Source organism: Streptomyces sp. NPDC051976, from assembly GCF_040680795.1.
GTDB lineage: Bacteria > Actinomycetota > Actinomycetes > Streptomycetales > Streptomycetaceae > Actinacidiphila.
The window spans coordinates 1-57054 of sequence record NZ_JBFAXL010000052.1 but is presented as its reverse complement, the minus strand read 5'-3'; the positions used below and the strand labels follow the sequence as shown (position 1 = coordinate 57054).

Here is a 57054-nt window from a genome sequence, read left to right as displayed (position 1 = left end):
GGAAGCCGTGCTGTCCCGCCCGGCGGATGCCGAGTGCCCTGACCTGCGGGTCTGGCCGACTGCCGATGTGTTGGCGATCTTCCGTTTCGATGCCGACGATGAAGTCGACTTCGACGTCGACCTGCGGGAGTTGCAGGGCCAGGATCGACTTGATGTGTTCTGCGGCTTCCTTCGGGCGATCGGGCAGCGGCTGGGCAAGCCGGTGCTGATGGACCCGGAAGGCGACTATGGCCATCCGGTGCTCGGCTTCGACGTCGAGGCTGATCGAGTCGTTCTCCTCGCAGACCCGCAGGTCAGGTGACCGCGGCCGACGGCTGCGGTTCGTAGAAGGTTCCGTCGCGGAGCATCGCGAACAAGACGTCGGCCCGGCGCCTGGCGAGGCAGAGCAAGGCCTGGGTGTGGTGTTTGCCCTGGGCGATCTTCTTGTCGTAGTAGGCCCTTGATTCCGGGTCGCCCAGGGCGGCGAACGCGGAGAGGAAGAAGGCCCGTTTGAGCTGCTTGTTTCCTCTGCGGGAGGGTTGTTCGCCGCGGATCGATGAGCCTGAGTTCCGGGTGGCGGGGGCGAGTCCTGCGTAGGCGGCGAGGTGACCGGCGGTCGGGAAGGCGCTGCCGTCACCGACCTCGATCAGGATCCGGGCTCCGGTCCTGACGCCGACTCCCGGCATCGAGGTCAGTACCTTCGAAAGAGGGTGGGCCTCCAGCAGTTCCTCGATCCGCCCGGCCAGCAGTCTGCGCTGGTCGAGCACGGCCGTCAGTGAAGCGGCCAGGCTCGGGACGAGCAGCGCGGCCGCCTCGGTCCCTGGAACCGTCACGGTCTGCTCGTCCAGCGCGTCGAAGATCTCCTCGACCAGCCGCTCGGCCATCCTCGGTGCCTTCGGCCGCAGCAGCGTGACCAGCCGACGCCGGCCCGCTTTGCGGATCTGGGCCGGGGACCCGAACCGTTCCAGCAGCGTGAGGACGGCCGGGTGCTGCAACCGGGGCCCCAGGACCCGTTCCAGCGATGGGTGGATCTGGGTCAGCAGGCCGTGCAGCCGGTTTGCGACCCTGGTCGCCTCGCCGGCCAGGTCGTCGTCGAACCCCACGATCATCTCCAGCTCGGCGATCGTCTCCTCCTCGCCGTTGATCGCACGCAGCGTGTGCGGCATCGCGCGGGACGCGTCGGCGATGATGAACGCGTCCTTCGCGTCCGTCTTGGCCTCACCGGGGTAGAGGTCGGCGATCCGCCGCATCGTCAGCCCCGGCAGATAGGCGACCGGGCAGCCCATGTTCCTCGCGACCGCCAGCGGCAGGGCCCCGATCGAGGCCGGATGATCGACCACGACCAGCACCGTCCCGCGCTTGGCCTGGAGCTTGGCGAACAGCTCGCGGAGCTTGGGCTCGGTGTTGGGCAGCCGTTTGTCGAACGCCTTCTTCCCGGCCGGGGTGACGGCGGTGGCGTGGTGTTCGCCCTTGCCGACGTCCAGGCCGAGGAAGACGTCGATGTCGCCGGTGTCGATCACGTGCAGGCCCCTCCATCACGCTTTCGTCCGGCCTTGCCTGGGCACCGAGCTGCCACATCCACGTTACGGAGAGCTCTTCCGGCTTTGGGCGAAGCCGGTGCTCAAGCCCCTCATCAGCGGTCCGTCGATGCCTCCGGGCCCGGTGACACCACCCCCCGGATCATCAACAACAAGGGGGGAAGTCATGCCGGACCCGAAGGCCGGTAGCCCCATTGCGGAGCCACGAAGACGGTAACGGGGGGGAGCCAGAGTGCTGGGAGGGCGGTGCACACCGCCCCGGTCGAAGCCGTCGGGGTTCTCCGCGCGGTGGATGTACGCCTCGTGCCGCAGGAAGCGTTCCATGTGGCCGAAGGTGTTCTGGTTCGCCACGAGGGTGATACCGGGGGCGGCGCACCGGACGTCGAGCCACCGCAGGTCGTCGGCGGTCAGCGGGGAGGCGTCCTGCCATACCTGTTGATGGTCGCGGAAGGCGAAGGTGTGTTCGCAGTACAGCTCCAGTTGGTTGAAGCGGGCCAGGGCGACGATGCTGAGCCATCGTTCCAGGGTGCGGCGGGTCGGGACCCGGTCGCGGCTGATGTCGAGGAGGAAGCCTAGGACGGCGAAGTCGGGGTGGTCGGCGATGTCGTAGCCCACGGCGGGGAAGTCGGAAGCGGCGCGCAGCTGGTCCAGGCTCTGCTGGGCGTAGCGCAGGCCGGCGGTGTCGCGGTGGCGGATGGTGATGCCACCGGGCTCGGTCCGCAGTCGGTAGCCCTGGGCAGGAAGGATGTCGTCGGCGGTCGCGTTCACGGGCGCGTCGAACGCGGCGCCACCCGTGGTGGTGGTCATCGAGCGAGGCTTGGGGAAGGGCCCCACGGGCACGGGTGGCTCCGGAGTATGGGGGTGGGGGAGACGTGGTGGTTTCCCGGGAGGGTCCGTCAGCCTTGTGCCGCCTTCGCCACCTTCTCCAGAAAGAGCACCGGGCGCAGCAGATCTTCTTATTAGACCGTTCGGCCCTGTTCCGTGGGATCTGTGCGGTGATCGGGCGTGCGGTCGACTGGGCTGGCGTCGGCGGGCTGCAGTTGACCGGGGAGGGCGGTGGCATCAGCAGCTGACAAGCAGGTGCCGGTGTCGGCTCATGAAGGGTGAGACCACCGGACAGTCCGACCACGAGAAGCGTGATCCGGCGGGCGCCGCCAGCAGCAACAGCCGCAACGGGGTCCGCTCGGGAAGGGAGCTGACCGACTTCGGGCCGGTCGTCGAGTAACCGTTCCGCGAGACCGTGACCCCCAGAAGTGGGACGATCCCGCAGATGTCCGGGCAGGGAACGGATGGTGGGCAACGGCCTGGGCCATCGCTTCGGTCCTCATCACCCATCGCTTGGGCGGTACCCAATGCGGTTCTTGACACGTCACAGCGGAGATGCAACATTGGATGCGGATGTTGCACCCGGGTCGAGCTATAGGACGAGTGGTACGGCGTCCGGGAATACCGATGTCTGCCAGGAGGCCGACTCATCAGCCCTTGCCGCTTGCAATGCGGTCCAAAGCGAGGTCCATGCGGTGATCACCGGCAAGAGACTGTGCGCTGCCGGGCCAGTGAATTACCGAGATTCTTCGCGTGACGTCGCAGGTCTCAACTGCCGGAACAGCAACAGTGCTCGATCCACGAACGACTCCAACCAGAGATCATCAGTAGTGATTCAGGGCCAGCGCCCCCGCGGAGACATCGAAGCGCGCATCCGGTACAGGAGAACGACATCCCCGGAGCCAAGAACCCACCGCGGCTGACTGAGCCCCTGTGGCTGCACAGGTCAGCGGTGCCGCTGGGCAGGCCCTCGACCTAGTGCGCGCGGGGAGACGGCGTGCATTGCGGGCGGTGCAGCACCCGAGCTCTCTCATGGCGTACGCAAGTCAACGCCCTCCAGTAAGACTTCTGTATGAAGGTCGGGCCGCTCACCCATTTCTGTGCCCCACAGAGAAGATTGCTATGCCTCGCCGATCTATCCGTGATGGACCTGATCAATGTCGGCCATGCCGGGGGCCGTCCGGACCGACTGCTGGCAAGGCAGTGACGAAGGGAAGATGAGATGGCACATCGCGGCCTGTCCGGGAAGGTCGTCCTCCTCACCGGGACGGGTGCCCTGGTCGAAGAGGTCACCCAGAGCCTGCTGGCGGGAGGCGCTCAAGTGGCACTCGCGGGCACTCTCGCCCGCGGCGGGCGTACGGTGCTGCCGGATCCGGCGTCGCCCGCCCTTCCCTGCCGCCCCGGCGATCCGGTCGTACTCGGCCAGGCCGTCGATGCGGTGATCGACCGCTTCGGCCGCCTGGACCACGTGGTGAACCTGATCGCCGCCGGCCCACAGCCGGCCCCGCTGATGGAACTGGACCCACTGGCCCTGCGCGACATCCTGCTGAGAAATCTGGTGATGCCACTGGCCTTGGTTCAGCGCGCGTACTGGCGCTGGATGGGCACACGCGGCGGATCAGTCATCAACGTGGTCACCGACGTCATACGGGACGCTCCGCAGGACACGGCCCTGGCCGGCCTGACGGCGATCACCGAGTGGCTCTCGGCCGAACTGGCCCCCGACGTCCGCGTGCACACCCTCATGCCCGGTCCGTCTCTCGGCCCCGACGCCTACCAGGCGGCCATCGCGGGCGTGCTGTACGACCTGCTGCCCCGCTCCACGAACGGTTTGCATGAACCCGTCCTCGTACTCACCGAACCACGCGTCTCCTCGCTACAGGCCGTCTGGCCGAACAGGGCCATGGCACGCCAGGCTCCTCCAGCGGCACAGGTCACTTGGCGCCAAGTGCTCGCCGGGGTCCTCGCCGTTCCCGAAGTGCCTCAGCGTACGAACACCTGACGACGGACAAGATCATTCCCGGCATCGATAGATACGGTTGCGCTCGGTGTAGCCATGGACAGCACGTTTTTCTGCTTACCGATGCCCAGAAGGCGCACGAACAAGCTGCCCTCGTCGGTGGGGAGGTAGGTGATGTCGCCGACCAGCTTCTCACCCGGTGTGCTCGCGGTGAAGTCACGTGACCCAGTTCCGCAGCCCCTCAACGCGAGCCCGATCTCCCGGGCCCCTCGGTGACGGTCCCCCCAGACGAGCGGACCAGCGCGACCGCGTCCCGCCTGAACTCCGCCGAGTACCGCCTGCTGCGGTTGCTCTTACTTCTCACCTGGCATTACTTCCTCTGGAACCTCACGTCCCAGTCCAGGTGTCCAACATCAAGCGGAAGCTTCAGCCATGGGGTGCCCCTTCGCGACACCGTACGAGTTCCGGCCCCGCCTGGTACACAGGGCCGGAACGGTATCTCACCCGAGCCGGTCGTACATGCCTTCAAGGTCGATTTCGCCGTCGCGGGTCTGCAGCCCGGCCGCGATCGCTTGGTGCATGAGGTCGACGACGGACTGCGGAGCCGGGTAGACCCTTGCGTGCGACTGAGCCTCCTCGGCCAGGTTCGGCACCGGCCCGCTGGCCTCGGCGGCGTCGATGGCCTGCGTAGCCGCTTCGGCGACGCCGGGAGGAAGTGCGGCGATACGGCTGGCGAGCCGCTCCACGAAGGCGTCGAGCTCCTCGGGTTCGATGGCGCGGTTGATCCAGCCGTACCGCTCGGCCAGCTCGCTGTCGTACAGCTCGGCGCCGAGGACAATCTCCAGAGCCCGGGCGCGGCCGAGAAGGCGCGTGAGGTACTGCGTACCGCCGCCGCCCGGAAAGATGCCCATACGCGTCTCCGGCTGCGCCAACCAGGTCTGGCCGCGGGCGGCGAAGCGCATGTCGGCGGCCATTGCGAGCTCGGAACCGCCACCGCGCAGGCGTCCGCGCAGCTTTGCGATGGTGACCTGCGGCAGCGTGCGGAACCGCTCGTGCAACTGCTGCAGCGGATTGAGGGCCGGATCCCCCTCGCCATCGGCCAGTGCCATCAGTTCCGACGGATCGAACATCCAGTTGGCGTCTGCGTGGGCCGAGAAGAACTCCGGATTGGCCGACTCCACAATGATCACCCGCAGGCTCTTGTCGGCCTTGGCTTCACGAACCACCCGAATCAGATCGGCGGCCATAGCCGTGTTGAGGATGTTGACCGGCGGGTTGTCCAAGGTCACGGTGGCGACGGCGCCATTGCGACGGACATGCAGCGCGGTGTAGCCGGTTTCAGGCAGAGGCATGACGTTCCTTCATTCGCTTGTTTCAAGGGGCGCGGGTCTCGCCCTCCCAAAACAACCGTATGGACGTCGCAACGGATGCTTCAATGACAGAAATGCTTACTTCTTTGTCCGTCTGTGTCATGAGCGCGGTCTCTACGCGCGAGATCGTCGTAGAATCCTTGCCGTGGATGTGTTGGTTGACGCGCTCGCGTTGGCGGGAGTCAGTGGGACTGCCGCGGTCCGTATCGAAGCCGGTCGCGGCTGGGGAGCGTCCTGGGCGCAGAACGCCGACGCTGTGTTGTATGCCGTCGCCACCGGTAATGTCTGGGTGATCCCGGCAGCCGCGGACGGCGAGCTGCGGCCGGTCGAGTTGGGGCCTGGGGACGTGGTCCTGCTGCCCACGGGCATCGCTCACAGCATCACCGATGACCCTCGCCGCACACCGGTGCCGTGCGACACCAAGGCCACTGACGAACTGCGACACCAGGGGGCACCGCTGCTCCTGGGCGCCGGCTCCCCCCGCGCCAGACTCCTGGGCGCGTCCTATCGGCACGACCAGGTCGTCTCCCTACATGTACTCAACTTGCTCCCCCAGATCGTCCACATCCAGGCCAACGGGGCGGCCACCGCGCTCGACGACGTAGTGCGCCTACTCATCCGGGAGATCGCGAACCCGCGGCCCGGGGCCCAGGTCGTCCTGGATCGCCTTGTCGACATCGTGCTCGTCCAGATCCTGCGCAGCTGGCTGGACACCGCGCCCGGCCTCGCTCGCGGTTCCTGGCTCGGCGCCCTCACCGATCCGCTGGTCAGCGACGCTATGGCTCGCATCCACGCCCAGCCTGCCCACCCCTGGACCACCGAACGCCTCGCCCAGCTCCTGGCGGTCTCCCGTTCCACCTTGAATCGGCGCTTCCACGAGGCCACCGGACGGAACCCGGCGGAATACCTCGTCCAGTGGCGGATGGACATCGCCGCCCGGCGGCTGCGCGATTCCGACGCCGGCATCGAGGTCATCGCGCGATCCGTCGGTTACACCTCTGTCTACGCGTTCAACCGGGCGTTCCACCGAACCAGGGGACTGCCACCGGCGCGCTTCCGCCACGCTTCGCGCCAGGAGTCCGTCGCTGCAGATGTCTGAGCGCAGTCGCAATCCCGCCCGCGATGGGCGCCCGGTGGGCCTCGTGGCCGAGCGACGGGCTGGGAGCTGGGCCTCGACTCACTGATGGCCGTCAGGCTTCGGAACCGGCTACTGTCGACCTTCGCCACCGACATGCCGCCACGCTTCCTCTTCGCCGGCAACACGGTCAGGCACGTGGTCAACTGATCTGCCGCCAGCTCACCCTCAAGAGCTCTATCGCGACGGACGACAGTACAGAGGACGCTGTCAACTTTGATAGAGCGTCAGACAAAGAAGATGCTCGACCAGGGCCCGCACATGACGCGCCGAGCGGGTTCTCCGCCAGTGGATTCATAGGCGCAGGACACGGACCTATCTGACGCTCTGTCAAAGTTGACAACACCGATGAGCGTTCGCCCAGGGAGCGCCTCCTGCGGAGGAGCCTGTAAGTCAACGTGCTCACCAACCTCCCGGCCGACTATGCGGAGGAAACCATGAGCCATTGGTTGCGGGCTGGGCGCCGCGTCTCCGTCGGCGTGGACAGGCATGCGATGAGGAGGCTGCCGCGGCCGTGCTCATCCGGCGCGCAGCTATGGGTCCAGGGTCCAGGTTCATCGGCGGGTCCTCCGTCTGTGACCCTGATGCCCAGGTCGGGCTCGTCGGAGTCGGGTCCGATCGGACGGAGTTGCAGGGATAGTGGTGGGCGAGCGTGTTCGACGCCGTTGGTGACGAGTTCGGAGACGACCAGAACGGCGCGGTCGATACCGTCGGGGCTCCAGCCCCACGCGGTCAGGAGCGCGCGGGTGAGCCGGCGGGCCGCCGCGGGAGCGGTGGCGTTGTGCGGCAAGTAGCGGTGTGCTTCGGGGTGGGGTACAGCGTGCGGCGTGTGATCCATGTCGGGGTCCAGGTAGTGCGGTCCTGTGGTAGCGGGCGACGGCGCCTCGGCGGGTGCACAGACGGCGCGGAGATCCATTTCTTTGGTGCCGATGAGTTGGGTCATGCTGTCGGTCAGGTGGGGGTTTCGGCGGTGGCGGTCAGGACCGCGCGGCCGAGGATGTGGCCAGCCATGGTGAAGCCCAGGACGGCCGGGGTGGCGTCGGGCGGGACGCCGATGGAGGGGACGCGCAGCCCGTTTCATCGGCGCCGCCCCGTCGGCCGGGCACGGCCCTCACCGCTACCCAGTGCCGGGGTCGAAGCTGGGGGCGGGGCGGACGCGGGTGCCGGATCGGCAGGCGTTGTGCGGGATCCTGTTCGTGCTGCATACCGGCAGCATACGCAGTTATCTGGTCATATGACCAGTGTTTCCGGTCGACTGACCATAAATTTTGGGTTCTGTGCCAAACTGGTGCGTATGACCACCGAGTCCGGCGACCTGCCAGCCGCGATCAAGCGCCGAAACCGTCCCCAGCGCGCCACCAGCGATGAGCTGGTCCAAGCCGCGCTGCGGGTGATCGCGCGCGAAGGGGTGGCTGCCACGACCACCAGGAAGATCGCAGATGAGGCCGGTGTGCCGCTCGGCACGGTTCACTATTGGTTCGCCGATAAGAATGACCTGCTCGAACAGGTCGTCCGCGAAGTCGTACGACGTCTCGAGGCGGCGGTCACGGCCAGTGGAATGCCACGCGGCGGTACGGTCGACGACATCCGCGACGGCCTGCACGCGGCGTGGGCGGAGATCGCGGGCGACGATCCCGGAGCACAACTCGGACTCTACGAACTCACCGCCCTCGCACTGCGCACCCCGGCGATGCGTCAACTGGCCCGGCTGCAGTACGCCAGCTATCGCGAACTGGCCGGCCGCGCGCTCGACCTCGCGCCCGCAGGCCTCGACGCACAGCGCGCCACCGCGGTCACGGAATTGATCGCTGCCGCCTTCGACGGCCTCTGCCTGGCCTGGCTCGCCGACCCCGAGGGCTGCCACCCCGCTGCCGTGCTCGACCTGCTCGCGGAACTTCTCGGCCACGTATTGACCGGAGACCCACCGCACGGTACCGACACGCCGCTGGGCCGGCCGAACCACTGATTCTCCCCGACCGCCGCGGCCTGCATGGGGCATCCCTGACACTCGGCGTCAGTTCGGCGAGCTCTGTCGAGTCCAAGGCGTCAGGGAGTGTTGTGGCGATGCCCTGGCGACGAGCAGATGTTAGAGGTCTGTTCAGCAGGCGGGCCGAGGCGACTGCCCCGATTCCTAATGGAGATGCCAAGCGGCCGTTGTGACGGAGGGTATGGAGTCGTAGCACCGTCCGTCACGCAAGAGGGCCCACAGGACGTTGACGCGGCGGCGGGCGAGGGCCATGACGGCCTGGCTGTGTCGTTTGCCTTCGGCGCGTTTGCGGTCGTAGAAGCGGCGGGACTCGTCGCAGTAGCGGATGCTGATCAACGCGGAGGTGTAGAAGACGCGTTGGAGGCGTCGGCTGTAGCGGGTGGGGCGGTGCAGGTTGCCGCTCACCTTCCCCGAGTCGCGAGGTACTGGGGAGACGCCGGCGAAGGCGGCCAGCCGGTCCGGACTGGTGAAGGCACTCATGTCTCCGCCCGTGGCGGCGAGGAACTCGGCGCCCAGCAGGGTGCCGATGCCGGGCATGCTGGCGATCACTTCCGCGTCGCGGTGGCGGCGAAACCGGCCCTCGATGAGCTTGTCGGTTTCCGCGATCTTCTCGTTGAGGGCCATCACCTCCCTGGTCAGGGAGTGCACGACATGGGCGGCCATGTCCTGTCCGGGAACAGTGGTGTGCTGGGCTTCGGCGGCCTGGACGGCCCTGGCGGCGAGTTCGTCGGCGCTGCGGACCTTGCGGTTGCGCAACCAGGTGGCCAGGCGTCGCTGGCCGGTGCGTCGGATGGCGGCCGGGGTCTGGTAGCCGGTCAGCAGTACCAGGGGGCCGACGTTGCCCAGGTCGAGTTCGCGTTCCAGGGCGGGGAAGATTTCGGTGAGGTGGCCGCGGAGCCGGTTGATGGTCCGGGTGCGGTCGTCGCTGAGATCGCGGCGGTGGCGGGTGAGGACCTTCAGCTCGGACACCAGCTCGTCGCCGGGCCGCAGGGGCGTGAGGTCGCGTCGGATGCGCGCCTGGTCGGCGATGACCGCCGCGTCCTTGGCGTCGGTCTTGCCATCGCCCCGGTAGCCCTCGGATGCCCGGTTGACCGCTCGTCCGGGGATGTAGAGGAGCTGCTGGCCGTGGTTGAGCAGGACCGCGATGACCAGAGCGGCCCCGCCGTCGGCCAAGTCGATGCCCCAGACCGCTTCGTCGCCGAGGTCGAGAACGTCTCCGAGGAGCTGGAGCAGCTCGGACTCGTCGTTGGCGACGCGCCGGGACAGCAGACGCTTGCCGGTGTCGTCTATCACCACGCAGTGATGGTGGGTCTTTCCGGCGTCGATACCGGCCCAGATCGCTGTCACTCGCTCCTCCGCAGGTCATGTTCGTACAGGCACCACGGACGACCTCGCTGTCAAGTCCCTACTGAGCGATCAGTGCCGCAATTCCTAATGAGCAGCCGAGTCGTCGTGGGGCGCCGGGCGGCGAATCGGAGGAAGCCACAACCACGGCAGACGCCTGAAAGCCACACCCGGCACCCCTGGGTGAGCCAACCCTACGAATGGCTCGCTCAGCCCAAGCAACAAGGTAGGGACGCCTGACAACGGAACGTGAGGCCGATACCTCCTGCCAGCGTGATGACGAAGATCCACATCAGGATGCTCTGCGAGAATCCGATGTCGTTCTGCCACACCGTGTACAGCAAGGTGGCGGTGTTGGACAGGACGCACACGGAGACGATGGGGACGCAGGCCAAGAGCATCCAGCGGACGGGATGTGGCGTCTGCGGGTCCGGTGCGCTCGGTGCTGTTGTGCGTGGGGGCGTTCCCTCGTGGCCGGGGCTGTCGTGCGTCGGTGTGAGCGACATGCATGTTTTCCTGCGTAAGGGGTCTGTGCGATGGGTGGCCGGGCGAGCGGGCGGGTGCCGCTGCGTCGAAAGCGGTGCCGCCCTGCCGGGAAGGAGGCTGGGCGGCACCCAGGAATGCGTTATGACCGGCCGGCTTGTCAGACCTGGGTCTTCAGGGCGTCCACGATGGCGTCGGCCATAGGGGCGCTGGAAGCAGGGTTCTGGCCCGTGAACAGGTTGTCGTCACGCACCGTGAAGGGCTGGTAAGGGTCGCCCTGCTCGTGACGGGCGCCCTTCTCACGCAGGCGGCTGGCGAGGAGCCAGGGGGCGTTGTCCGCGGTCCCGAAGATGGCTTCCTCCTCGTCGGTGAAGGCGGCCATCCGGCGGCCGGCGAAGGTCCAGTTCCCGTCTGCGTCCGTGGCGCTGAGGAGCCCTGCCGGTCCGTGGCAGACAGCGCCGATGATCTTGCCCTGTTGGTCCGCTGCCACCAGCAGGCGCCGCAGGTTGCCGTCCTGGTAGAGATCGACGACAGGGCCGTGGCCTCCGGGCAGAACGATCGCGTCGTAGTCGTCGACGCTGATCTCGTCCAGCTTCAGCAGCGGCCCGAAGCTGCTCAGGGCCTGCTGGGCGTGGGCGACGTAGCGGGCGCAGTCCTCGCCGGCGATCTGGGGGTCGGAGCTGTGCGCGTCTAGCGGCTGGAGGACGCCTCCGGGCGAGGCGAAGTCGACCTGGTGTCCGGCCTGGACGAACTTCTCGTGGGGCGCGGCGAGCTCCTCGGCCCAGTAGCCCGTGGGGTACTGGGATCCGTCGGTGCGCTCCCAGACGCTGGCCGACGACATGACGATCAGGATCCGGCTCATGAGTGTGCTCCTTGCTCTTCGTGTGGAGGCAGTGGGGTGGCGGTGCTTCAGGCAGCGGGGAAGTCGGTGGCGGGGGCGCTGGAGGCGACGGCGTCCAGGTTGGCCCGCAGCGCGTCGACCTTGGCCGTGGCGTAGGCGTGAGCGTCCGAGCCGAGCAGCTGGCGCAGCGGGCCGTCACCGGCGATGGCCTGGCGGATGATCGCAGCAGCGCCCTTGACCGGGTCGCCGAGCTGGCTGCCCTGGAGCTTGAGGTGGTCCTGGACCATCGTGCGGACGGTCGGGTAGTGCTCGGTGCTCTGCGCCGGCAGGGCGAGGGAGTCCGTGGTGAGGAAGGAGGTGCGGAAGTATCCGGGCTCCACGATGGTGACCTTGATCCCGAAGTCGGCCACCTCGGCAGCGAGCGCCTCGCTCAGTCCTTCCACGGCGAACTTGCCTGCGCAGTACAGGCCCCAGCCGGGGACCGCGGTCAGGCCCAGCACTGAGGAGACGTTGATGACGCGGCCCTCGCGGCGCTCACGCAGGATGGGCAGGACAGCGCGCAGAACGTTCCATACGCCGATGACCTGGACACCCAGCATCTCGCGGACTTCGCTGTCGCTGGTTTCCTCCACCGCCGCCAGGAAGCCGTAGCCGGCGTTGTTGACGACGACGTCCAGGCTGCCGAAGCGCTCTACGGCTTGGGCGACCGCGTGCTCCACCTGAGCCTCATCGGTCAGGTCCACGGTCAGCGGCAGAAGACTGGAAATGTCGGTCTCCTCGCCAAGAGAGGCGATCAGGCGCTCCGCAGACCGCGTCGTGGCAGCGACATCGGCGCCAGCACTCAGCAGTTGCCTGACCAGTTCGAGTCCCAGACCTCGAGAGGTACCGGTCACGAACCAGGTTCCGAGGCGTTCGGCGGTGACAGACATGGTGATCCTTCGCGTTCGGCAGGGGGCCGGACCAATGGATCGGCCCGGTCGGGGGATGACTCAAGCCTCTTCCGCCACAACCCCGGCGCGGCCGTCATGATCGGCCCTGCGCAGCCTCGGACCCGCCAACCTAGGACGCACAGACCCACGCGCGTCCGGTCACCGTCGGTCACACTGGCGTCATGGCAGAAAACAACCGCGAACTGGCGGACTTTCTCAAACGCGCACGCGCACAGAGCGACCCTTCACGGGCGGGCCTGCCGCCCGACGGACGCGTACGCCGTGTTCCCGGCCTCAGACGGGAGGAGGTCGCCCTGCTGGCGGGAGTGTCCACCGACTACTACAGCCGCCTGGAACAAGGGCGGCGCATCGTCCCCTCCTCAAGCGTGATCGAAGCCATCGGCCGGGCCCTGGACCTCGATGCGGCAGGCCTCGCCCACCTCAAGGACCTCATCGGAACCAGCGCCAACCCCAACCGGCGGCGTCCCGCCGCCGTGCAGCGCCTGCGCCCCGGAGTGCATCAGCTTTTCGACTCGCTGGCCGGTGTGCCCGCGCTGGCCCTGGGCCGGCGCACCGACGTACTGGCAGCCAACCGGATGGCAAAGGCACTGTTCACCGACTTCGACGCCATGCCACCACAGCAGCGCAACTACGCACGGTGGCTGTTTCTTGACATGGACACCCGTACCCTGTTCGTGGACTGGGAAGTACAGGCCCGCGCCGCGGTGGAGAGCTTGCGCCTGGAGGTCGGCCGTGACCCCGACGATCCGGCCACTCTCTCCCTCATCGCCGAACTACGTACGGAGAGCCCGGAGTTCGACCAGTGGTGGGAGGAACACCGGGTTTACCAGCGCACTCACGGCTCCAAACGGCTCCTTCACCCCCTCGTGGGAGAGCTCACCGTCGAATACGAGACCATCATCCTGCCCGGCGACTCCGACGTCGCGCTCTTCGTCTACACCGCCCCAGCCGCATCAGCCTCCCAGCAAGCTCTGGACCTCCTGGCCAGCTGGACGCTCACCCCCGAATTCCGCCGGACCCGCTGAGCCCGGAGCGGCGTGTTCGGGAACTCCTGCCGATGGGCAACGGACGGCACGGTCGGCGCTCAGGACAGCCGGGCCTCCCCGATCCACACGAGGTCCGCCTCGGCGCGATTGATCGCGAACCGTGTGGTCAGGCCGCGAGCATCTCCATCTCCCACTGATCGAGCAGTCCGAGCAGGTGATCGGCGTCGGTGTCTGGGCCAAGTGCAGCTGGATCTGCAACGGCTGGCGGGCGCGTTCGGAGACCGTGTCCAGCCAGCCTCGGAAAGCGTGAAAGCCGGCACTCCGACGTCCCGGCCGCCCGGGTCCGTGAGGAACGCCGCTCGCGCCGGCTGAGCTCCCGATCATCGCCGCCCGCCGTCATGCCCGCCGAACTGGCGCCGCGCCCCAATCAGGGCCGTTCCGCCGGCGCGGTCGCCAGCTTCACCAGGACCGACACAGTGGCCTCGCCGAGTACGCGGTCGGCCTCAGCGGCGCTGAGGGGCCGGCGATGAACGCCACCAGTACCGCCATCGGCTCCCTCTCCGGTTCACGGCTCGTCTTCGCCACACACCCCCGGTGTCGCCGACGTCGAGCGTTCTCGGCTGGACCTGCGAGTCCTAGGTTGCCTTGTCCGCGGTCTGACAGGGCGCGATAGCCGCGCCTTCGGCGGGATGTGGTGATCCACGCTGGATGCATTCCGACCCGGCGGACTACTCGGGGCGACCTCGTTCCGTTGGAGGGCGATCATGGCTATTCCGACTGACCGATCAGCGATCTGGTTCGTGACCGGTACCTCCCATGGCGTGGGGCTGGGCCTCGTCAAGCAGCTGCTGGAGCGTGGTGACTGTGTCGCGGCGACGACGCGATCGTCCGTGCGGCTACTCGCGGCGCTCGGTGACCGTGTCGACACATCGCGCCTTTGCCCGCTGACAGTCGATCTTCGTAACGAGACGCAGGTAAAACAGGCCGTGCAGGAGACCGTCGAGCGTTTCGACGATCTGGATGTCGTCGTGAACAACGCCGGCTACGGATTCCTGGCCGCGATCGAGAAGACCAGCGCCCGCGACGTCCGCGACATGCTCGACGTCCAGGTCGTAGGCGTGTGGAACGTACTGCGTGCTGCGCTGCCCGTTCTGCACACGCAGCGCAGCGGGCATGTCGTGAACGTGTCATCGGTCCTGGGCTTGACCGCCGTTCCGGCTTGGGGGCTGTATTGCGCAGGCAAGTTCGCGCTGGAGGGCCTGAGCGAGGCGCTGGCGGCCGAGGTGGCGGACTTCGGGATCGACGTGACCATCGTTGAGCCCGGCTGCTTCCGCACCGGCTTCCTCTCCCAGAGCTCGCTCGCCGTGCCAGCCGACGCCACCGAGCAATACCCGGGCATTCGCCAGATGGTCGACAACTATCTCAAGCTCCAGGGCAACCAACTCGCCGACCCACTTGTGGGCGCCGCCGCCATCATCGACCGGGTCGTGGCTGGTAAGAGCCCCTTGCGCCAGGTACTCGGCTCGGACTCCCATGCCTACGCAACCGCCAAAGTCCGGGCGCTGCTGGCGAACCTGGCGGCCACCGCGGGAACCGCGCCTGCCACCGACTTCCCCGCCGCCTGAGATCCGCCGAGACATCGCAGAGGAGAGCTGCCCCATGAGCAAGATCCTGATCGTCGTGTCGGCGGCTGCTGTCTGGGAGCGCGTCGACGGCGCGACGTACCCGACCGGCTATTGGGCCGAGGAACTGGCGGCCCCGCACAAGAGATTCGTCGAGGCTGGCTACACGGTCGACTTCGCCTCCCCGGGAGGAGGGGTGCTGCAGCCGCTCGACGAGCACAGCGCCAGCCCGGAAATCGCCGGAGTGGGCTGTGCCCGCTACGTGGTGCACGCGAAGAAGGCACTGCGGGAGTTCGGCCCCCTGCCGAAGCTCGACGAGGTGGACATCCACGACTACGTCACGGTCGTCCCCTCTGGTGGCTACGGCCCGGTCGTAGAAGGAACGTCGTGGCTGCTCAGCGCCCGATTGCGGGGACTGGGTGCGGTCTGCTCCGGCGGTACTGCCTGGCAGCGGTTCAACGTGCGTCACGACAACACCGGCCAGAACCGGGCACCCATCGCGCCCATGGCCGAGGACATGATCGCCGCGCTCGCCTTACGCCACGGCTGGTACGCGTCGGTGAATTGACTCCGCCTGCTGCTCTCGGCGGGCCCACCGCCCATGTCGCCTCGTCTGGCCCTGACAGCCAAGAGGAGCGACACATCCTCGGGCACTAGCTGCCCTCTGCCACGATCAACCCACCGGAGAGTTCCGTGAATACAACCCTGCCCGAGTTCGACGTCATTGGCCGTGTGGAGAAGGGGGTGCTCATTGGCGGCCAGTGGCGGTCCGCTACAGGGTGTACAACGTTCCCGGTGGAGAACCCCGCCACTGGCGAGAAGCTGTGTGAGGTGTCCAACGCCGTCCCGGAAGACGCGCTGGCTGCCCTTGATGCCGCGAGCGCGGCACAGGCCGGGTGGGCGGCATTTCCCCCACGTCGCCGTGGGAACATCCTGCGTCGGGCTCACGATCTTCTGATCGAGCGCATGGAGGAATTCGCGCTTCTGATCACCCTGGAGATGGGCAAGTCACTGGCCGAATCGCGGGCGGAGGTTCGCTACGGTGCGGACTACCTGCGCTGGTTCGGCGAGGAGGCCGTCCGAATCGACGGCACCTGGAAGGTCAGCGAGGACGGCACAGCCCGCGTCCTGGTTACCCGCCAACCGGTGGGCCCCTGTCTGCTGATCACCCCATGGAACGCGCCGCTGGCCATGCCGGCTCGCAAGATCGGACCGGCTGTGGCAGCCGGCTGCACCATGATCGTCAAGCCTGCGGCACAGACACCGCTCACGACAGCCGCACTCGCAGGTGTGCTCGCAGACGCTGGCCTGCCCGACGGCGTCCTCAACATCATCCCCACCGCCCACGCCGCAGCGGTCACCGAACCCCTGCTTCGGGACGGCAGGCTGCGCAAGCTGTCCTTCACCGGATCCACCCCCGTCGGCCGCCTCCTGCTCTCGCAGGCGGCTGACAGAGTGCTGCGGACCTCGATGGAGCTCGGCGGCAACGCCCCGTTCATCGTCTGTGAGGACGCCGACCTCGACGCCGCGGTCGAGGGCGCGATGACCGCCAAGCTCCGCAACGTCGGGGAGGCGTGCATCGCCGCCAACCGCTTCCACGTCCACACCGACGTCGCCGAGGAATTCACCCGGAGGTTGGTCGCACGCATGGGCACGCTCGCTGTCGGAGCGGGTACTGCCCCCTCCACCGATCTCGGACCACTGATCGACGAACGCCAGCGTCGCCGGGTCGCCGACCTGGTCGACGAGACGGTCGCCGCTGGCGCGCGTGTACGGGCAGGTGCTCTGGTGCCGGACGGTCCGGGCTACTTCTACCCCCCGACCGTCCTGACTGACATTCCCGCCGGCGCACGGATCACCCGCGAGGAGATCTTCGGTCCGGTTGCCGCGATCCACACGTTCACCACGGAGGGAGAAGCGCTCCGCGCGGCCAACGACACCGAGTTCGGCCTCGTCAGCTACCTCTATACCCGGGACCTGAACCGGGCCCTGCGTATGAGCGAGCGGCTTGAGTCCGGCATGGTGGGCCTCAACCGCGGATACGTGTCGGACCCCAGCGCCCCCTTCGGCGGCATGAAGCAGTCCGGCATCGGCCGTGAGGGTGGCAACACCGGCATCGACGAGTACCTGGAACAGAAGTACCTCGCCATCGACATGGCGCCGCCCTCGCAGCGGCCCTCGCCCAGCCATCTGGAGGCATCGGGGAACGTCCGATGAGCAGCAGCACCGTCTTCGACTCCCTTTTGTTCAGGGACATGTTCGGCACCTCCGAGATGCGTGCCGTTTTCAGTGATGAGATGTATCTGGCGGAGGTCGTCCGTGTCGAGGTGGCGCTGGCACAGGCACAGGCCCGTGTCGGCATCATTCCCCAGAGCGCAGCTGACGCTATCGCCGCATGCTGCAACCCCGCACGCCTCGACCGCGAGCGGCTGCGCCGCGACACCGACAACGTCGGATACCCGATCCTCCCAATCGTCACCCAACTCGCCGCACAGTGCGGCGACGCCGGCGGTTACCTGCACTGGGGCGCAACTACGCAGGACATCATGGACACCGCGACAGTCCTGCAGTGCGCTCGGGGCCTGAACCTGATCGCCGACACACTGGACGGTCTGCGGCACGACCTGCGAGAGCTGGCCGACACCCACCTCAACACCGTCACAGCCGGCCGGACTCATCTCCAGCATGCCCTTCCCATCACCTTCGGATATCGCGTCGCGGTCTGGCTCTCAGCACTGGACCGGCACGCCGAGCGGATTGCCGACGTGCGACGACGTGACCTGATGGTCCAGTTCGGAGGAGCTGCCGGCACCCTGGCCTCCCTCGGGCCCGGCCCCGGCGCCCTGCGTGTGCGCGCCGAACTGGCGTCGGAACTCGGCCTACGGGACCCCGAGATTACCTGGCATGTCGCGCGGGACGGGCTCACTGAGCTCGTCGGACTCCTCGCTTCTATCGGCGCTTCCCTGGGCAAGATCGGCATGGACGTCGCCATGATGTGCTCAACCGAATTCGGGGAACTGTCCGAGCCCTACGTGGAGGGACGCGGCGCGAGCTCCACCATGCCGCAGAAACGCAACCCCATCTCCAGCGAACTCATGATCGCTGCAGCTAAGCTCCTGCGGGACAAATCCTCAGCCATGCTGGATGCGACGTTGCAGGACTTCGAACGTGCCACCGGACCCTGGCACATCGAATGGGCCGTGATCCCGGAAGCGTTCCTCCTCCTGTCCTCCTCTCTCGCGCAGGCCGCCCATGCGCTGCCGAAACTGCAGGTCGACACCGTCCGTATGCGTGACAACCTCGGCCTGACCGAAGGGCTCATTCTCGCTGAAGCCGTCATGATGGCCCTCGCGCCCGACCTCGGCCGTCAGCGAGCCCACCACCTCGTCTACAACGCATGCACCCGGGCCACGGAGGCTGGGACCGACCTCGCCGACGAACTGCTCAAACATCCGGACATCGTCGCAAGTCTCGGCGAACACCGAATTCGGCAGCTGAGCGACCCCGCCGCCTATCTCGGCAGTGCTCAGGCCATGACACATGCCGTCACTCGCAGAGCCAGCAATCGCACACTCGCGCGGGGGTGTTCAAATGTCGCTAAGTGAGGGACTGGAAATCGTTCGGCCCTGTCTCACTTTCGGTGGTGACTGAACGTAGCGAGGGTCGTTGTCGTTCGTGTGAGGGATGTCAACGAGCTTGTGCAGATGGTGTTTTCGGGTCTGTCCCCGCTGGTCATCGAGGAGGTGACTGACGAAGGCGAGCGGTTCGTGGTGCGGGCGCGAACCCTCCTCGCGGCGGTCACTTCCCGGCCGCGCGGGAAGCGGATCGCGGACGTGGCCGAGCAGCTGGTACGGCTTCTCGTCCATGCACACCACCCGGCGTGCCGGATCGTAGGGCCGGGGGTAGACAGCCAGGACGTCTTGCATCCGGCCTCGGTCTTTCACGGCGGCCTCGGCCGCGGTGACTGAACGTCACCCGATGGCAGGATCGGTGCCCCGACCTGCGATGATCCGTGGTGTCGAGGCACTGATCATGCGCTGGGTGGGGGCACCGAATCCGTGCGGAAGCGTAGTGGACGCCTGGCGGATGTGACCATGTCGGCTGACGGTACGAGGCAGCTCGGGCACGTGGGCGGGGTGCACCTGCAGTTGCTGGCGGAGAAGACCGGGCTGGCCGAGGCGCTCACGCGGGCGATGCGCCGTCCGGGGTTCCGTCCGGCTCACGCGCGCGGGCAGGTCCTGGTGGACCTGGCCTGCGCGATCGTGCTGGGGGCGGTCGCCATCGGTGACATCGCCGTCTTGGAGCACCAGCGCGGGGTGCTCGGCCCGGTCGCGTCGGCGGCGACCGCTTGGCGGACCCTGGACGAGGTCGGCGAGCTGCAGCAGCGCCGGATCGCGGTGGCCCGCGCCGCCGTCCGACGCCGGGCGTGGAAGCTGCTGGAAGAGCGCCCCGAGGGGTTTCCCTGGACGGTGGTGGACGGACGGCCGCTTGCGGGCTGGACCGTGCTGGACTCCGACGCCACCCCGGTTCCTTGCGCGTCCGAGAAGGAGGGTGCCGCCGGCACGTACAAGAAGGGCGTGTTCGGCCTGTGCCCGCTGCTGGTCTACTGCGACAACACCGGCGAGATGCTCGCCCACCAACTACGGCCGGGCGACGCCGGCTGCAACGACACCGCCGACAACATCGAGATCTTCCGGCAGGCCGTCGAACAGCTCCCGGGCCCGTACCGCCGCAAGGTCTTGTTCCGGACCGACAGGGCCGGATTCTCCTGCGGCCTGCTGAAGTGGATCGCCGACTGCGGCGGCCGCGTGCACCCGTCCTACCGCTGGGAGTACTCCACCGGCTGGTCCTTCACCGGGCGGGAGATGGACGCCGTGCTCGCCGTCGACGCGCTGGAGGACCGCACCAGCCGCGTCCTGTGGGAACCGGCACTGGAAGCCGACGGCACCGTGCGCGAGAAGGCGTTCGTGGTCGAGATCACCGGACTGCTCGGCGACCTCGACACCTGGCCGAAGGGCCACCGGGTGTTCGTACGCCGCGAACCTCTGCACCCCCGGTACGCGAAGGACGCGAGCGCCTACGAGAGGGAGCACGGGGTGCGGCTGACCGCGTTCGCGACCAACACCCCCGGCCGGCAGGCCGCCTGGCTGGATCTTCGCCACCGTGGCCACTGCCGGGTCGAGCCGAAGATCCGCGACAGCAAGGCCGAGAGCCTCGCCCGCTTCCCGTCCCGCTTCATGAAGATCAACCAGGCCTGGCTCACCGCAACCGCGCTCGCCTGCGACCTGCGCAACTGGCTCCAACTCCTCGGCTGCCAGGGCGCCATGGCCCGGGCCACGCCGAAGACCCTGCGCTACCGCTTCCTGCACGTCCCCGCCGTCCTGGTCCGCGGACAGCGCAGACGACGCCTGAAGATCCCCGCGACCTGGCCCTGGGCCGAGCAGATCGTCGAAGCGTTCCGCCGCATCCGGGCCCTGCCCGCACCGACCTGACCCACACGCCCAGCCCCGACCAGCACCGAGAGGAGGACACCGCAGCCCCCGGCCCCGTGGAAACCGGCGTCACCGGCACGACAGCCGAAGCGCAGCCCTGCCCGACCCCGCCCGCCGGACAGGACGAACGCGACATCACAGGCACAAGATCACGACGACACTGCAGTGAAAGATTCAGGCCGGGCGCCAACCTCCGCCCGCACTTCCGGCGCGCGCTCAACACCACGCCGACCGCCTACCGGCGTGGATTCACGCAGCGCCCGCAAGGCAGGAAAGTAGGTTCCGATCTCGTGGAGATCATCGCCGCAGGTCGCTGGAAATATCCGTTGACGAATGTCCCTCACGGCGGCGACTGTGCGAACACCGCCGCCGCCGCCGCGATAACGGCCAAGTCCCGGCTCACTCTTTCTTAGCGGTCGGTTCGAGCGGCTCCGGCGCACCCTCGCCAACGCCAGTCGAGCCCTCCGCCCTGCCGGCCGAAGCCGCGGGCCGACCGCGCCGACCCATCAACACCGCACCGACGATCAGCGCGAGCGCGACGACCGCCAACGCCAAGGGCGCCACGGTGCCCTCCCACAACAGCTGCGACTGGTCGTCCTTGGACTGCTTGACCGCGTCCGCGATGCCCGCCGGCGACATCTTGGTGTCCACGTCGAGCACCGGCGTCAGAGGTGTCGTGCCCAGCTTCGACTTCATGTGCGCGGTGACCGTCTGGCGGGCATCGGCGTCGACGGTGGTGCCGCTCAGTTGGTCCACCCACATCGTGGTCTTCGTCGACGATGTGTACGTCAGCGGCACCAGCACGCTGTCGCCGCCCGGCGGTAGCAGCGACGCGAGCGCGCCCTGCATGTCCGGGGCCATCGTCGCGGCCAGGCCCTTGAGTACCGCGGCCGGTACCGCTGGCGGCAGTTGCGCCAGCGTGCTCGGGTCCTTCAACGCCCCGGAGACGTCCACGGTGTACACGTAGGTGGAGCGGCCGCCGTGGCTTTCGCTGCGCACGTACTTGGCGGTGGCCTGCGTGGCGGTCGCGCCGTCCCACCACGGATAGTCGTGCTTGCCGGGGGAGAACGCGAAGCCGACCGCCAGGCCCTGGTGGGCGTCGGCAACGCCGGCCGGCGCAGGCGCCGGCATCAGGGTTTTGCTGTTGACGGCCCACGTCGCGGTCGGGTTGCCGAGCACTCCGCCGGCGCCGTTAACGGCGGTCACGTCCGACAGGACCGCGACGTCGCCGTGCATCCCGATCGCCTTGACGGTTTCCACCGCGGTGAACGGCGCGTCCTTGACGAACGCGTGCGCCAGATCGCCACTGGCCACTGCATGCTGATCGAGATAGGAGGCGGTGCCGGCGTAGCGGGTGACGGTGTTCTGGTCGCTTTGGACGCGCTCGGCGTCCGGCACCACCTTGAACCGGATCACCCCTGCGACGGCGGCGCACACGACCGCACCGGCGGCCAATGCGAGGACTGACTTACGCATGTCATCAATTCCTGACGAGCCCGGGGACAGGGAAGAACCGCGGAAGAACCGGCGGCTGTGACCGTCGTCCGCCGAAGACCTGACCGGCCGAGAAGGACTCCGGCGGGAACGCCCCGGCGCCCTTGTGCCTGACGACGAGGACGTCGAGCACCAGCAGCACTGCGAACTCCAGGCCCATGAGCAGGCCGAGGAACCGTGCCGAGACGTCCACGCTGCGGTGTCCGAACAGGGCCACCACGATGACTCCGAGCGCGCTGAAAACGCCCCACGGCACGTCCACGCCGGACTGGGCGAACACCAGCGAGGTGAAGTACCTGAAGACGGCGCACATCCCGACCGCGAGCGACAGATAGCCGAGCGCGGCGACATAGGCCGTGGCGACGCCGGTCTGCTTGCCGAGCGCACGGGCCACGAAGAGGTAGAAGGCACCGTCGTTGACGACGCGCCTGCTCATCGCCGAGTATCCCGCCGCGAAGCACAGCAGCACGGCGGCGGCGATGACGTGCGCGGCGGGCAGCGAGATGCCGTCGCCACGCACGAGGGCGAGCGGTTCGTTGCCGGCGATGGCCGCCATTGGGGCCGCGGCGGCGACGACCAGGAATACCAACCTGCGGGTGGACAGCACGCGCCGCGTGCGCTCTGGACCCATTGGGGTCCCGTCCGCGCCCGGCCCGGACGTCGCATGTCGTTGATCGGTTCCCACGGCTCCTCCTCTGCTGCTCCAATGACGAAGTGGTGCGGAGCATACGCAGCTTTTGGTCACGCGACCAGATGTATCGGTCGGGTAACCAAAAATTGTGCACTGTGCCAGACTGCTGCGCATGAGTGCCGAACCCGTCGAGTCAGCGAAGTCTCCGAGCCGCCGCCGTCGCGCACGCCGTGCCACCAGCGAGGAACTCGTCGAGGCGGCCATCCGGGTCATCGGGCGGGAAGGAGTCGGGGCTGCCACGACCCGCAAGATCGCCGACGAGGCAGGGGTCCCCCAGGGCACCGTCCACTACTGGTTCGCGGACAAGAGTGAACTGCTCGAAGACGTGGTCCGCGAGATCGTCGACCGGCTCGAGCGGACTGCGGCGATCGGCGGTCGTCGCGGCGGCGGGACGACCGAGGGGGATCTCCGCGCGGCCTTGCGCGCGGCATGGGACGAGGTCGCCTACGACGACCCGGGCACCCAGCTCGGCTACTACGAACTTACGGCCCTCGCCCTGCGTACCCCGTCGATGCGCGAACTCGCCCGTAACCAGTACCGCGGATACCGTGACCTCGCCGCCCGCTCGCTGGCGCCCGTGCTCGAGGGGGCTGATCCCCAACGGGCCGCCGTACTGGCCCAGTTCGTGGCGGTGACCTTCGACGGTCTGCTGCTGTCCTGGCTCGCGGATCCCGAGGGCACGCGGCCGGAACAGGTGCTCGACCTACTCGTCGATGTCGTGCTCCGAGCCGCACAGGACACGGTCACCGACACGGCCGACTGATGTACAGGCGGTTTCGCGGGGGGATCGCATTGCGCCCGTGATCTCCTCGGCACCGTCGATGCCCCATGGGCGCGAGGCGGGCCACCGCGGCCGAGCGGGAGCTGCGATGTCTGGTGAGGATCGCGGGTGCTGAGAAGTCCGGCGTGCTCCCCGCATGCCCCCGCCCGGTGCCCATGCCCTGACCGAGTCGATCACGGCCGGAGCTCACAATTCGGTTGGTCGCTTGACCAAATCGTATGCACAGACCACACTCTCCGCTAAGTCTCACCCCCGTGCGGGGTGTTCGCATGTAGAGAGAGGCCGTGCGATGACGCAGGACTCCGGCAGCGGCAAGCCCACCGGCCACCGCCGAGGCCTGCCTCACACGCCGCAGCCTCCGTCCCCGACTGCGGAAGCGCAGGCCATCTGGGGCAGAGGCACCCCGCCCCTGCGCGGGGCCTTCAGCTGGCGCACCATTCGCGGGCGTGTGTCGCTCATTCTGGCCGTACCCAGCTGCATGCTGCTGGGGATGGCCGGCGTAGCCGTCGCCAGCCATGTACAGGAATACCAGAATGCCCTCGCCACCAGGGAAGACGTCGAGGTGGGTGCGCGCATCCAGAGCCTGGTGTACAACCTTCAGGGCGAACGCATTCTTACCAACGGCCTGCTCGCAGGCGACGAGAGTGATCGCGCGCTGCTTGCCCAGGGCCGCAAGGAGGTCGATGCCTTCCGTCGGAAACTGGACGACGAGCCTGCGGTGGCCGACGCGATGGGTCGCTTCGGGCAACTGGCGCGGATCCGTGCGTCTGTGGACTCCGGGACCGCTGACCAGGAGAAAGTCCAGCTTTACTACACCGACTTGATCGAGGCGCTCAACGCCGCTGACCCAGCAGTCGGCAAGGCCACCAGCGGCGACAGACGACTGCGTGACAGTCTGGCCGCCCTCCAGGCTCTCGCCGAGGTCCAGGAATCGGGTAGCCAGGAAATCAACCTGCTTGGCAGTGTCGTGGCCGCAGGGTCGTTCCGAGGAACTGAATTCCTCGACTTCATCGAGACGTGGGCAACCCGGAGATCCGCCATGGCCCGCTTCTTCACCGTCGCCACACCAGCCCAGAGCGATGCCGTGAAGAACATGCTTTCCTCGCCGGCGACCCAGCGCCTCGACGCCATGGAGCGCGCGGCCCTCAAGACCTCCGACGGGTCACGGATCCACATCAACGCGGCCGGGCTCAACAGCGACATGACCCGCGTTGGTGAGACCGTCTACCGCGCACAGCAACGAATCCACGCCGATGCCAAGGCGCGTGCGGAGACTCTCAGCGAGGAGGCGACCCTCGCCCTGGCCGGGTACCTCGCCGTGGCCGTACTGGTGGCAGCAGCCCTCGTTACCGCAGCCGTTGTCGCTGACCGATCTATCACCAAGCCCCTCGACGCGCTGGCCCGCGAGGCCGACGACGTCGCCCGGCGCCGTCTACCCGACACTGTGGCGCGCATCCACAGCGGTGAACTCGTCGTGCCACCCGAGTACGACGATCGGGAACTGCCCGGCAGCGCGCGGGAGGTCAGCAGGGCAGTCTCCGCTCTGCGCAACGTCGAACAGACCGCCCTCGGTCTCGCCGCAGAGCAGGCCGTGCTGCGTCGCACCGCCACGGAGTCACTCGCCAGCCTCGGCCGCCGCAACCAGGGACTGCTCCGCCGCCAGTTGAGTCTGATCACAGCCCTCGAACAGCAGGAACTCGACCCCGAGGCACTGGCCGAGCTCTTCAAACTCGACCACCTGGCAACCAGGATGCGCCGCAACGCCGAAAGCCTCCTCGTCCTGGCGGACGAGCGCAGTCCCCAGATCAGCACGGTGACCGCCAGTAGTCTGGAACTGGTCCAGTCCGCGCTCGGTGAGGTCGAGCAGTACCAGCGGGTCGCGATACTCGGGATGGAGCCGTGCCGTATCAGCGGCCGGGCAGTCGGCGAACTGTCCCATCTGCTGGCCGAACTGATCGAGAATGCGCTGGCCTTCTCTCCGCCGACCCAGCCCGTTGACGTCCACGGCTGGGCGGACGGCGGCGAGTACTGCCTCGCCATCGTCGACCACGGTGTGGGAATGTCTCCGGAGGACCTCACGCTTGCCAACGCCCGCATCGCCGGCAAGGACGCGGCCCGCGCAGCCGCCGGTCGCTACCTCGGTCACTACGTGGTGGGCCGCCTCGCTGACCGTCTCGGCGTCGAGGCACTGCTCTCCGACACTCCCGGCGGGGGTGTGTCCGCACTGGTCACCCTGCCCGCCCAGGTCCTCGCACCCGACGAGGTCCCGCCAACGGACCCACGAAGCAGAGTCTCGTCCCTGCTGAACGGCTTCCGAGCGGGCGTTGCACGCGCCGATGCCAGATAGGAACCCTAGGAACCCCGTGACTTCCTCACAACAGAACTTCGCCTGGCTCATCTCCGAGTTCGTCCGCTCCGCCGACGGTGTCATCGACGCCGTCGCGGTCTCCTCGGACGGACTGCTCATCGCATCTTCGGAAGGCCTTACCCGCGATCGCGCGGACCACCTTGCCGCCGTCGTGTCCGGCATCGCCTCTCTCACCCACAACGCCGCCTCGACGCATGGCTTCCGCGGAATGAAGCTCGTCATGATTGAGATGGTCGACGGCTTCATGATGGTGAAGCACATACGAGACGGCTCCTGCCTCGGCGTGCTCGCCGAGGAGGACTGCGACATCGGTCTCGTCGGCTACGAGATGGCTGTCCTCGCTGACCGGGCCGGCGCACTGCTGACGCCGCAACTTCTCAGCGAACTCCCGGGAACATTCGGAGGACTCTGAGCCGGACATCACAGCGAGCTGCCGGGTTCAGGAGCCCATGGGCCTGGTATCGACGCCCCTGTATCGCCGGGCGGGGACTGGCTGCCGAGTCGCCCACCACGGCCCAGCGTGCCGCGAAACGCATCGCTGATGGTCTGGCTGTTCTTCGCGATCCGCGGGACCGGCGTGGACGCTGCCACTGGCTGGTAGCAGTGTTGCTCACCGCCTGCTGTGCGGTGCTTGCCGGGGCCCGCCCCTACCTGGCCATCGGCCAGTATGCCCGACCGCGCCCCAGGAGACCCTGGCCCGCCTCGGCGTGCCGGCCGCGTCAAGCGGAACCAGCCGGCGCTGCACGAAGTCCTGCGAGAGCTGGCCGGGGAAGGAGGCCACCGCGTGCTTACGAGCGCGAGGTCGGGCACGGGCGCCGAGAAATCCGCTCGGTGCGCACCCTCACCATTACCGATCTGCACCTGGACTTCCTCCACGTGGCACACAAGACCACCCGCGAGGGCCGTCTACAGCATCACCGACCTTCCGGTGCCGCAGCATCACCGCAGGCCATCGGCCGATTCACCCGCGCCCGCTGGGGCATCGAGGCTGTGCACCATGTGAGAGACACCATGTTCGGCGAAGACGCCTCGAAGATCCGCACCGGGCACGGCCCCGAGAACATGGCCACTCTGCGCAGCTTCGTGATCAGCAGCCTGCGGGCTGCCGGACATCGCAGGCCTGCGTGAGGTCTCCTGCACCCCCTTCACCAGCCCTCTGGACCTGATCAGCCCGCCCTGACCAGCAACACCACATGATCACCCAGACTTTGAATCAGCCCTGCATGCGCTGGAGTCTGAGGCTCCGTCAAAGTTGTGGTGAACCGCAGGCGTCTGCCGCTGTTCGTCGTGGTCGCCCCGGTCAGCATATGGAATCGCTCCCATGAATGCTGAGACCGATGAAATGTCGACAAAGACACCTGGTCTCGTGAGGAGATGACCGGAATGAGCGCTGCGAAATAACATTTTTCTGGAGACTATTTCTCTTACTGCCCCCGTGAATCCGCTCCACCTCCAAGCGCCCGGTTCCGCACGTCGCTGACCTGCGCATTCTTTGACGTGAAGTGGGCTCCAGGGGTACTGCCGACCCCGGGCTACGCGTCACTCTCCGTCTTTTCATGATGCCGGTCCGCAGTAGCATCCGCCATCGCCTGGCAGTTTCGAACTCGATACGTAAATAAACCCTCACAGGGATTCCGCAAACCCCTGGGTTTATGCCAAGCTGTGCGGCGTCCGGTCGATCACATCCCGGACCTTCTTCGGTCTTTCACGACCGCATGACGCCGGGGGAGCGCGTCTCCTTCAACCTGCTCTTGTTCTTCGGAGGACTCATGGGATTCCCCAAACGCTCAGGGCGGCGACACGCCCGACGCCGCTGGCTGGGCCTGTCGGGGGTGGCGGTACTGGCCGCCGCCGCCATCGCTTTCGCGACGTTCCAGGTCGGCACCCGTTCCGCCTCGGCAGCCGGCCCCCTGCTCTCACAAGGCAAACCGGTGACCGCTTCATCGGTCGAGGGCGGCGCCTGGCCCGCCGCCGCTGCCGCCGACGGCGACAGCAACACCCGCTGGTCCAGCGCCTTCCGCGACGACCAGTGGATCCAGATCGACCTTGGCGCCACGAGCGCGATCGATCAGATCGTTCTGCACTGGGAAGCCGCCCACGCCACGGCGTACCGCATCGAGGTCTCACCGGACGCCAAGCAGTGGACATCGGTGTACTCCACGACCACCGGCAAGGGCGGCACCGAGACGCTCGACGTGACCGGCTCGGGCCGCTACGTTCGGCTGACCGGCACCCAGCGCAGCAGCCAGTACGGCATCTCGCTCTACGAGTTCCAGGTGTACGGACCCGGCGGGACCGATGGCACCCCCACCGCGCCGTCTGACGGCGGAGCGCCCGCCACGACGCAAGTCGGCTCGCCACCGGACGCGCCCGCCGGTGTGGCGACGCTCATATCCCAGAGCCGTCCCACCATCGCCTCCACCTTCGAGAGCGCCGGATTCGCCGCGCGCGGCGCGACCGACGGCGACGACACCACCCGGTGGTCGAGCCAGTTCCTCGACAAGCAGTGGCTGAGGGTTGACTTCGGCTCCACCGCCGAGATCAGCAAGGTGGTGCTGCACTGGGAGAACTCCTACGCGTCTGGCTTCGAGATCCAGACCTCCGACAACGGTGCGGACTGGAAGCCGATCTACACCACCACGACCGGCAAGGGCGGCACCCAGACGCTCGACGTGACCGGCTCGGGCCGCTACATCCGGCTGTACACCACCGCCCGTGCCACCGCCCATGGCGTCTCACTGTGGGAGTTTCAGGCCTACGGCACCCTCCCGGGCGCACCGGCTCCCGGAGGCCCGGGCTACATCCCCGCCAACCCGCAGGTCACCGGCGCTACCCCGGCCAACGGCAACCCGGCACACGCCCTTTTCCACGAGTTCCAGGCCAACTGCAACGCCACCCACGACGCCCCTGACGACCCGATCGTCTACCCGGGCAAGCCGGGCGCGTCGCACATGCACACCTTCCTCGGCAACACCATCACCAACGCGTCCACCACTCCCGCGGACCTCAAGTCTTCGCCGCCTGCCGCGTGCAAGGCACCCGGTGACAAGTCGGCGTACTGGATGCCGACGCTCTACAACGGCGACAAGGCCGTCGACCCGGTCGGCCCGCAGGTCATCTACTACAAGACCGGAATCCGTGACTACACGGCCGTGCGGCCGTTCCCGCCGGGCCTGCGGTTCGTGGTCGGCGACCCCAAGGCCACCGCCGAGGAGTTCCACGACCAGCCCGGCTTCGTTGAGGGCTTCGAGTGCGGCAACGCCTCCTGGAACATCGACATCCCGGCCACCTGCCCCGTCGGCACCGAGCTGAACATCCGCTTCCAGGCGCCCAGTTGCTGGAACGGCCTGTACCTGGACACCCCTGACCACAAGAGTCACATGGCATACGCCGTGGACGGTGTGTGCCCCAAGGACCACCCGATCGCCCTGCCGATGCTCGAGTTCAAGATGGCCTTCCCCGTCAACGGCGACATGTCGCAGGTGCACTTCTCCAGCGGCCGCGGCTTCTCGTTTCACTACGACTTCATGAACGCGTGGGACCAGCCGACGCTCCAGGCGCTGGTGACGCATTGCATCAACGGCGGCCTGCAGTGCAACGCCCGCGGTTACGACGAGACGCAGCCCGGCAAGGGCGCTGCCCTCAACGAGCAGTACCTGCTTCCCTGATCCATCTGTGCACGTCGTGGCCGGCCCGACCCCCACCGGGTCGGCCACCCGCACCGACTTCCCCAAGGCCCCCCGTGACCATTGCACAGACCCGGATGCCGCTGCCGGGAACTCTTCTGGCCCTCCTCCTGCTGGCCGTCGGATGCGGCGCCTCCGACACCTCCCAGGCCCCCTCCCGCTCCACGTCCTCGTCCCCGGACACGGCTGCTGCCACGGGCCCCTCCAAGGCGGCGGCGCTGGTCTGCTCGTACGAGGCCGCCGAGGACATCGAGGGCGCCCTCGGCGTCAGCACCACCGAGCCGCCGAAGGCTGTCTGGTCGGACCACGTCAACAGCTGCTCCTACCGGTATCCGTCCGGCACCATACGGCTGTCCGTGGAAGACCTGCCCGACGCCTCGGCAGTCACCGCCTCCTTCTCCGCAGCTCAGGCGGCGGAACGTGCCAGCCCCCTGCCAGGCATGGGAGAGCAGGCGTTCTCCGTAGCCGACGGGTCGGTGTTCGTCCGCAAAGACCTCACAGTCCTGCACGTCGACGTCAGCGCCCTGCCCGCCCGGCTCGGCACGCGAACCCGCTCCCAGGTGGCCCGTACCGTTGCCACGACCGTTCTGATCTGCTGGAAGGAACAGTGACCGCGCGACAGGGTACGCGGCAAACGGCTCTGCTGAAGCTGCCTCGCTCCCCGCGCCGGTGCGTATGAGCGGCGGCGCGACAGCCGGGCGCGGCGCGGGCCGGGCCGGCCCCCGCCACCGTGGTGGCCGCCGGCCCAACCCCGCACCGGCCCGCCCGTGGCGGCGCGCCGACCCCGGTGCGGTCCTGTTGGGCGCGCTGCTGCTCGGCGCGACTGCCGTCACCGCGTCCTGGTGGGCAACCGGCGGTTTACCCGCGGGTGCAGGCGGTCTCGTCGCCTCGGGCGCCCGTCTGTCGGGATTGCTCGCCGGGTATACCGGCATCGTCCTGCTCGGCCTGATGGCCAGGGTTCCGCTGCTTGAACGTACCGTGGGTACCGCCCAACTGGTCCGAGGGCACTCGGTGGCCGGACGCTGCACCATAGGGCTGGCCTGCGTCCACACCGTACTGGCCACTGCGCACTGGACCTCCAAAGCCAGCGGCACCCTGTGGCAGCGGCTGACCGGGCGCCTCGGCGCCGACCCCCGGCTCCAGCAGGCGCTGGTCGCCCTGGTCCTGCTGCTCGCGGTTGCCGCCGTCTCGGCGCGAGCAGCCCGGCGCCACCTCGGACATGGCATCTGGCACCGCGTGCACCTGACGACGTACGCCGCGATGGCTCTCGCCCTCACCCACGAGCTGGCCGGCCCCGATCTCGTCGCCGCGCCAGCCGTCCGGGCCGCTTGGTGGCTGTTGTGCGGCGTGGTCGTGTACCTGCTGGTGCACCACAGGCTCATCGCCCCGCCACGGCGCGCGCTTCGGCATCGCCTACAGGTGGCGGAGGTGCGTCACGAAGCACCAGGTGTGGTATCGGTGCTGGTCACCGGACGTGACCTGCCCGGCCTCGGCGCCGAGCCGGGCCAGTTCTTCCGCTGGCGCTTCCTGACCCGCGGCATGTGGTGGACGGCAAACCCCTACTCCTTGTCCGCGCCGCCGGGCGACTGCTTCCTGCGGATCACCGTGAAGGCCGCGGGTACGCACAGCCAGGCTTTGACCCAGGTCCGGCCCGGCACGCGGGTGTGGGCGCAAGGACCGTACGGGGCTCTCACCAGGCAGGCGGCTCCCGCTCCGAAGGTGCTGCTGCTGGGCGGCGGCATCGGCATCGCACCGCTGCGTGCCCTCTTCGAGACGCTGCCCGGCAAGATCACCTTCGTCTACAGGGCCCGCGGTCCTGAAGATCTCGTGCTGCGCGCCGAACTCGAGGCGATCGCGGCCGCCCGCGGCGCAAGGGTCCTCTACGTCCTGGACGGCCCCCACGGACCGTCTCTGCCGTTGACCGGCCGGGCCCTGCGCGCTGCCGTCCCCGATCTGGCCGCGCACGTGGTCTATCTGACTGGCCCTCCCGGCATGACTGCCACCGCCCGCCGCGCGCTGCGCCGTGCCGGTGTGCCCCGGCGCAGTATCCGCTGCGAGTCCTTCGACTTCTGACCTGCCGCGGAGGATCGTGTCGGGCGGTTCGGGGCGGGTTGCTCCAAGCGCTGCCGCCAGCGCCGAGGGCGGCCAGCAAAAGGGACCGCCGCGAGCACCCTCACGGCCGGATCGTGGACAGGCCGCAAGCGCCGATACGCCTTTGGCAGCGGCGGCTTGGCCCGCCTCCTGCTGCCTCTGCTTCCAGCGGCAGGCGTACAAGCACAGTTGAGATCTGGCGTGCGACAAGTACGGCCTTGTGTGGGGTATCCGCGACGGGAGGAACCGTCCACGGTGGGCTGAGTCGGGAACGGGGCCAGCACAGGGACGTGAGGAGAGCAGGTTTGAAGCTTCCCCCCCGATACAGACACGCCCCCCAGCAGTCGGACCGGACGTCACCGTACCTCCAACCGCCCGGACGACCGCCCCGGCGAACCTGCACCCGGTCGCCCGGCCCGGGTGGCAGGTTTCCCTTTTACGTGATCCCCATCACATGCACGGTGCGCGCACCCTCGGCCTTCCGGAGGCACTCATTCGGCACCACCCAGGACGGACATCGGTGTGACGCGGGTCGCGCGGCGGGCGGGGAGCAGGCCGGCCAATGCGGTCAGGGCCGCCAAGGCACAGAAGACCAGGGCGAGTTGGGCGCCAGGCAGGACCAGAGGCGCGTTGGCCACGGCGACACGGACGAGGAGCCAGGCGTACGGGACGCCGAGCGCGAGGCCGAGGGAGGCGCCGAGGACGCCGTACAGGCCGGCCTCCATGGTGATCGTGCGGCGCAGTGCTTCGCCGCCCAGGCCCAGCGCGCGCAACAGGCCGAACTCACGGGTCCGTTCGATCGTGGTCAGGCTGGTGGTGGCGGTGACGCCGACGACCGCGATGAGGACGGTCAGGGCGACAAGGCCGAGCGCGGTGACGCCCATCGTCTCGATGGTGGCCCGGGTATTGTCCCGGTCGTCCGCCAGGACGCTGATGGTGACGTCGTCCGGGTCGGGGACGTGTTCCCGTATCACGGTCTCCAGGGCCCGTTGCGCCTTGCCGCGGGCGGCGAGGCCGGACGTGGCGGCGTCGGCGAAGATGCCGCCGGTGCTTTCGGTGGCGCCCATGCGGGTGAGATCGGCGGGGACCACGAGGATGTCGGCCTGTCCCGGGCCGTCTTCGGGCAGCGTGGCGGCGACGGTCAGCCGGATGTTCCCCCGGCTCGACGTGACGGTGAACGAGTCGCCCGCCCGCACGCCGAATGCGTCGGCCACGCCGGACGCGACGACCGCGCTGCCAGGGCCCAGATCCGACAGGGATCCGGTGGCGGTGTCGATGTACCGGCCGGTGGGCAGGGCGCCCGGGTCCAGGTCCGACACCTCGTATTGGACGTGCGCGTCCTTGGGGCCCGCGGTGACCTGGACGGTCCGGTAGCCGGTGACGTGGGTGAGCTCGGGCAGTGCCGCGAACCGCCGTACGACAGCGGCGTCCAGGCCCTTGGCCTCGGACGTCACCCGAAAGTCGGCGGGGGCGTCGACGGCCTCGGTGCCCTGGTTGTAGGCGGTGAGACAGGCGACGGCGACCAGGGCGCCCGACACCAGGGCGACCCCGAGCGCGACGACGACGGAGACCGCCGCGGCCCGGCGCGGGGTACCGCCGACGCCGCTGACGGCGAGCCGGCCGGTGGTGCCGAGCCGGCGCAGCGGCCAGCCGGTCACCGCCAGGATGGGGCGGACCAGCAGGGGGCCCAGGACGACCAGCGCCAGGAAGGCCAGGCCCGCCGAGGCGACGGTGACCAGCATGCCGAGGCCCCGGTCGTAGTCCTGCTCGCCGGGCTCGGGGAGGTTGCGGAGCAGCAGGACGGCGAGTCCGGTGGCCGCGCCAGCGAGGACAACGCCGACGGCGAGGCGGCCGCCACCGATCCGGCGTTCGCCCGCGACGGTGCCCGCACTGCGCAGGGCCTGCAACGGCGAGACCCGGGCCGCCGACAGGGCGGGCGCGAGAACCGCTCCGACGCTGACGAGGATCGTCCCCACGACGACCAGCGCGGCGTCCGTGACGGGGAGACCCGGCGCCGACAGTTCCTGTCCGGTGAGGATACGGGCGGCCGACGGGGCGAGATGCCCGGCGCCCAACGCGAGCAGTACCCCGATGGTGCCGGCGACCGCGCCGACCAGGGCCCCTTCGGCGGCGAGCGCGGCCACCACCCGGCGCTGCGGGGCACCGATGGCGCGCAGCAGCGCCAACTGCCGCAGCCGCTGGGCGAAGACGATCCGGAAGGCGGAGGTGGCGACCAGGGCGGCGGCCCCGACAGCGACGGCGAGGAACACGGAGATCAACTGGAAGAGCTCGCGGAGGTCCCCGCCGACGGCCTCGCGCTCCTCCGCGGCACGTACGGCGCCGCCGGTGACGAGCTTCGCCTTCGCCGAGGCCTTGCCGGCCCCGTCGAGTGCGGCGCGCACCTGGCCCGTCAACTCGGCTTGCAAGACACCGGACTTGGCGACGATGTCGATGTGCTCGTAGCCCGGCAGGCCCGCGAAGGGGGCGATGAACGCGTCGGTGGTGTAGCCGCCGGACTGCTGCTCGGCGGTCGTGGTGCTCTTCACCACGCCGATGACCGTGACGGGGACCTTGACGGTCTTCTCCGCGTCCTTGGCGTCCGGGACCTTCATGGTCGTCCGAGTGCCGGGGGCGAGCCCCAGTTCCTCGGCCGCCCGGCGGTTGACGGCGAGTTCGCCAGCGCGTTCGGGGTAGCTGCCCTCGACCAGTTCGACCTGGGAGAGCGGGCCGGTGCCGGGGTCGGAGTGGAGTTCCAGCCAGTGCTGGGACGGGCCGGTGACGGGGGCGCCGGCGTTGACGCGTCCGACGGCCTCCGCCACCCCCGGCAGCGCGCGGATCCGCTGGAGCGCCGTGGCGCTGATGTTGCTGTCGCCGGCCATGGCGACCAGGTCCACGGCCTTCGTGGTGCCGCGGAAGTTGTCGAGGGTGGTGTTCGTGGTGATCTCCTGGGCCATGATCGTGGCGAAGACCACGAACGCGGCCACCAGGACCGACAGTCCCGTCGTCACCAACCGGCCCGGACGACGCAGGAGTTCGGCGAGCTGCGAGCCAAGAACACTGGCCCGCCACGGGGTGACCCGCTGCCAGGGGGTGCTCATCAGGCGGCCCTCCTCGGGTTTCGCAGGGCCAGCGTGACGTCAGCGCCGGACGCCGCGTCGACGTCGTCGACGATCCGGCCGTCGGCGAGGACGAGCACGCGGTCGGCGTGGGCGGCGGCGCGCGGGTCGTGCGTCACCATGACCACGGTCTGGCCGAGGTCTCGCACCGAGCGGCGCAGGAAGTCGAGGACCTCGGCGCCCGAGCGCGAGTCCAGGTTGCCGGTGGGCTCGTCGGCGAACAGCACGACGGGCTGGGCGAGCAACGCGCGGGCCAGGGCCACGCGCTGCTGCTGGCCGCCGGAGAGTTCGGACGGCCGGTGGGACATGCGGTCGCCGATGCCGAGGATGCCGACGAGGTGGTCCAGCAGGTCCCGGTCGAGGGGGCGGCCGGTCAGGGTGACGGGCAGGACGATGTTCTCCAGCGCCGTCAGCTGGGGCAGCAGGTTGAAGGACTGGAAGACGAAGCCGACCTTGTCACGCCGTACGCGGGTCAGCTCGCGGTCGGACATGCCCGTCAACTCGTCGTCGCCCAGGAAGACCTGGCCCGAGGTGGCGGAGTCGAGCCCTGCCAGGCAGTGCATGAGCGTGGACTTGCCCGAGCCCGAGGGGCCAGCGATGGCTGTGAACCGCGCACGGTCGAAGCCGACCGTCACCGAGTCCAGAGCCTTGATCTCCGCCTGCCCCTGCCGGTAGGTCTTGACCAGGTCGACGGCCGAGGCGATCCTGCCGTCGACAGCAGGGTGGTCCGTGGTGTGCGGGTTGGTCATGACATGAATTCCCTTCGCCGGGCCGGGTCAGGAGTTCAGCGACGGGAACGCGAGCGTGACCTTGGCGTCCGTGCAGTGGGAGTTGGCCTGGGCGGCGATGTGCAGCATGTCCTTCTTTGTCTGCTCCAAGGTCTCGCCCTTCGCCTTCGTGGCCATCCACCCCTCGTACTGGGCGATGTCGTAGCCGAGGTAGCCGTCCTTCATGTGCGCCCGGCGCAGCGTCGCCGTGTCCTTCTCCCACTTGTCGACGGCCTTCTTGTCGCCGGTGGGCAGCTTCTGTGCCTCGTCGATGATCTGCTGGGCCAGCGTGCAGTCGGCCTTCGAGGCCTGGCTGGGCAGGTTGCGCTCGTGCCACCAGTAACCGCCGGCGATGCCGACGCCGGTGAGAACCACGAGGGCGAGGGAGCCGATGACGATCGTCAGACGGTGACGTGGGCGTGCGGAAACGGACATGGTGGCCTCCGGGAACTCGATCCGATGCTTTTCGTCCGACGGTTTGCGTCCTGCTTTTTTGCGGACTTTCGCCGTTCGGTATGGATGGAATTCTCGAAGACCGGGCGCCTCTGCACATCGGATCGTGAACTGATCCGAGCATCGCGGGTCTGCGACCCGAGTGGGAGGTGGGGACTACGACCGTGGGCTGACAAGCCCCGAGTCGTAGGCGAAGATGACGGCCTGCACCCGGTCCCGCAGGTCCAGTTTGGTGAGGACCTTCCCGATGTGGGTCTTCACGGTGGCCTCCGCGATGAACAGGGCGGCCGCGATCTCGCCGTTGGACAGGCCCTCGGCGACCAGGCTGAGCACCTCCCGCTCGCGCAGGGTCAGTTGCTCCAGTCGCTCGTCGGTGCGGTCCGTGGGCGCGAGCTTTCCCGCGAACCGGTCCAGCAACTGGCGGGTGACGCGCGGCGACACGACGGACTCGCCGTCCGACACCACCCGGATCGCCGTCACGACCTCCTCCGGCGGGGTGTTCTTCAGCAGGAAGCCGCTCGCCCCGGCCTGCAGTGCGGCGAAGGCGTCCTCGTCAGTGTCGAAGGTGGTGAGCACCAAAACCCTCGGAGAACCATGGAGTTTGCTGAGCTGCCGGGTGGCCTCGACACCGTCCATGACGGGCATGCGGATGTCCATGATGACGACGTCCGCCCTGGTGTGGGCCAGCAGCGCGAGGGCGTCGGCGCCGTTCTCGGCCTCGCCGACGACTTCGATATCGTCCTGCGGGGCCAGCACCATCGCGAACCCCGCCCGGATCAGCGGCTGGTCGTCCACGACGACGACCCGTATCGGCCCGTCGCGCCCGTCCGTGTCCGTCGTACCGTCCGTCATGCCGTCTCTCGTCCCCTCGCTCATCCCGCCGTCCTCACCGAAGCCTCCTTGACGGGGATCGCCGCGTCGACTTGCCATCCCGCGCCCAGCCGCGGCCCGGCGGCGAACGTGCCGCCGGACACCTCCACCCGTTCGCGCATCCCCACCAGCCCGTTCCCGCCGCTGCGCCCCTCGGTCACGGCCCGCGAGCCGGTGAGCCTACCCGCCCCGTCGTCGACCACGCCGATCCGTATGACGTCCTTCTCGAACTGCAGGGCGATGGAGACCCGGGCGCCGGGCCCGGCGTGCCGCAGCACGTTGGTCAGACTCTCCTGGACGATCCGCAGCACTGTCAGCTCGTCAGCCGTGGACAGCCCGCCCCGCTCGCCCTCCACGACCAGATCCACCTCCAGGCCCGCCGCCCGGGCCCGCTCGGCGACCGTCTCCAGATCGTCCAGCGACACCCGGCGCCGGGCGGCTTTCGTGTCCGCCGCGTCGTCCTGCCCGACCGGGGACCGCCCAGTGCGCAGCACCTTCACGATCCGGTGCATGTCTTCCAGCGCGTCCCGGCCGGTGTCGCCGATGGCCCTCAGCGCCGAAGTCGCCTTCTCCGGGTCGGACTTGAGGACGTAACCGGCCCCGTCGGCCTGCAGGATCATCACGGCCAGACTGTGGGCCACCACATCGTGCAACTCTCGTGCGATCTCGGCCCGTTCCTCGGCGGCGGCGAGCTGTACCAGGTGCTCGCGCTCCCGCTCGGCGGTGGCGGCCCGCTCCTCCAGGCTGGCGACGTACAGCCGGCGCGTGCGCAGCACCATGGCCGTCAGCCACAGGGCCGAGAAGACACCGCCGTAAAGGGCCAGGCCGGCCGGGTCCGCGTAGTGGTCCTGCGTGTCGGGCAGACCGAACCCGGACTCCAGCACCACACCGAACAGCAGGATCGCCCCCGACGCCCAGATCTGCCAGGTCCGCCGGGCGTGGGTGACCACCGAGACCATCGCGATGAGCAGCGCCGCGTCGTAGGCCGCGGCGCCGGACGCCAGCGGGTCGTCCGGGTACTCGGCCAGCACGTACTGCACCAGCGCCAGCCCGCCGACCACCGTCATCATGGTCATCGGCCACCGTCGGCGGAACACCACGGCCAATGCCATCGACCAGCCGATGGTCTGGTCGTAGGACATGTTGTAGCTGTGGGCCAGGCGGACCACCAGCACCGCGAGGGCGATGTCGTACGCCGTGTGGACCCACGGCAAGGCCAGTATCCGGCGCACCATGCGCCACAGGCTACGGCACCGGTCCCGGGTTCGACGTAATTCGATGGCTTGGAGTACCTGGGTCTGCCCTGCGTGGACATGGGTGGGACCGCCTGGAGGGCGTTTCTCTGGGCGGTGGTATTCCTGCTGGTCAGCGGGGTGTGGGCTGGAGGCTAAGCTCCGGTTGGAATGGGTGACCTCTCAAGTCGCCCTGCCGAACCGGAGCTTCGATGTGCCGTCAGTCCGCCAGCGTCTGCCTGATCAAGTCGCCCTCCTCCCTACGGGCCATCTCGCAGTCGAACGCCCCATTGGCAACCGCGCTATTCGCACATCTGGGTTCGGCGAACCCACAGAATTAGGGCATCAGCGGGCGGACCAGGGGAAGATGCCGGCGATATGCATTCCTGCCAAGTGGAGGGTCGCGGTCTTCTCGTAGCGGGTGGCGATGCCTCGCAGTGCTTCAGGCGAAGGACAACCGCGGCGGTTCACCGCCCGCCGGTCAGGGTCGGGGCGCGTCTTCCTGGGCTCCGGAAGCGTCCACATCACAGGCCATGCACTCCACGGCACGAGCGCTGGCAGGGTTGTCATCAGGGCAGGAATGTCAAAACCCGACACCAGACCGGCGACATAACCCCGGGAGAGCCAGCCCCGAAGAGCGGCAGACGGTTCACGAGCCATCCGGCCCGGCGTCCTACGGCACGCTACGAGCGGCCAACCCGACCGCGTTCCGCTACCCCCATACAAGTCGGCGGTTCAGTGTGGGCATCTCGCTGAGTTCACTGCCGGCTCCCGGCCTGGGACGAGCCATAGGGGTTGGTGTGCACGTGCGCGCGCATCCCTTGCAGGCCGAACAGGACGAGAAGCTCCACTACGCGGCTGTCGGCGCTGCCCAGCCAGTGGGGCGAGGACGTGTCGAACTCGGCTGCCTCACCGGGCGGCAGTATCAGGTCACGCTCCCCGATCACGAGTCGCAGGCGTCCGTTGAGCACGTAGAGCCATTCGAAGCCTTCGTGGGTCTGCGGGGTCGGTTCGAGAGGTTCCGGCCGGGCGGGGATGATCATCTTGAACGCGTGCACACCGCCCGGTCGCCGGGACAGGGGCACGAAGGTCATGCCGAACCGGCTGATCGGCTTGAGGTGGATCCGGGGGTCGCCGGTGCGCGGGGCGCCGACGAGGTCGTCCAGCGGAACGTCGTAGATACGGGCCAGTGGCAGCAGCAGTTCCAGGCTCGGCCGGCGCTGCCCACTCTCCAGCCGGGACAAGGTGCTCTCCGACACGCCGGTCGTCGACGCGAGGTCGGCGAGGGTGATGCCGCGGTCACGACGCAGCGCACGAAGCCGTGGTCCCACCGCGTCGAGCACGTCGTCGTCCGTCGGGTGATCCATGAGACCCATCTTGCCATTACTGCAAGGTTTCGTGTCAGGTCGTGGTGCGCCTGGCAAGACTGAGCGCCTACCGACACAAGGAGTCTTGATGAGCACCACCGATGCGGTCGCCTTCTGGGACCGCGTCTACGCGGCCCGGTCGGCAGCCGGCAGCCGGCAACCCGCAGCCCAATGCTCGCCTCACCGAGACGGTAACGGGCCTGCCGCCCGGTGACGCGTTGGACCTCGGATGCGGCCACGGCGGCGACGCACTGTGGCTCGCCCGCCAGGGGTGGCAGGTCACAGCCGCCGACATCTCGGCCGTGGCGGTCGAGCGACTCGCCGCCCTCGCCCGCTCACACGGCCTGGGCGACCGCGTCACCGCGGTGCGGCACGACTTGCACACGTCCTTCCCGTCCAGCGGATTCGACCTGATCTGTGCCCACTACCTGCACACCCCCTTCGACCTGGACCGGGCGACCGTACTGCGCTCGGCCGCGCACGCACTGCACCCGGGCGGGCGGCTGCTGGTCGTCGACCACGGCTCGGCCGCGCCGTGGTCGTGGAACCAGGACCCCGATACCCGGTACCCGAGCCCGCAGGAGGTCGCCGCTGGTATCGATCTGGCCCCAGAGACATGGACGGTCGAGCGGGCCGACGCACCCCGGCGGACCGCGACCGGACCAGACGGGCGCACTGCCGAGGTCACCGACCATGTCCTCCTCATCCGCCGCACCACCTGACCCGGTGGCCGGCACCCGCCTCGACAAAGGAAGCGAGACCCCAGTGCCCAACACCACAACACGCCGCAACCGCCGCCGCGACACCCCGCCGCCCCGGACCGGAGGCAACGAGACCGAGATCCTGCGCGGATTCCTCGACTACCTCCGGACCTCGCTCGCCGCGAAGGTGGACGGCGCCCCCGAGCCGCAGGTGCGCACAGCCACGGTGCCGTCGGGCACGAACCTGCTCGGCCTGCTCAACCACCTGACGTTCGTCGAGCGTTCGATGTTCCTCGGGGACGACGTCACCGACTGGCAGGCGACATTCCAAGCCGCACCGGCGGACAGCGCGGCAGATGTCGTCACCCGCTACCGAGACGCGGTCAAGCACGCGAACGACGTTCTCGACCGGTGCACCGATCTCGGCGCACCGGTCCCCCGACCACGGCCGGACCGCCCCGCTCCCAGCATCCGCTGGGCACTCACACACATGATCGAGGAGACCGGCCGGCACGCGGGCCACGCCGACATCCTCCGCGAACTCATCGACGGCACGACCGGCCGCTGACCCACCCTCTCCAGGACGGAAGCACATGATCACAGAACTACGGCCGCCACGCCGCTCCCTGCGTTCCGTGCACACGGCGGCAACCGTGATGCTCACCCTCCTGCTCACGATCGCCGCCACAGCCTGTTCCACCGCCGCCTCCACGTCGGCAGCCTGTGCTGATGTTCCCGCCTACGCCGCCGCCACCCAGGACGATCCCCGGTTCCAAGAGACCTTCCGGCACAAGTTCGCCGACGTCGACGGCGTCCGTATGCACTACGTGAAGGGCGGCAGCGGCACACCGGTCGTGCTGATACACGGTTGGCCACAGACCTGGTTCGGCTGGTGGCCGATCATGCCGGAACTCGCCAAGCGCCACACCGTCTACGCCGTCGACCTTCCCGGACTGGGCGACAGCACCGGCTCACCCACCGGCTACGACAAAGCCACGCTGGCGCGGTACGTTCACAAGCTGATTGCCACTCGGCTCGGGGTGCGTGATGCCCGTGTCATCGGGCACGATTTCGGTGCCGCAGTGGCATTCCAGTACGCCAGCCAATTCCCCGACGACACCGCACGCCTCGGCTACCTCGACCTGCCGCTTCCGGGGCCCGCGATCGATGCACGCACCTACCGCTCGCTGAGTTGGCACATCGCCTTTCAATCCCAGCGACGAGTCCCCGAGGCGGTCGTGCATGATGATGTCCGCGAGTACCTGGCACTGTTCTATCCCCAGGTCTCGTTCGGTGGAACGGCGTTCGGTGGCACCTCCGACCGGTCCCCGTTCACCGGCGCCGAGATCGACGAGTACGCACGAACTTACAGTCGGCCCAACGTCCTGTCGGGCGGCTTCGAGCTCTACCGCGCCCTCGACAAAGACGTCCGGGACACCGTGGCAACAGCACCGGTGCGTGTCCCGACCCTGCTCATGACCGCCCAAGGGCAACTCGAAGCGATCCAGCGCACAGTCGCCCCGCGCATGACCAACATCGTGCGGGCGGTGGACGTGCCGAAAGCCGGGCACTGGCTCGTCGAGGAAAACCCTCGGTTCGTCACCGCCGAGCTGTTGCGTTTCCTCGACGGATGACCACGTTACCAAAGCGGCACCGTTCGGCATGGGCGGCAGTACCCACTCTGCCGGGGACCGTACAGACCCCCGAATTGCGTGATCGCTGACCTTCCCGGTCTTGCGGTTGATGCCCACCTCTCGGCAGGGGCCGAGTTGCTCATTCCCTGGGCCATGAGCTGAAGGTATTGGCCACGCTTCTCTGCGAGCGGAGCAGGTCCACGCGATTTACATGTCCGGCGCGGCTTGGTCATTGCAACACCCCTCACGGCCGGGCGGGTCAGTCGGTGCCGACCGCGCGCAGGCCGGGCTGGGGGAGGCGGCCGCCTTGGTGGTGGGGGGCGGTGGAGTGGCGGACGACGAGTTCGGGTTCGTGGAGGAGTTCTTTGGGGGTGGGGTTGGTGCCGTTGATCTGGTTGGCGAGGAGGGTGACGGCGGCGCGGGACATGGCTTCGATGGGTTGGCGGAGTGTGGTCAGGGGCGGGTCGGTGTAGTTCATGAAGGCGGAGTCGTCGTAGCCGACGACGGACAGGTCGTGGGGGACGGTGAGTCCTTGGCGGCGGGCGGCGCGGATGGCGCCGAGTGCGAGGACGTCGCTGCCGCAGATGAGTGCAGTGATGCCAGTGGTCAGGAGTTCGGTGGCGACGGCCTGGCCGCCTTCGAAGGAGAAGAGGGCGTTGCCGATGGGGTGCGCGGCCTTACCCGCCGCCGAGCGTGCGGCCAGCGTGGTGAAGGCGGCGGCCTTACGACGCGACGGCGTGTGGTCGGCGGGGCCGACCATCAGGCCGATACGGGTGTGGCCGAGCGACGACAGATGCGCGTACGCCTGCTGCACCGCCGCCACATCATCCGTCGACACCTGCGGAAAACCGAGCGTCCGGACCGTTCTGCGGTCCAGCCGGTCCTGGTACCGTTCGGCGGGCCGGTACGCGCCGCGGTGCGCGGGGACCGGCCGGTCGAGCGGCCGGGCTGGGGACCTGTCGGGCTGGGGCTCCGTCTGGATCGCCGCGTAGTCGACCGCGGCGTTGAGCAGGACGACGGGCACACCCCGTCGCAGGAGCGCGCCGTACTCCTCGGCGCTCAGGCCGCCGCAGAAGATGACGCCGGAGACCTGCTGGTCCAGCAGCATCGTCACGTACTCGGCCTCGGTCAGCCCGCCCGCGGTGCGGGTGCAGAGCACGGGGGTGAAGCCGAGCTGGACCAAGGCGCCCCCGGCGACCTCCGCGAGCGCGGGGAAGATCGGGTTCTGCAGCTCGGGCAGTACCAGACCCACCAACCGGGCCCGTACACCCCGCAGTTGGGTCGGCCGCTCGTAGCCAAGCACGTCCAGCGCGGTCAGCACCGCCTGCCGGGTGCTGTCAGAGACGCCCGGCTTGCCGTTCAGCACCCGGCTCACCGTCGCCTCGCTGACGCCCACCCGCTTGGCCACTTCGGCAAGTCTCCGAGTCATGAAGCTGTCTGCTTTCTCCGTGGGGCCGGGTCGAGTTGTTCTGGTGAGCCGGTCAGCGCTGCCGCAGCCATACGGTTGTGTCGTTCGGCAGTTCTCCTGTGCCCGGGTCGAATCCCGGGTCGCTGGCGAGGACGAATTCTGCGTCTGCGGGCAGGGGCGCGGCCCCACCGGAGAGGTTGGCCAGGCAGAAGAAGCCGTCGCCGCGGGCGAAGCCCAGGACGCCGGGAGCGTTTCCGGGCAGCCAGCGGAAGTCCGCGCCGCGCAGCCCCCGCTCGCGGCGGCGCAGTCCCAGGGCGGTGCGGTAGAAGGTCAGCATCGAGCCGGGCCTGCCGTCCTGCGCCTGTGCGGTGTACGCGGCCCACAGCTTCGGCTGCGGCAGCCACGGCGGCGCGGTGGCGCCCTCGGGGCTGAAGCCGAACGGCGGCCGCTCGCCCGACCAGGGCAGCGGCACCCGGCAGCCGTCACGGCCGATGTCGGTGCCGCCGGTGCGGTGGAAGATCGGGTCCTGGCGCAGCTCGTCGGGGATGTCCTCGACCTCCCAAAGCCCCAGCTCCTCGCCCTGGTAGAGGTAGCAGCCGCCGGGCAGCGCCAGGTCGAGCAGCAGCGCGGCCCGCGCCCTGCGGGTGCCCAGCTCCAGGTCGGTGGGCACCTGGTGCTGGCGCAGCGCGAGACCGAAGGAGGTGTCGGAGCGGCCGTAGCGGGTGACGTGCCGGGTGACGTCGTGGTTGGACAGTACCCAGCTCGCCGGGGCGCCGACCGAGGAGTGCGCGGCCTGCGTCGCGTCGATGACCCGGCGCAGATCGGCCGCGTCCCAGGGGCAGTTGAGGTAGTCGAAGTTGAAGGCGCTGTGCATCTCGTCTGGCCGCAGATAGTGCGCGAACCGTACCGGGTCGGCGAGCCACACCTCGCCGATCAGCGCGCGCGGCTGCTCGTAGCCGTCGGCGAGCGCCCGCCAGGCGCGGTAGATGTCGTGCACGTCGTCGCGGTCGATGTACGGGTGCGGTACCGGCGGCGCGTCCGGGTCGAAGTCCGGCAGCGCCGGGTCCTTGGCGGGCATGGTCGCGGAGTCGATGCGGACGCCGTCCGCCCCGCGGTCGAACCAGAACCGCAGCACGCTCTCGTGCTCCTCGCGGACCTTGGAGTTGTTCCAGTTCAGGTCGGGCTGCTCCGGCGCGAACAGGTGCAGATACCACTCGCCGGGCGTGCCGTCCGGGTTGACCGTACGGGTCCAGGCCGGGCCGCCGAAGACGGACTGCCAGTCGTTGGGCGGCAGTTCACCGTCCTCGCCGCGGCCGGGCAAGAACCAGAACAGGTCGCGGGCCTCGGCGCCGGGGCCCGCGGCGACCGCCTCCTGGAACCAGGCGTGCTGGTCCGAGACATGGTTCGGCACCACATCGACGACGATCTTCAGGCCGAGCGCGTGGGCCTCGGCGATCAGCGCCTCGGCCTGCTCCAGCGTGCCGAAGGCGGGGTCGATGCGCCGGTAGTCGGCGACGTCGTATCCGGCGTCGGCCTGCGGCGAGGCATACCAGGGGCTGAACCACAGGGCGTCCACGCCGAGTTCGGCCAGATACGGCAGGCGCGCGCGGACACCGGTCAGGTCGCCGATCCCGTCGCCGTCGCCGTCGGCGAAGGAGCGTGGGTAGACCTGGTAGATGACGGCCTCACGCCACCACTCGGCGTGCCCGGCGGGCTCGGTGCGCGCGGCGGACGCGGTGCGTATGGAGGACGGCTCGGCTGCGACGGGCTGATCGGCCACGGGGGCGGGCTCCTTTGAGCGAAGGGGGCGAGTATGCGGATAAAGGGGGCAGAATGACGGGGAGATGGGCAGGGCGTGCCGCTGCCGCGGCAGTCGGCGGCGGCTGGGGACGTCCGGGTCAGCCCTTGAGCGCTCCCGCGGACAGGCCGCCGAGGATGTGCCGCTGGAAGAAGAGGAACAGCACGATCATCGGTACCGCCGCGATGGACAGGCCGGCGATCATCTCGGTCGGTGGCACCTGGGTGGTGGAGGTGGACAACCGGTGCAGCGCGACGGACAGCGTCTGTTTGTCCGGGTCCTGGAGCACCAGCAGCGGCCACAGGAAGTCTTTCCACATCCCGACGACCGCGAAGATCGAGATCACCGCGAGCACCGGACGTGACAGCGGCAGCACCACCCGCAGCAGCGTCTGCAGCCGGGACGCCCCGTCGATGCTGGCGGCGTCGAGGAATTCCTGCGGTATCTGGTCGAAGAAGCGCCGCAGCACGTAAATGTTGAAGGCGTTGGCCGCGCCCGGCAGCCACAGCGCCCAGGGCGTGTTGAGCAGGTTCAGGTGCAGCAGCGGCAGGTCGGAAACGGTCAGATACGCGGGCACCAGCAGCGCGGCGGCCGGCAGCATCAGGCTGGCGAGCATCCCGGCGAAGATCACCTTGCCGAAGGCGGGCCGCAGTTTGGACAGCGCGTAGGCGGCGCACACGTCCACCGCGATCTGGATCAGCCAGCCACCGGACGCGTACCAGACGGTGTTGAGGAAGAAGTGCGCGATGTCCATCTGCGTCCACGCGTCCTTGTACGCGGTGACGTGCACGGACTTCGGCAGCAGCGTCGGGGTCTGCGCGGCGAATTCGCGCGGGGTCTCCAGCGCCGAACTCGCCATCCAGTACAGAGGGAAGAGGAACGCCGCCGCGAACAGCACGGTGGTGAGGGTCAGCACCGTGAAGTACGCGGCGCGGTAGCGCGGCCTGGCCAGCTCCTGGTCGGAGATCAGGCTGCGGGGCGCCGCGGATTTGGAGTCAGTGGTCATGGTCTCAGTCCGATTCGCGGGTGAGCCGCAGATACAGCGCGGAGAAGACGCCGAGCACGGCGAACAGCAGCACGCTCATCGACGCTGCGAGCCCGAAGTCGTTGTTGACGGCGAAGGCGTAGCGGTAGATCAGCGTCATCACGGTGATGGTCGACGGGTCGGTGAAACCGGTCAGCTGGAACGGCTCGATGAAGGCCTGCATCGTCGAGACGATCTGGAGCAGCAGCAGGACCAGCATGATGAACCGCATCTGCGGCAGGGTCACGTACCGCAGCCGGGCCCAGATGCCGGCGCCGTCCAGCTCCGCGGCCTCGAACAGCTCGCCGGGGATGGCCTGGAGCGCCGCCAGGTACATCAGTGTCGCGCCGCCCATGTTGGACCAGGTCGACACCAGCACCAGCGAGATCATCGCGGTGTGCGGTGACTGGATCCACTGCGAGGTGGGCAGGTGCGCGCCGCGCAGTGCGGTGTTGAACAGGCCGTCGCCGGGGTCGTAGAAGAACTGCCAGAGCATCACGCTGACGATCGGTGGCAGCATCACCGGCAGGTACACCGCGATGCGGAAGTACGCCTTGAAGTGCCGCAGTTCATTGAGCAGCACCGCGATCACGAACGGCACCGCGTAGCCGAGCAACAGCGCGAGCCCGGTGAATTCGGCGGTGTTCTTCCACGCCGTCCAGAACAGCGGGTCGGCGAAGAGGTGGTGGTAGTTGGCCAGGCCCACCCACTGCGGGTCGGTGATCAGGTTGTCCTGCTGGAAGCTGAGGATCACGCCCCGGACCAGCGGGTACCACGAGAACACCGCGAAGCAGACGATGCCGGCCGCCATGAAGGCGTACGCCAGGGCGTTGTCGGCGATCCGGCGGCGCAGCCGGGCGTGCCGCGCGGTGCGTGTCCCGGCGCGGTCGCGTGGCGGCGCTGCGGGGGAGCCGGGGCGGCGGGGGGCCAGGGAGGTGGCCATGGGATCTCCTTGTTCGGCGCCCGCGGGCCGCGCCGGTCGTCAGGGTTCGGCGGGCCCGCGGGCATCCAGGGGTCGGGTCCGGGCGGGCGGCGCTACTGGGCCGCGAGCAGGGAGTCGACCTGCTGGGAGGCGTTCGACAGCAGGGAGCCGATGTCGGCGTTCTTGTCGGTGAGCACCTTGGCCATGGCAGTGTCCAGCACGGCGTAGATCTGCTGGGCCTTCGGCGGCTCGAGCACCAGGGGTATCCCTGTGATGGTCTGCTGGAACGGCGCGTAGTTGGCGACCGGCACATTGGCGTACTTGGCGTCGGCGGCGGTCTTGGTCTGCGCGGCGGCGCCGGTCCAGATGTTCGGCTCGGGCAGGCCGACCGGCTGCTTGGCCTCGGACGCGCGCTGCGAGCCGAGGGTGATGCGGTCGGGGTTCTCGTACTTGAAGGTCACCCAGGCCATGGCGGCCTTGATCTGGTCGGGGGTGTCCTTGGGGTTGAACATGAACCCGCCGCCGCCGGCCAGTGTGCCCTTGCCGCCGGGGATCGGGCCGAGCCCGTAGTCCTTCGGGTCTCCCTTGTACTGGGCGGCGATGGTGGGGATGTTGTCCGAGGTCGCGAGGTACATACCGAGCTTGCCCGAGCCCATCATCTGCAGCAGGTCGGCCCATTCGAGCAGCTGGCGCTGGCCCATCGAGTCGTCGGTCCAGCGCATGTCGTGCAGTTGCTGGAGGACCGCCTTGCCGGTGGCGTTGTCGAAGTCGGCCTTCCAGGTGCCGTCGGACCGCTGCTTGGCGACGGTGCCGCCGCGCGAGTACATCTCGGCGGTGAAGTGCCAGCCGCCGGTGTTGGACTTGCTGTAGTCGCCGTAGCCGACGGTGCCCTTGCCGAGCGCGGCGATCTTCTTGGCGTCCGCGCGGACCTCGTCCCAGGTCGTCGGCGGCTTGTCCGGGTCGAGCCCGGCCTGCTTGAACAGCGCGCGGTTGTAGACGAGGCCCATCGAGTAGTTGCCCTCGGGCAGGCCGTAGGTGTGTCCATTGGCGTCCTGGAACACCTTGCGCAGCTGCGGCTTGACCTGGTTCACGGCCGGGAACTGCGACAGGTACGGCGTGATGTCGGCGGCCTGGTGCTTGGCTATCAGCCCCGCCGGATCGGTGTAGTAGACGTAGAAGGCGTTCTCGAGCTGGCCGCCCGCCAGCTTGGTGGAGAAGGTCTGCGGGTCCATCTGGCCCTCGTGCGGCACCACCTTGATCTTCGGGTGGAGCTTCTCGAAGGCGGCGACGTCCTCCAGGAAGATCTTCCGGTTCACGGGGTCGGTCTTGGCAGGCATGTCGTTCACCGTGATGGTGACGGTGCCGTCGGCGGATTTCGAAGAGCTGGAGGAGCCGCCGCAGGCGCTCACCACAAGGGTGAGTCCGGCGGCCGTGGCGACGGCGAGGGCTGTGCGGGCTCTGCTGCCCGCCGGGAAACCGGTCATGAATCGTCCCTGGTCATGAGGGTGATGGAGGGGGCGGCCGCTCCCCGAGGTGACGCACAAGCTACGTCGACCTCACCAGGCGCGCAATGGAGAAACACATTTACGCAAAAACGATACGGTCTTGTCGTCATGGAACGCAATGAGCGCAAACTCAATGCATAAAATCCACGGCCGAGTGCGGTTATAGTGCGCTCATGGTACGCAAACTCGTGCAGGTGGCCCAGAAGGTCGGGGTCAGCGAGGCGACGGTGAGCCGGGTGCTGAATGGCAAGCCGGGCGTCTCTGACAGCACGCGGCAGGCGGTGCTGACGGCCCTGGACGTGCTGGGCTACGAGCGGCCGACCCAACTGCGGGGTGTACGGGCCCGGTTGGTGGGTCTGGTGCTGCCCGAGCTGCAGAATCCGATCTTCCCCGCGCTCGCGGAGGTCGCCGGCGGCGCGCTGGTGCAGCTCGGCTTCACGCCCGTGCTGTGCACCAGGTCGGCCGGCGGGCTGACCGAGGCCGAGTACGTGACGATGCTGCTCGACCAGCAGGTCTCCGGCGTCATCTTCTGCGGCGGCCTCACCGAGGACGAGAGCGCGACGCTGAAGGAACGCGGCGTGCCGGTGGTGATGCTCAACGCCGCCGTCGACCACGGCGGTCTTCCGCAGGTGTCGACGGATGATGTGGCGGCGGTGCAGCAGGCGTACGCGCATCTGTCGTCGCTCGGCCACACCCGTATCGGCCTGATGGTCGGCCCCGCCGACCACACGCCCTCCCACCGCAAGGCCGCCGCCTTCACCACGCTGGCCGCACGCTCGGCGGCGGGTAAGGCCGCGCATCCGATCGGCCACGCGATCTTCTCCTTCGAAGGCGGCCAGGCCGTCGCCACCGAACTCCTGACCACCGGCATCACCGCACTCATCTGCGGCAGCGACGTCCTCGCCCTCGGCGCCATCCGCGCCGCCCGCCGCCAAGGACTCACCGTCCCCCACGACCTGTCCGTCGTCGGCTACGACGACTCCGCCTTCATGAACTACACCGACCCACCCCTGACCACACTCCGCCAACCCATCGAAGCCATGTCCCGCGCCGCCGTCACCCTCCTCGCCAACCAGATCAACGGCACCAACCCCACCCCCAAAGAACTCCTCCACGAACCCGAACTGGTGGTACGGCTGTCGACGGCCCCGGCTTCGGCACGGTAGTAGGGGTCCGGAAAACGGGGGGCGGGGCGCCCCCGGGCCCCGGAATCCCGAGCAAGAAACCGACGGAAAAGCTTCACCGTATTCACCTGCGGCTGCCGCATACCCGCCCCGGCGGCGTCATCTGCACAGGTCAACACCGTGCCGGGGGCGGCAGGCGAATTTCGTACGGGGAAGGCCGCATTCCGTGGGATCGCCCTCGCTCATTGCACCGGGGTTAACGCGGGGCTACGGTGCGGCTCACTCAGCACCCCCCTTCTTGCTGCGGAGCCCATTCATGCCCGACACATCCCGGGGCACACGTCTGCCCAGAACCGCGCCTGCCGCGATAGTCGCGCTGCTCGCCCTGCTGGCCGCCCTCGTCAGCTGGACCGCGCTGCGCGCCTCGGCGTCCACCGGCACTGTCTACGAAGCGGAGTCGGCCGCCCTGTCCGGCGGCGCCGTGACCGCCTCCGACCACACCGGATTCACCGGCAGCGGTTTCGTCGGCGGTTACACCGACGGCAACAAGGGCGCGGCCGCGACCACCTTCTCCGTGACAGCGGCGAACGCCGGCGGTTATGTCTCCACCCTGCGCTACGCCAACGGCACCACCGCCGCGCAGACCCTCTCGGTGTACGTCAACGGTGCCAAGGTCACCCAGGTGTCGCTGCCCGCGACCGCGGACTGGAACACCTGGGGCACCTTCGCCACCCCCGTCACCCTGGCCTCAGGACACGACACCGTCGCGTACCGCTTCGACAGCGGCGACAGCGGCAACGTCAATCTCGACAACATCACCCTCGCCGGTGTCCCGGCCCCGGCCGATGGGCAGTACGAGGCCGAGTCGGCGGCGCTGTCCGGCGGGACCGTGGTCGCCTCCGACCACACCGGCTTCACGGGCAGCGGTTTCGTCGGCGGTTACACCGACGGCAACAAGGGCGCCGCCGCGACCACCTTCTCCGTGACGGCCGCGAGCGCCGGCAGCGCGCCGGTCGCCCTGCGCTACGCCAACGGCACCGGGTCAACCCGCACCCTGTCGGTCTACGTCAACGACACCAAGGCCGTCACGACGTCGCTGCCCGCGACCGCCGACTGGAACACCTGGGCCTCCGTCACCGAGAGCCTGACGCTGAAGTCCGGCGCCAACACCGTCGCGTACCGCTTCGACAGCTCCGATAACGGCAACGTCAACATCGACAGCATCACCGTCGGCACCACGACCACCACCCCGCCGACGACACCTCCCACCACGCCCCCGGCCGGTGACGGCCAGACGTACGACGCGGCCACCGCGTTCTTCACCGGCGGCCCCTCGGTCGGCACCTCGATCTCCGGCTACGCCGGCAGCGGCTATCTGACCGGCTTCACCGCCCAGGGCGCCCAGACGCAGATCGACACCGCCGTCCCGTCGACGGGTACGTACTCCGTCTCCGTCGCGTACGCCAATTCCAGCGGCTCCGCCCAGACCCTCTCGCTCTACCTCAACGGCATCAAGAACTCCCAGGTCAGCCTGCCCGCGGGCAGCGGCTGGCTGACCGTCGCCAAGTCCGTCACGCTGCGCTCCGGCGTCAATCTGGTCGGCCTCCAGCACGACTCCGGCGACACAGGCAATGTCGCCGTGGACGGTGTCTCGGTCGACGGCGGCACCGCGCTCGCCACCCAGGGCGCGACGCTCCCGTACACCGAATACCGCGCCGCCGACGCCGCCACCAACGGCAGTGTGCTGCCGGTCAGCCGCGCGTACCCCTCGCTCAGCGCCGAGGCCACGGGGCGCAGCGCCGTGCAGCTCACCGGCACCGGGAGGTACGTCCAGATCACCCTGACCAAGCCCGCCAACTCCGTGGTCGTGCGCTACTCCATCCCCGACACCGCCGACGGATCGCCCGTCACCGCGCCGCTCGCCCTGTACTCCGGCAGCACCAAGGTCACCGACCTGACGCTGACCAACAAGTACGCCTGGCTGTACGGCGCCGGCTACTACGACACCAACAACCCCGGTGACGGCACCGGCCACCACTTCTACGACGACGTCCGCTACAAGAACTCCACCACCTGGCCCGCCGGAACCGTCCTGAAGTTCCAGAAGGACAGCACCGCGGGCGGCACCTTCACGATCGACACCGTCGACACCGAACTGGTCGACGCGGCCGACGCGATGCCCGCCGGTTATGTCTCGGCGGCGACGTACGGCGTGAACCCCGGCGGCGACGTCACCTCGGTGCTCAACAGCGCGCTCAGCCAGCTCTCCGGCACCGGCCAGGGCCTGTGGCTGCCGGCCGGCACGTACAACATCTCCGGCCGCGTCAGCCTCAGCAATGTCTCGCTGCGCGGCGCCGGCCAGTGGTACACCACCCTCCAGTCCACCGCCGAGAACGGCGCCGGCGGTCTGTACGCGACCGGCGGGCGCAACCAGATCGCCGACCTGTCGATCTTCGGCGACCACACCTTCCGCAACAACGACCAGGGCGCGCCCGCCATCGAGGGCGCCTTCACCTCCGGCTCGCTGATCCTCAATGTGTGGATGGAGCACGCCAAGGTCGGCCTGTGGGCGGTACCCGGCACCGGCCTCGACGTCTCCGGCGTCCGCGCCCGCGACATCTATGCCGACGGCATCCACGTGCACGGCGGCTCGTCCGGTACCCGTGTCGAGCAGTCCAACGTCCGCAACACCGGTGACGACAACATCGCCCTGGACACCGAGGACGGCAACGTCACCAGCTGCACCGTCTCCCACAACACCGCGCAGTCGCCGATCCAGGCGGGCGGCATCGGCGTCTACGGCGGCGGCGACAACGTCGTGGAGAACAACGCCGTCAGCGACACCGTCGCCTTCGGCTCCGGCATCAACGTCAGCACTGCCTTCGGCTCCAACTTCACCGGTCCCACCACCGTCCGCGACAACGTCCTGACCCGCGCCGGCTCCCACAACTACAACTGGAACTCCGACATCGGCGCCCTGTGGATCTTCGCCGACGCCAAGGGCGACATCACCCAGCCGGTCATCGTCACGGGCAACACCATTCAGGACAGCTCCTACCAGGCCGTCCTGCTCTCCTATGCCCACCAGATCAGCAATCTGACCCTCGACCACGACACCATCACCGGCGCCGGCACCTTCGGCTTCGACATCAACAACGTCACCGGCAGCATGACAGTCAGCAACACCACCGTCAGCGGCACGGGCTCCGCCGCCCTGAACAACCCCGGTACCTACACAATCATCCGAGGCCCGGGCAACTCCGGCTTCTGACCCGCTCCCGCGGGAACCCCTAGCAAGAGGCCCGGCCGCGCGCAACACCCCGCGGCCGGGCCTCTACGTACCGGCCGCCGGAAAGCCGTACCCCTTCGCACCGGGCCGCCAACTCGTGCTGACGGGGGCCACGCACCTGCCCACGGCTGCTGATGCGCCGCGATGCAACACGCATCGTCCTCGACGCGATCCGCCACGCCCAAGAGCACATACCTCGCCGTTTCACCTGTGTGGGGCCGGGTTCTGGGCCGTAGCGCAAAAGTGCCCTCCTGAGCTGCGACGATGAACCTTGTCAAGGGGTTCTGTCGGTCCAGGCGGAGTCACTTTCTGCGTGCAGGGTATCGGTTTCGTCCCAAGCTCCATGTCTCCGCCGACGGTTCGGAGGTGGTCGGTCACGCCGGGGCACGGCTGGTGGCCGATCTTGCCGGTGCCACTGGGCTGACCAGCGCGTTTTCCACCGCCCTCAGGTCCCTTCGGCCACGCGGCACTGGTCATGGCCCGGGCCGGATCGCTATCGCCTCGCGGTCATGCTGGCTGATGGGGCGGTGGCGATCCGGGCCAGCGGCAAACCCGCACCCAACAAGCCGAAGGAGCTGACGATCCGCACCGCAACCTGGCTGATCACCTCGCACCCGGACCGCCAGGAGGAGAGCGGCATGCTCAAGCTTAAGAAGCTGCTGGCCCGCTGCCCCGAACTGGACGCCGTCGCCGCCTGCGTCCGCTCCTTCGCCGCGATGATGACCGAACGCCGCGGTAACGACCTCGCCGGTTGGCTCACCAGCGCTGAGAACACCGGCCTCAAGCCGCTGTGCAGCCTGGCCCGCGGCCTGCGCCAGGACTTCGACGCCGTCACCGCCGGACTCACCCTGGACTGGATACGGCTTCGTCATCTTCCCATCGCTGCTCTCGCCGGAACTGCAGAAGGGGTGTCGTCAGCTTTGACAGAGCATCAGATGATCAAGAGGGAAATCCGCGCCCTGAACCTATGAATCCACGAGCGGAGGACCGGATCGGCCCGTCACGTGCGGGCCTGGTCGAGTATTTTCTTATTGATCATCTGACGCTCCATCAAAGTTGACAACGCCGCGAGATGATCTCGACCGGGTACCGGTGCCCCTTGTATGACGGCGGCACCAACGACATGGCCGACCCCTCCAGTATGATCAACCCGAAGATCATCCCACCCCGCCCAACCAACGTGACAACGCTCGCGGTCAAGCTGATTTGCGGAGCAAGAAGAACAGGCTCGGGCCGAAGTCGAGAGAGGCGAGGGAGGCCTGGAGAGTACGCTCCACGGCGAGCAGCGCGCGAGTAGGAAGAGCACGCTTAAGGCTGGGGCTACGGAGATTGGACACCGAGAGCTTGCGATCGACACGAAGGCCCACGGCCGCGAACTGTTCGACGACAGTGGCAGGATGATGGTTGACGAAGGGGATGCTGCCCTCCTCCCGCTTACTGGCAGAACGAATGTCGACGGAATTATGCGGGAGGCGCTGCCCCTTGGTGAGGTAGCGGACCTTGTTTACCGCGTGGGCAAGGTTGGCCACCTCGATGATGGCTGTGCCACCGGGCCGGAGAACGCGGGAGACCTCCTTAAGGGTCGGTTCTGGGTCAGGGAGGTGGTGCATGACCCGGATCATGGTCAGCAAGTCGACGTCGGAGTCGGGAAGACCCAGTTCGCCGACGCGCATGAGCCGCGGATGGATACGCGGATGGCCCTGCAGATGATGGCTGGCGGCGTCGAGCTGTTTCTGACTGGGGTCGAGCAGCGTGACCTTTTCGGCATACTGCTCCAGAAGCAGGCTGAGCCTGCCGAAGCCGCCGCCCACGTCGGCGGCGTGGGCGCAGGAGATATCCCCCAGCAGGCGTTTTAGCGCAATCGTCTCGGCGCCATGCTCATAGTCGCGGCCCTCCCAGTACTGGACGTAATCCTCGTCCGCAGCGTCGTACTGGTTGGCCTGCTCGGGGCTCTGGGGAAAGGCGCCGTCTTCGAAGGGGAGGGACATGATTCAGACCTCGTTTTCTCGGAGAATCGTGGGGGCGCCGCCTGCCGCATGCCGCCAGGCCTCAAGGCACACGTTGCGGACAGTGCCGAGCTCCACAACGGAGAGGTCCACACGGATCCAGCCAGGCCGCAGGCGGGCACTGACCGGCTTGCGGTGCGTGCCAGCGCGTGAAACGAGTCGCAGCCAATGACTCATGTGGACGCGAACAGTCACGTGAGTGCCCGGACCGTCGACCGTCACAAACGCCTTACGTCCCACGAGATACAAATGCATTCCCCAGCCGGGAACCTCGAACACCCCCGGTAGGGGCAGCATTACAGAACGTATCGATTCCTCGCTGACCATCGGCCCTCCTTTCTCGCCTCACTGTTCTCAGCACTTTCTCGCCGTTCGGTACGGATGAAATTCTCGAAGACCGGGCGGTTCGGCACATCGGATCGTGAACTGATCCGTGCGCCGCGGTTCTGCGACCGGGGTGGCAGGCGGGGACTACGACCGTGGTCTGACACGGCAGCTGTAGTTGCGGTCATGGCTGGTCTTGGAGTGTGGGTCGGCGCTGGTGGCAGGCTTGAGCCAGGGCCTGATGATGGTGACGCCAGACCATCCGGTGCAGGACGGGTTCCGTCTCCCGGACGGGTGGAGTGAGGACGAATGCCCTGAGCAGCCGGACGAGTTCGGGGCAGGTCAGCGGGACAAGCCGAACTGGACCTGCGAGCTGGCGGTGGTCGTGGCAGCGGCTGTGAGTGCGAGGACGGCGGCGATCAGGGAGAACAGTGACCAGCGCATCCAAGAGTTCCAGCAGGTCACCTGACCTTCGTCCAGACCGGTGAAAGTCCAGCCGAGCTGGACGATCTCCTCGATACGCCATCTGCTGCAGATCACCTCCACAAGCTGAGCGGGGCGACGTCATCAGGTGTCCAGCAGCGGAAGAACGAGAGCTCGCCGGTATAGCGGTGCCGGCGGCCGACCAGGACGCTCAGCCCGTCGCTGTGTCCGTCGGGAGTGTCGTCCGCGCGGAAGTTGAGCCAGGCCCAGTCGTACTCGCGGGTGCCTTTCGTGCCGTGTCCAGTCCGCATGCGCATCCACTGGTGGGGCAGCACCTTGTTGATCATCTGTCGGGCCTGCCACCAGCGGCCCGCTCCGTCGGGCGACTGCGTGTGTGTGGGTGATACCGACCGGGTAGCCGAGGCCGAACGATCTGACCGTCGTGCGCAGTTCGCAGCCGGAGTAGACCTCGTCGCCCGCAAACCAGCGTGCCCGCACTCCCAACTCGAGCGCGTGGGCGACCATGGCGGCGGTCTGCTGCGGCTTGGTGACGAACATATCTCCTCCGGGACACCCGTCGCGGCGTTCCTCGTCCGCGGCCCAGTCCTTCGGCAGATACAGGGCCCGGTCGATCACTACCCTGACTGTCTCGGTGACGGCGGCGAAGTGGACGGCTACCTGGCACAGGCCGACGCCCTTGAGCGCGCCGGAGCATTGGCGTCCGGCCCTGACGCAGCCGGTGGACTTCGCGTCCCCGGTCTCGTCCGTGACCAGCACAACCCCTGACCTGCGAGTTCAAACCACGACGAGGCGGGTGATCTCCTCCCTGGCCCGGTCGTTGGTCGAACGTCGCCCTCGACAGCAGGTGCTGCAGCTGGTGCGGGCCTGGATGCCCCAGCACCTGGCCCAGGGTCCAGCAGTTGCGTGCGTCCACCTCCGCTAACAGCCCGCTGATCATTTCCGCTGCACGCGGGGCTCAGGCCGCGCGAAGCAATCCGCGATCACGTCCATCGCCACACCGAACACCCGGCCCCAAGCTGCCTCGGCTATCGTGGCCTCCACGGCCACCGCTTCTTGAAACGTCGTCACAAACGTTCATGATCACGGTGGCCGTACCCGTCCCCTCTCCCGCCCCCCGGCAAGCAGCTGACCAGCGCAAGCACCGGAACTACAGCTGCCTGACAGTGAGAACGAAGGCCCGGAAAGCCGCTATGCGATGGCGTTCACCCTAGGGGTAGGAGGTCACGATCGAGGGGGTGGTGGAGGTCCCCGACGTACCCGGGCCGGTGTCGTTGATGACATGGGCGAATTGACCGTTACCACCGAGGGACACCACGAGCAGGTCGTGGAACTTGACCCCCGGAGTGGTGGGTGCCTCGAACCCGTGGTCCTGGATGATCGTCGGGTCCGCGGTGTAGTTGCAGTAGCTGCCCAGGCCCCAGCCCTCGTGCGAGGTGACGCTGTCGTC

General features: G+C 68.4%; 50 protein-coding genes and 6 pseudogenes (1 of these 56 only partly in view). 28 read left to right on the top strand and 28 right to left on the bottom strand.

Translation table 11 applies throughout. The features are described from left to right. Nucleotides 1-301 carry the 3' portion of a hypothetical protein gene (locus AB0M29_RS35480; protein ID WP_365390486.1) on the top strand. It extends 185 nt beyond the left edge of the window, so 301 of the gene's 486 nt are visible here — the last part of the coding sequence; the start codon falls outside the window, past its left edge; its stop codon occupies nt 299-301. Here the strand turns inward: AB0M29_RS35480 and AB0M29_RS35475 are convergent. Both AB0M29_RS35475 and AB0M29_RS35470 read right to left on the bottom strand, forming a co-directional pair. Then, a complete protein-coding gene (locus tag AB0M29_RS35475; RefSeq protein WP_365390509.1) occupies nt 294-1496 on the bottom strand; it encodes an IS110 family transposase in 1203 nt (400 codons plus the stop codon). The two genes, AB0M29_RS35480 and AB0M29_RS35475, sit on opposite strands and share 8 nt — an antisense overlap. A gap of 66 nt (nt 1497-1562) precedes the next feature. Further along, on the bottom strand, nt 1563-2324 hold the full coding sequence (locus AB0M29_RS35470; protein WP_365390485.1) for a glycoside hydrolase family 20 zincin-like fold domain-containing protein: 762 nt from the start codon (nt 2322-2324) through the stop codon (nt 1563-1565). Between the two features lie 289 nt (nt 2325-2613). Here AB0M29_RS35470 and AB0M29_RS35465 point away from each other — a divergent pair, with 289 nt between their 5' ends. Together AB0M29_RS35465 and AB0M29_RS35460 are read left to right on the top strand one after the other, a co-directional pair. Continuing rightward, entirely contained in the window at nt 2614-2742 is a 129-nt protein-coding gene (locus tag AB0M29_RS35465) for a hypothetical protein (RefSeq protein ID WP_365390482.1), read from the top strand. Between the two features lie 822 nt (nt 2743-3564). After that, nucleotides 3565-4344: an SDR family oxidoreductase gene (locus AB0M29_RS35460; RefSeq protein WP_365390480.1), complete on the top strand. Its 780-nt coding sequence runs from the start codon at nt 3565-3567 to the stop codon at nt 4342-4344. A 458-nt stretch (nt 4345-4802) separates the two neighbouring features. Here AB0M29_RS35460 and AB0M29_RS35455 read toward each other — a convergent pair whose 3' ends face one another. Then, a complete protein-coding gene (locus AB0M29_RS35455; RefSeq protein WP_365390479.1) occupies nt 4803-5654 on the bottom strand; it encodes an enoyl-CoA hydratase/isomerase family protein in 852 nt (283 codons plus the stop codon). A gap of 163 nt (nt 5655-5817) precedes the next feature. On the opposite strand from AB0M29_RS35455, the gene AB0M29_RS35450 reads away from it, so the two are divergent. Then, nucleotides 5818-6771, top strand: coding sequence for an AraC family transcriptional regulator (locus tag AB0M29_RS35450; RefSeq protein WP_365390477.1), 954 nt, complete (start codon nt 5818-5820; stop codon nt 6769-6771). A 66-nt stretch (nt 6772-6837) separates the two neighbouring features. Next, nucleotides 6838-6957 (top strand): acyl carrier protein, encoded by a 120-nt coding sequence (locus AB0M29_RS35445; protein WP_365390507.1) that lies wholly within the window; start codon nt 6838-6840, stop codon nt 6955-6957. A gap of 271 nt (nt 6958-7228) precedes the next feature. Here AB0M29_RS35445 and AB0M29_RS35440 read toward each other — a convergent pair whose 3' ends face one another. Next, on the bottom strand, nt 7229-7645 hold the full coding sequence (locus AB0M29_RS35440) for an ATP-binding protein (RefSeq protein WP_365390504.1): 417 nt from the start codon (nt 7643-7645) through the stop codon (nt 7229-7231). 113 nt (nt 7646-7758) lie between these two features. Then, nucleotides 7759-7884, bottom strand: a pseudogene (locus tag AB0M29_RS35435) (YbhB/YbcL family Raf kinase inhibitor-like protein); the annotation flags it as partial. A gap of 217 nt (nt 7885-8101) precedes the next feature. Between AB0M29_RS35435 and AB0M29_RS35430 the strand changes: the two are divergent. Then, entirely contained in the window at nt 8102-8773 is a 672-nt protein-coding gene (locus tag AB0M29_RS35430) for a TetR family transcriptional regulator (protein ID WP_365390474.1), read from the top strand. A gap of 165 nt (nt 8774-8938) precedes the next feature. On the opposite strand, the gene AB0M29_RS35425 is transcribed toward AB0M29_RS35430, so the two are convergent. From AB0M29_RS35425 to AB0M29_RS35410, 4 genes are all read right to left on the bottom strand, one after another. Next, nucleotides 8939-10141, bottom strand: a complete 1203-nt coding sequence (locus AB0M29_RS35425) for an IS110 family transposase (RefSeq protein WP_365390471.1) — start codon at nt 10139-10141, stop codon at nt 8939-8941. A gap of 206 nt (nt 10142-10347) precedes the next feature. Next, nucleotides 10348-10644 (bottom strand): hypothetical protein, encoded by a 297-nt coding sequence (locus AB0M29_RS35420; protein WP_365390468.1) that lies wholly within the window; start codon nt 10642-10644, stop codon nt 10348-10350. A gap of 137 nt (nt 10645-10781) precedes the next feature. Next, nucleotides 10782-11483 (bottom strand): type 1 glutamine amidotransferase domain-containing protein, encoded by a 702-nt coding sequence (locus AB0M29_RS35415; protein WP_365390466.1) that lies wholly within the window; start codon nt 11481-11483, stop codon nt 10782-10784. A gap of 47 nt (nt 11484-11530) precedes the next feature. Beyond that, a complete protein-coding gene (locus AB0M29_RS35410) occupies nt 11531-12391 on the bottom strand; it encodes an SDR family NAD(P)-dependent oxidoreductase (protein WP_365390464.1) in 861 nt (286 codons plus the stop codon). 182 nt (nt 12392-12573) lie between these two features. On the opposite strand from AB0M29_RS35410, the gene AB0M29_RS35405 reads away from it, so the two are divergent. The 7 genes from AB0M29_RS35405 to AB0M29_RS35375 all read left to right on the top strand — a co-directional run bounded on the left by AB0M29_RS35405 (nt 12574) and on the right by AB0M29_RS35375 (nt 20512). After that, nucleotides 12574-13437, top strand: coding sequence for a helix-turn-helix transcriptional regulator (locus AB0M29_RS35405; protein WP_365390461.1), 864 nt, complete (start codon nt 12574-12576; stop codon nt 13435-13437). Between the two features lie 725 nt (nt 13438-14162). Next, nucleotides 14163-15023 carry an SDR family oxidoreductase gene (locus tag AB0M29_RS35400; protein WP_365390459.1) on the top strand — a complete coding sequence of 287 codons (861 nt, stop codon included), beginning with the start codon at nt 14163-14165 and terminating at the stop codon, nt 15021-15023. A gap of 34 nt (nt 15024-15057) precedes the next feature. Further along, on the top strand, nt 15058-15588 hold the full coding sequence (locus AB0M29_RS35395; RefSeq protein ID WP_365390456.1) for a type 1 glutamine amidotransferase domain-containing protein: 531 nt from the start codon (nt 15058-15060) through the stop codon (nt 15586-15588). Nucleotides 15589-15764: 176 nt separating this feature from the next. Beyond that, entirely contained in the window at nt 15765-17237 is a 1473-nt protein-coding gene (locus AB0M29_RS35390; RefSeq protein WP_365390502.1) for an NAD-dependent succinate-semialdehyde dehydrogenase, read from the top strand. Further along, complete coding sequence (locus tag AB0M29_RS35385) at nt 17234-18625, top strand: adenylosuccinate lyase family protein (protein WP_365390454.1); 1392 nt, start codon at nt 17234-17236, stop codon at nt 18623-18625. The genes AB0M29_RS35390 and AB0M29_RS35385 overlap by 4 nt, the downstream gene beginning before the upstream one ends. Before the next feature lie 72 nt (nt 18626-18697). Next, nucleotides 18698-18988, top strand: a complete 291-nt coding sequence (locus AB0M29_RS35380; RefSeq protein WP_365390518.1) for a hypothetical protein — start codon at nt 18698-18700, stop codon at nt 18986-18988. Nucleotides 18989-19114: 126 nt separating this feature from the next. Next, the gene (locus AB0M29_RS35375) at nt 19115-20512 is read left to right on the top strand and encodes an IS1380 family transposase (RefSeq protein ID WP_365390451.1); all 1398 of its coding nucleotides are present in this window, start codon (nt 19115-19117) and stop codon (nt 20510-20512) included. 399 nt (nt 20513-20911) lie between these two features. Here the strand turns inward: AB0M29_RS35375 and AB0M29_RS35370 are convergent, their stop codons facing one another. Both AB0M29_RS35370 and AB0M29_RS35365 read right to left on the bottom strand, forming a co-directional pair. Next, nucleotides 20912-21988, bottom strand: coding sequence for a porin PorA family protein (locus AB0M29_RS35370; RefSeq protein ID WP_365390448.1), 1077 nt, complete (start codon nt 21986-21988; stop codon nt 20912-20914). Between the two features lie 4 nt (nt 21989-21992). After that, a complete protein-coding gene (locus AB0M29_RS35365) occupies nt 21993-22637 on the bottom strand; it encodes an amino acid permease (RefSeq protein ID WP_365390445.1) in 645 nt (214 codons plus the stop codon). Nucleotides 22638-22809: 172 nt separating this feature from the next. On the opposite strand from AB0M29_RS35365, the gene AB0M29_RS35360 reads away from it, so the two are divergent. The 8 genes and pseudogenes from AB0M29_RS35360 to AB0M29_RS35325 all read left to right on the top strand — a co-directional run bounded on the left by AB0M29_RS35360 (nt 22810) and on the right by AB0M29_RS35325 (nt 31605). Then, nucleotides 22810-23460 carry a TetR family transcriptional regulator gene (locus AB0M29_RS35360; protein ID WP_365390442.1) on the top strand — a complete coding sequence of 217 codons (651 nt, stop codon included), beginning with the start codon at nt 22810-22812 and terminating at the stop codon, nt 23458-23460. Nucleotides 23461-23767: 307 nt separating this feature from the next. Next, complete coding sequence (locus tag AB0M29_RS35355; RefSeq protein WP_365390440.1) at nt 23768-25825, top strand: nitrate- and nitrite sensing domain-containing protein; 2058 nt, start codon at nt 23768-23770, stop codon at nt 25823-25825. Next, nucleotides 25815-26258, top strand: coding sequence for a roadblock/LC7 domain-containing protein (locus tag AB0M29_RS35350; RefSeq protein WP_365390438.1), 444 nt, complete (start codon nt 25815-25817; stop codon nt 26256-26258). Before AB0M29_RS35355 ends, AB0M29_RS35350 begins: the two co-directional genes overlap by 11 nt. A 419-nt stretch (nt 26259-26677) precedes the next feature. After that, nucleotides 26678-26974: a hypothetical protein gene (locus tag AB0M29_RS35345; RefSeq protein ID WP_365390436.1), complete on the top strand. Its 297-nt coding sequence runs from the start codon at nt 26678-26680 to the stop codon at nt 26972-26974. A gap of 524 nt (nt 26975-27498) precedes the next feature. Then, a pseudogene (locus AB0M29_RS35340) lies at nt 27499-28104 on the top strand (discoidin domain-containing protein); the annotation flags it as partial. Between the two features lie 18 nt (nt 28105-28122). Continuing rightward, a complete protein-coding gene (locus AB0M29_RS35335) occupies nt 28123-29514 on the top strand; it encodes a DUF1996 domain-containing protein (protein ID WP_365390500.1) in 1392 nt (463 codons plus the stop codon). Nucleotides 29515-29588: 74 nt separating this feature from the next. Beyond that, entirely contained in the window at nt 29589-30143 is a 555-nt protein-coding gene (locus AB0M29_RS35330; protein WP_365390434.1) for a hypothetical protein, read from the top strand. 64 nt (nt 30144-30207) lie between these two features. Beyond that, nucleotides 30208-31605 carry a ferric reductase-like transmembrane domain-containing protein gene (locus tag AB0M29_RS35325; protein WP_365390432.1) on the top strand — a complete coding sequence of 466 codons (1398 nt, stop codon included), beginning with the start codon at nt 30208-30210 and terminating at the stop codon, nt 31603-31605. Nucleotides 31606-32114: 509 nt separating this feature from the next. Here the strand turns inward: AB0M29_RS35325 and AB0M29_RS35320 are convergent. From AB0M29_RS35320 to AB0M29_RS35295, 6 genes are all read right to left on the bottom strand, one after another. Further along, nucleotides 32115-34721 (bottom strand): ABC transporter permease, encoded by a 2607-nt coding sequence (locus tag AB0M29_RS35320; RefSeq protein ID WP_365390430.1) that lies wholly within the window; start codon nt 34719-34721, stop codon nt 32115-32117. After that, complete coding sequence (locus tag AB0M29_RS35315; protein WP_365390428.1) at nt 34721-35488, bottom strand: ABC transporter ATP-binding protein; 768 nt, start codon at nt 35486-35488, stop codon at nt 34721-34723. The genes AB0M29_RS35320 and AB0M29_RS35315 overlap by 1 nt, the downstream gene beginning before the upstream one ends. A 27-nt stretch (nt 35489-35515) precedes the next feature. Next, on the bottom strand, nt 35516-35941 hold the full coding sequence (locus AB0M29_RS35310) for a hypothetical protein (RefSeq protein ID WP_365390425.1): 426 nt from the start codon (nt 35939-35941) through the stop codon (nt 35516-35518). Nucleotides 35942-36115: 174 nt separating this feature from the next. After that, nucleotides 36116-36811 (bottom strand): response regulator transcription factor, encoded by a 696-nt coding sequence (locus AB0M29_RS35305; protein ID WP_365390498.1) that lies wholly within the window; start codon nt 36809-36811, stop codon nt 36116-36118. A 20-nt stretch (nt 36812-36831) separates the two neighbouring features. Beyond that, the gene (locus AB0M29_RS35300) at nt 36832-38064 is read right to left on the bottom strand and encodes a histidine kinase (RefSeq protein ID WP_365390422.1); all 1233 of its coding nucleotides are present in this window, start codon (nt 38062-38064) and stop codon (nt 36832-36834) included. 755 nt (nt 38065-38819) lie between these two features. Beyond that, nucleotides 38820-39428, bottom strand: coding sequence for an XRE family transcriptional regulator (locus AB0M29_RS35295; RefSeq protein ID WP_365390419.1), 609 nt, complete (start codon nt 39426-39428; stop codon nt 38820-38822). A gap of 88 nt (nt 39429-39516) precedes the next feature. On the opposite strand from AB0M29_RS35295, the pseudogene AB0M29_RS35290 reads away from it, so the two are divergent. The 3 genes and pseudogenes from AB0M29_RS35290 (at nt 39517) to AB0M29_RS35280 (ending at nt 41763) form a co-directional block, all read left to right on the top strand. After that, nucleotides 39517-40150, top strand: a pseudogene (locus AB0M29_RS35290) (class I SAM-dependent methyltransferase). A gap of 43 nt (nt 40151-40193) precedes the next feature. Then, complete coding sequence (locus AB0M29_RS35285; RefSeq protein WP_365390417.1) at nt 40194-40697, top strand: DinB family protein; 504 nt, start codon at nt 40194-40196, stop codon at nt 40695-40697. 88 nt (nt 40698-40785) lie between these two features. Then, nucleotides 40786-41763 (top strand): alpha/beta hydrolase, encoded by a 978-nt coding sequence (locus AB0M29_RS35280; RefSeq protein ID WP_365390497.1) that lies wholly within the window; start codon nt 40786-40788, stop codon nt 41761-41763. A 259-nt stretch (nt 41764-42022) separates the two neighbouring features. Here AB0M29_RS35280 and AB0M29_RS35275 read toward each other — a convergent pair whose 3' ends face one another. The 5 genes from AB0M29_RS35275 to AB0M29_RS35255 form a co-directional block, all read right to left on the bottom strand. After that, entirely contained in the window at nt 42023-43192 is a 1170-nt protein-coding gene (locus tag AB0M29_RS35275) for a LacI family DNA-binding transcriptional regulator (RefSeq protein WP_365390416.1), read from the bottom strand. A gap of 52 nt (nt 43193-43244) precedes the next feature. Next, the gene (locus tag AB0M29_RS35270; protein WP_365390494.1) at nt 43245-44915 is read right to left on the bottom strand and encodes a glycoside hydrolase family 13 protein; all 1671 of its coding nucleotides are present in this window, start codon (nt 44913-44915) and stop codon (nt 43245-43247) included. A gap of 154 nt (nt 44916-45069) precedes the next feature. After that, nucleotides 45070-45975: a carbohydrate ABC transporter permease gene (locus tag AB0M29_RS35265; protein ID WP_365390414.1), complete on the bottom strand. Its 906-nt coding sequence runs from the start codon at nt 45973-45975 to the stop codon at nt 45070-45072. A gap of 4 nt (nt 45976-45979) precedes the next feature. Beyond that, nucleotides 45980-46936, bottom strand: a complete 957-nt coding sequence (locus AB0M29_RS35260) for a sugar ABC transporter permease (protein WP_365390411.1) — start codon at nt 46934-46936, stop codon at nt 45980-45982. A gap of 92 nt (nt 46937-47028) precedes the next feature. Then, nucleotides 47029-48399, bottom strand: coding sequence for an extracellular solute-binding protein (locus AB0M29_RS35255; RefSeq protein ID WP_365390409.1), 1371 nt, complete (start codon nt 48397-48399; stop codon nt 47029-47031). Nucleotides 48400-48593: 194 nt separating this feature from the next. On the opposite strand from AB0M29_RS35255, the gene AB0M29_RS35250 reads away from it, so the two are divergent. The 4 genes and pseudogenes from AB0M29_RS35250 to AB0M29_RS35235 all read left to right on the top strand — a co-directional run bounded on the left by AB0M29_RS35250 (nt 48594) and on the right by AB0M29_RS35235 (nt 53804). Next, nucleotides 48594-49586, top strand: coding sequence for a LacI family DNA-binding transcriptional regulator (locus AB0M29_RS35250; protein WP_365390407.1), 993 nt, complete (start codon nt 48594-48596; stop codon nt 49584-49586). 274 nt (nt 49587-49860) lie between these two features. Further along, on the top strand, nt 49861-52815 hold the full coding sequence (locus AB0M29_RS35245) for a CBM35 domain-containing protein (protein WP_365390405.1): 2955 nt from the start codon (nt 49861-49863) through the stop codon (nt 52813-52815). A 327-nt stretch (nt 52816-53142) separates the two neighbouring features. Further along, nucleotides 53143-53369: pseudogene (locus AB0M29_RS35240) on the top strand (IS1380 family transposase); the annotation flags it as partial. After that, nucleotides 53343-53804 carry a hypothetical protein gene (locus AB0M29_RS35235; protein ID WP_365390515.1) on the top strand — a complete coding sequence of 154 codons (462 nt, stop codon included), beginning with the start codon at nt 53343-53345 and terminating at the stop codon, nt 53802-53804. The pseudogene AB0M29_RS35240 and the gene AB0M29_RS35235, both read left to right, overlap by 27 nt. Nucleotides 53805-54029: 225 nt before the next feature. On the opposite strand, the gene AB0M29_RS35230 is transcribed toward AB0M29_RS35235, so the two are convergent. The 6 genes and pseudogenes from AB0M29_RS35230 to AB0M29_RS35205 all read right to left on the bottom strand — a co-directional run. Beyond that, a complete protein-coding gene (locus tag AB0M29_RS35230; protein WP_365390402.1) occupies nt 54030-54821 on the bottom strand; it encodes a class I SAM-dependent methyltransferase in 792 nt (263 codons plus the stop codon). A 3-nt stretch (nt 54822-54824) separates the two neighbouring features. Beyond that, nucleotides 54825-55166 (bottom strand): hypothetical protein, encoded by a 342-nt coding sequence (locus AB0M29_RS35225; RefSeq protein ID WP_365390400.1) that lies wholly within the window; start codon nt 55164-55166, stop codon nt 54825-54827. A gap of 339 nt (nt 55167-55505) precedes the next feature. Beyond that, complete coding sequence (locus tag AB0M29_RS35220; RefSeq protein WP_365390398.1) at nt 55506-55703, bottom strand: hypothetical protein; 198 nt, start codon at nt 55701-55703, stop codon at nt 55506-55508. Further along, nucleotides 55700-55933 (bottom strand): hypothetical protein, encoded by a 234-nt coding sequence (locus AB0M29_RS35215; protein ID WP_365390512.1) that lies wholly within the window; start codon nt 55931-55933, stop codon nt 55700-55702. Before AB0M29_RS35215 ends, AB0M29_RS35220 begins: the two co-directional genes overlap by 4 nt. Before the next feature lie 13 nt (nt 55934-55946). Further along, nucleotides 55947-56363, bottom strand: a pseudogene (locus tag AB0M29_RS35210) (transposase); the annotation flags it as partial. Between the two features lie 451 nt (nt 56364-56814). Beyond that, nucleotides 56815-57054: pseudogene (locus tag AB0M29_RS35205) on the bottom strand (coagulation factor 5/8 type domain-containing protein); the annotation flags it as partial.

Coding starts and splice junctions, on each gene's coding strand:
- AB0M29_RS35350 (WP_365390438.1), top strand. CDS start 25,815: ATGCCAGATAGGAACCCTAGGAACCCCGTGACTTCCTCACAACAGAAC.
- AB0M29_RS35460 (WP_365390480.1), top strand. CDS start 3,565: ATGGCACATCGCGGCCTGTCCGGGAAGGTCGTCCTCCTCACCGGGACG.
- AB0M29_RS35430 (WP_365390474.1), top strand. CDS start 8,102: ATGACCACCGAGTCCGGCGACCTGCCAGCCGCGATCAAGCGCCGAAAC.
- AB0M29_RS35310 (WP_365390425.1), bottom strand. CDS start 35,941: ATGTCCGTTTCCGCACGCCCACGTCACCGTCTGACGATCGTCATCGGC.
- AB0M29_RS35245 (WP_365390405.1), top strand. CDS start 49,861: ATGCCCGACACATCCCGGGGCACACGTCTGCCCAGAACCGCGCCTGCC.
- AB0M29_RS35385 (WP_365390454.1), top strand. CDS start 17,234: ATGAGCAGCAGCACCGTCTTCGACTCCCTTTTGTTCAGGGACATGTTC.
- AB0M29_RS35455 (WP_365390479.1), bottom strand. CDS start 5,654: ATGCCTCTGCCTGAAACCGGCTACACCGCGCTGCATGTCCGTCGCAAT.
- AB0M29_RS35470 (WP_365390485.1), bottom strand. CDS start 2,324: ATGACCACCACCACGGGTGGCGCCGCGTTCGACGCGCCCGTGAACGCG.
- AB0M29_RS35305 (WP_365390498.1), bottom strand. CDS start 36,811: ATGACGGACGGTACGACGGACACGGACGGGCGCGACGGGCCGATACGG.
- AB0M29_RS35410 (WP_365390464.1), bottom strand. CDS start 12,391: ATGTCTGTCACCGCCGAACGCCTCGGAACCTGGTTCGTGACCGGTACC.
- AB0M29_RS35235 (WP_365390515.1), top strand. CDS start 53,343: ATGCTGGCTGATGGGGCGGTGGCGATCCGGGCCAGCGGCAAACCCGCA.
- AB0M29_RS35230 (WP_365390402.1), bottom strand. CDS start 54,821: ATGTCCCTCCCCTTCGAAGACGGCGCCTTTCCCCAGAGCCCCGAGCAG.
- AB0M29_RS35295 (WP_365390419.1), bottom strand. CDS start 39,428: ATGGATCACCCGACGGACGACGACGTGCTCGACGCGGTGGGACCACGG.
- AB0M29_RS35440 (WP_365390504.1), bottom strand. CDS start 7,645: ATGGATCACACGCCGCACGCTGTACCCCACCCCGAAGCACACCGCTAC.
- AB0M29_RS35360 (WP_365390442.1), top strand. CDS start 22,810: ATGAGTGCCGAACCCGTCGAGTCAGCGAAGTCTCCGAGCCGCCGCCGT.
- AB0M29_RS35400 (WP_365390459.1), top strand. CDS start 14,163: ATGGCTATTCCGACTGACCGATCAGCGATCTGGTTCGTGACCGGTACC.
- AB0M29_RS35465 (WP_365390482.1), top strand. CDS start 2,614: ATGAAGGGTGAGACCACCGGACAGTCCGACCACGAGAAGCGTGATCCG.
- AB0M29_RS35320 (WP_365390430.1), bottom strand. CDS start 34,721: ATGAGCACCCCCTGGCAGCGGGTCACCCCGTGGCGGGCCAGTGTTCTT.
- AB0M29_RS35300 (WP_365390422.1), bottom strand. CDS start 38,064: ATGGTGCGCCGGATACTGGCCTTGCCGTGGGTCCACACGGCGTACGAC.
- AB0M29_RS35250 (WP_365390407.1), top strand. CDS start 48,594: ATGGTACGCAAACTCGTGCAGGTGGCCCAGAAGGTCGGGGTCAGCGAG.
- AB0M29_RS35365 (WP_365390445.1), bottom strand. CDS start 22,637: ATGGGTCCAGAGCGCACGCGGCGCGTGCTGTCCACCCGCAGGTTGGTA.
- AB0M29_RS35215 (WP_365390512.1), bottom strand. CDS start 55,933: ATGATCAACAAGGTGCTGCCCCACCAGTGGATGCGCATGCGGACTGGA.
- AB0M29_RS35265 (WP_365390414.1), bottom strand. CDS start 45,975: ATGACCACTGACTCCAAATCCGCGGCGCCCCGCAGCCTGATCTCCGAC.
- AB0M29_RS35405 (WP_365390461.1), top strand. CDS start 12,574: ATGGCAGAAAACAACCGCGAACTGGCGGACTTTCTCAAACGCGCACGC.
- AB0M29_RS35415 (WP_365390466.1), bottom strand. CDS start 11,483: ATGAGCCGGATCCTGATCGTCATGTCGTCGGCCAGCGTCTGGGAGCGC.
- AB0M29_RS35255 (WP_365390409.1), bottom strand. CDS start 48,399: ATGACCGGTTTCCCGGCGGGCAGCAGAGCCCGCACAGCCCTCGCCGTC.
- AB0M29_RS35225 (WP_365390400.1), bottom strand. CDS start 55,166: ATGGTCAGCGAGGAATCGATACGTTCTGTAATGCTGCCCCTACCGGGG.
- AB0M29_RS35375 (WP_365390451.1), top strand. CDS start 19,115: ATGTCGGCTGACGGTACGAGGCAGCTCGGGCACGTGGGCGGGGTGCAC.
- AB0M29_RS35280 (WP_365390497.1), top strand. CDS start 40,786: ATGCTCACCCTCCTGCTCACGATCGCCGCCACAGCCTGTTCCACCGCC.
- AB0M29_RS35370 (WP_365390448.1), bottom strand. CDS start 21,988: ATGCGTAAGTCAGTCCTCGCATTGGCCGCCGGTGCGGTCGTGTGCGCC.
- AB0M29_RS35355 (WP_365390440.1), top strand. CDS start 23,768: ATGACGCAGGACTCCGGCAGCGGCAAGCCCACCGGCCACCGCCGAGGC.
- AB0M29_RS35275 (WP_365390416.1), bottom strand. CDS start 43,192: ATGACTCGGAGACTTGCCGAAGTGGCCAAGCGGGTGGGCGTCAGCGAG.
- AB0M29_RS35315 (WP_365390428.1), bottom strand. CDS start 35,488: ATGACCAACCCGCACACCACGGACCACCCTGCTGTCGACGGCAGGATC.
- AB0M29_RS35260 (WP_365390411.1), bottom strand. CDS start 46,936: ATGGCCACCTCCCTGGCCCCCCGCCGCCCCGGCTCCCCCGCAGCGCCG.
- AB0M29_RS35325 (WP_365390432.1), top strand. CDS start 30,208: ATGAGCGGCGGCGCGACAGCCGGGCGCGGCGCGGGCCGGGCCGGCCCC.
- AB0M29_RS35420 (WP_365390468.1), bottom strand. CDS start 10,644: ATGTCGCTCACACCGACGCACGACAGCCCCGGCCACGAGGGAACGCCC.
- AB0M29_RS35395 (WP_365390456.1), top strand. CDS start 15,058: ATGAGCAAGATCCTGATCGTCGTGTCGGCGGCTGCTGTCTGGGAGCGC.